Source organism: Xenococcus sp. PCC 7305, assembly GCF_000332055.1.
In the GTDB taxonomy this organism is placed as follows: domain Bacteria; phylum Cyanobacteriota; class Cyanobacteriia; order Cyanobacteriales; family Xenococcaceae; genus Xenococcus.
Genome location: NZ_ALVZ01000233.1, coordinates 1 through 57,671, shown reverse-complemented (window position 1 = coordinate 57,671; position 57,671 = coordinate 1). Strand labels below are relative to the sequence as shown.

Below are 57,671 nucleotides of genomic sequence, written 5' to 3'. Positions count from 1 at the left end.
TTAAGCCCAACTGTTCTGCTTCAGAAGATACTCGTAACTCAAAAAAGAAATTTAGTGATTTAAGTAAGGCTAAAGTTAGGCCAAAAGCACAACCAAAAATTACCGCGATGCCCAGTAATTGGACTCCAAGCTGACTAATTCGGCTTAAACCCGTGTCAATTATCCCCAATTTACCAAATAAGGCCACACAAGCCGTTCCCCAAACCCCTGCTGCTCCATGAACTGCCACCGCATCCACTGCATCATCAATGCCCCATCTTTGAAGAGTCCGCGAAACTAACTGAGCGACGATCGCGCCTATCGCTCCAATAATCACAGATAAAGGAGTTGCCACCAGGTTACAACAGGCAGTAATTGCCACTAAGCCTGCGATCGAGCCATTAATTAATTCTTCAACCTCAATTCTGCCGTAGTGCAACTGACTCCATAAAGTTGCAGTTAGCATTCCCGCTACCCCAGACAATACAGTATTGAGGATAATTCCTGGGACTTGTTCATTAAGAGCTAACGTACTTCCCCCATTAAAACCAAGCCAGCCTACCCAAAGTAGTAAGGCACCAAGAACAGCAAAAGGTAAATTGGTTCCCTGAATTTTATTGACGGTTTTGGCAGAACCAAATCGACCTTGCCGCGCACCGATGATAATTAAGGTTGCTAAACTGACCCAGGCTCCAACACCATGAACTACCGTACTACCTGCAAAATCAATAAAACCTAACTGTTTTAGCCAACCGTTGTCATTCCAAGCCCAATGACCCAATACAGGATAAACCATCCCTGAGACTAAGACGGCAATAATGATATAGGCACTAAATTTGAGGCGTTCTGCTATGGCTCCAGAAATAATTGTGGTTGCTGTCCCGCAAAACATCGCTTGATAGAGAAAAAAAACAATCATCGATGATTGCTCTGCTTCAGCGGAGGGAAAAAAGTTGCTAGTGCCAACTAATCCGTATTGAGAGAGTCCAAACATAATGCCGAAGCCAAAGGCCCAAAATAAGGCTACTGATATGCCAAAATCAGCAATATTTTTAACTGCGACATTGATACTATTCTTAGCGCGAGTTAAGCCCGACTCCAGGCACATAAAACCTGCTTGCATCAGAAGCACTAAACCCGAACAGAGTAATATCCAGAGTTGATCGATCATTGTAATTTAGTGCTTGCTCCTTTGCTTCTGATATGATGTGGCGCTTGATAGAATCAATTATAGTGATCTTACGAGAAAGAGTAACTTTCTCTTCAGCAATTTTGGGCAGATTTGACTTAAATGTAGCTAATGATACCAATAACCGAGTATTAGAGTTTTTAAACTTGATTTTCAGTGAGACTATTGTATAGATTCATCAGTTTTTCTGCCAGAGAGCTTGAATAATTAGTATTAATTGAAGAAGGACTATACTCAAATTCATAGAATAACTTTTTTGGTTTCCGTTCCTCGTTCCCCGTCCCCTAAGCAACTTTGTGACTAAAAATCAATCCCTATTCAAGCATTTAGTAACAGCTTATTCCCATTTACGTCCTCAAATGTATTTTAAGTCTCCTTTGATGGCCTTATGTCGTGCGATGGAAGACTTAGTTTTAGCAGGAGATGACGCACCTTTGATCATTGCCAATTTTCGTCTAGGACAATTCTTTCGTCCTGAGATGCGTCGCTATCAAAGAATTTCCCAGATAACGGATCAAATTTATATTTTTGTCGATTCTACCCAACAATCAGATATCGAAGATACCACAGAAAAACAATCTAATTATCGAGCTATTGCCCTGGGCGCAACAGATATTGCGATCGAGGAAAGACATCTAGTTATTGTTGGTCAACAGTATACTGCCTGTGTTATTGGACGAGAACAGGGAGAAAATGATGATTTTATTGACCAAGGAAAAAGATTTGAAGCTTTTTGGACGTTTGAGCGGAATATTTGTCATGCCGCAGCTAAATGGTTGCTCGACAAAATTGCTGTTGCCCATCCTGAGCTGACTGAGAATTTGCGGCAAACTCGGGAACTATATAATCTGAGCTTGAAAACTCCCACTAGAAAGTTTCTGCTAGCTACTCAATCGGTAGATTTAGAGATTTTCACTCAAAGACTGGTCACCTATTTACAGGCAGGACAGTATAAATTATTCAAGGCTTATCAAGTTATTGCCACGGCAGAACGCAAAGAACGACTAATTAATTCTATTTCTTCTGCTTTGCGTAGTTCTCTAGACCCTCAAGAAGTTTTACAGATTACGGTCAATGAATTGGGTAAATTATTTCCTCACTGTCGTTGTTTACTCTATAGGTTGAAGGAGCAAGATAGTTCTGTGACTATTGAATGTGAATCTGCTGCCCCAGAAATGACTTCTCTAGTGGGGGAGAAATGGTTGCTGAGTAATAATCCTCTGTTTGTGGCGGCTCAAGCAACTAATGGGGCTTTAGCAATTAATAATGCCGAGAGCAATGTTTACATCAAAAAAAATGAGTTTTTGCAAGCGAAGATCAGTCAAGCTCAAATTCGCAGTTGGTTACTGATTCCGATCCGTTACCAAGACAATCTTTTGGGCATGTTAGAAATTCATTATGGCGGAGTCGCAGAGCATAAATGGCAAGCGGCGGATATTGCTCTGGTAGAAGCTGTTTCGACCAATGTGGGGGTTGCGATCGCACAAGCTAGTGCTTATACAGATTTAGTCGAGTTAAACCATCAATTGGAAATAATTGAAAGAATTCAAAGTAATCTAATTGCTATTGTCGGGCATGAATTACGCACCCCTTTATCGACAATTCGGATTTTTCTAGAAAGTTTGGCCGAAGAACCTGAAATGCCAGTTGCTATTAGAACGGCGATGTTAAACACGGCGCTCGGTGATACTGAGAGATTACGTCAGTTGATTCAAGATTTTATAACTCTTTCTAAATTGGAAACTGGCAATGTCTATCGTCGCATTGAGCCTCTACAATTAGACTATGCGATCGCCTTAGCCCAGCGAAGAATAGAATCAATTTATCAAAATGCGGCTAAACCAGAAATTGAAGCCAAATTACCCAAAAATCTTCCCATAATTTCCGCAGATGCGGAGGGGTTAGTCGAAGTTTTAGTAAAATTGTTAGACAATGCCTGCAAGTTTACGCCCGAGACGGGAAAGGTTGCGATCCAAGCAAAAATTAATCACCCAGAAAGTAACTTGTCTTCGGAGGCGCGAACTTTAGAAATTGTCATTGCTGACACGGGAAGGGGCATTGAACCATCACAATTGGAAAAAGTTTTTGATCGTTTCTCCCAAACAGAAAGTTATCTTCGTCGCAGCGTTAGTGGTGTGGGCTTGGGCTTAGCTATTTGTCGTCAGATTATTCAGAATATGGGTGGCACTATCTGGGCAACTAGTGAGGGGGAAAATCAAGGAAGTCAGTTTCACTTTACAATTCCTGTGGTTCTACCAGAGGCTAAATGAAATTTTTTGCTTTTGTCCTAGTTCTTCTGTCTTCCTTTCTTATTGGTCTCTTGCTTATTGCTCAATTATTTCTTATCATTTCTTAATATTATAATTAACGAAATTAAACATGAAAACGGCAGTTATGTCCAGTATTAAATTCGTCAAAGAAGAAAAAGAAGTTGTATTTGCCTTAGGTGCGAATCTTCGGGAAAGGGCTTTGGAAAATAAGATAGATATTTATACTCTTAAGGGGAAATTGACTAACTGCGGTGGTTATGGCCAATGTGGGACCTGTGTTGTCGAGATTGTTGAGGGTATGGAGAACCTTTCTCCTAGAACAGCCTTTGAGCAACGCAAACTGAAGAAGAAACCAGATAGCTATCGTTTAGCTTGCCAAGCGACAGTAAATGGTTCGGTAACTGTTGCGACGAAGCCCAAGCTTAAGGACAAGTCTAAGCGTTAAGCGCAAACTGTAATTATTGCGACAACCAATTATCATGCAACCTAAGTAATGATATTCTAATAATTGTCAGACTCGTGCATTCCTTTGCTAAGGCTTGCCTCAGTAGAGTTATTCGTCAATTTGTAAGTTACTTAGGTGCTACTGTTCTTATGGAAGTTAATGATCTCGGTTTTGTTGCAACTATTTTATTTATTTTAGTTCCCACTGTGTTTTTGCTTATTCTTTATATCCAAACTAACAAGGTTGGTGGGAATTCTTAATAACCTTTTTATAAAAAAAGAAATTATAGTATATAAAGCAATCTCGTTATTTTTGGGGGTTGCTTGTTTTTTTTGAGATGTCCGACAAGATCCATGATTTCTATTGGGGGACTAGTCCCCCAAACCCCCAACTGGGGCGAACCGCCCGCCCCAGACCCCCGGCGAAGGTTTGACTAATGGGTTGAAAAATTAGGGCTCGTCTTGGTGGTTGTTTGATTTTCAATCTTACTAAAGGGATAAGTTAGAAGTAGTTTTATCCTTCTGCCCTCTGCCCTCTGCCTTCAAGGGCAAAGCCCCGTTAAATTTTCCAAGTTGAACAACGGAAGTAATAGGCTTTTCCCTAAATCCCTAAATCCCTAAATCCCTAAATCCCCAAACCTTTGTTCTGAACCAGTAAAGAGTGAACTCTTCGTGACAATCTTGATTTGATTTGGTGTAGCATAATCGCTATAATCAGGACACAAAATTCTTTAAAGCCTGGTTAGATAAACAGTGATCAAGTTCGTTCGACTCTGGGAAAAGTTTTCGCGCAAGCGTTTCAAAACGCGAAGATTGGTTAGTGTGTTTGTGCTGTCTTTAGCAATTTCTGTTTGGTTGGGATTAGCGTCGCCGATTTATTCTCAGAATCCCCAAAACAGCGATCGCGAAGCTTTGATTGAAGATATTAAAGAATTTGCCAATCGCCATGTCCAGAATGAGAAGGCAATGGACACATCATTGGTAATTAAACTTTATGAGACGAATGCTTTTGGTTTAACTGCGCCAGAAATCGCGAATATTTATGAAGATGAATATACCCGATTAAAGGAAATCAAGGATGCTGATGTCTGGGAAAAAATCAATGACAATTTATTTAATGGTTTAGGTTGGAGTATTGCATTAATTGTCGGGATCTTATTCTTTCTCAAAGAGAAGCTAACTAATTGGATTGAGAATCTTTATAGTAAAACTGGGGATTGGCTCTACAATCAAGTTTCTGGTTTAAAGTTTTTCTGGTCAGTTTCTCTCAAGCGATATCGCGGCTCTTTATTTAATAAATATCAACAATTAAAAATTCCTTTTCGTCCCAATCGTCCTTTGGAAATGAAGGATATTTTTGTGCCGTTAAAGGTTTCTGGGAAATCAGATAATAGTCAGATTGATGCTTTTGATGCGATTAGTAAATATCCTCGGTTGATGATCAAAGGTAGTCCTGGCTCAGGAAAATCAATGTTGTTGAAATATTTGGCATTTTCTTGGGCAGACGAAAAATCAAGCAAGATATCAACTAACTTTACACCTGTTTTATTAGAACTCAATCGCTTAAACGAACTAGAAAAGTTTGATATAGATAATTTACAAACGAAATTGGTCGAAGCCTTTAAACGAGAAGATTTTCCTGAGGCTAAGAATTTTATTGGTCAAGCCTTGGATAATGGCAATTTGATGTTGTTATTAGATGGCTTGGATGAGGTTAATAGTAACGTTCGCGATCGCGTTATCAATTTAATCAAAGATTTATTGGATACCTACGAACAATGTCCTGTAATTATTACTTGTCGTAGTGCTGTTTATCATAATGAATTTAATAATTGTGTTGATCAAACTTTAGAGATTGTTGAATTTAGCGATCGCCAGATTCGGAATTTTCTCAAGGTATGGGAACCAGAATTACCACCAGAGAAATCTATTAATCAGCTGATTTCTACTTTACGCGATCGCCCACAAATTATTACTCTAGCTCGTAATCCATTACTTCTAACAATTATTGCTTATCTCTATGCAGATAAACAATTTATCTTGCCTCATTCACGAGCAGCCTTTTATGAAGAAGCTGTTACCCATTTATTAAAGTTACGGGATGAAGAACGACAGATTCCTAATCAATTTGAAGCAATTCATAAACGCAGAGTTTTACAAAAATTGGCCTTATTTGCCCAGGATAATGCTAGTTTACAAGAACGCGATCGCCGCAATATTGAATATGAACAAGTTGTAGAACAAATTCGAGCTTTGTTGCCTTCTCTAAATTTAAATCCAGAACAAGAGACTAAGGCAATCTTAGCTGAAATAGTGGATCGTAGTGGCTTATTATTACCAATTGATGGAGGACAAAGATATCAATTTTCTCACCTCACGTTACAGGAATATTTTGCAGCCGAAGCCTTATCTAATCAAGAAGAAGAACTAGTCAATAGATTTAAGCAAGATAGCGTAACCTGGCGAGAAACAGTTAAACTTTGGTGTGGCTTGACTGGAGATAAAACACCATTAATTAAGCAAGTTCATCAGCATGATGCTCTGACAGGTTTTGAATGTTTAGCTGATGCGAAGGAAGTAGAGCAAACCTTAGCTGATGAAATTATTGATTATTATAAACAGCAGTTAGAAAAAGTAATTGTTGATGATGACTTAGCGAAAGCTTTTGGAGCTGTTGCGGCTGATTTACGAGAAAACAGTCGACGAAAGTCAGTATTTGATTTTTTAGAAACAGTTCTTAATGACAATTCAGGTCCATCAAAACAACAAGCATCCGCCAAGGCTTTATCATTTACTAATTTACCTCAAGCAGCCAAAATACTTGCTCAGGAATATAAGAGAAAGCAAGAATACTGTGAAAATTTAGTAGATCAAGATCATAAAAATTGCTTAGAAAATATCAGGGAATCCTTAGTGAGAATGGGAGATCTTGCTGTTCCCCAACTAGCTATTCTAGCTGAAAAGGAAGATATTAAATTTATTCAAGATCTAACTAAGATAGCTACCCCTGATGCATCTATAGCTCTAGTTCCTTTTCTTTGGCATCCCGATGAGTCTATATGTTTTAGTGCTGCTTGGAGTTTAGCAGAATTATTTATTCAAAATGACAATACTGAAGCTTTAAAAGATATTGAGTTAACTGCTGAACAGAAAAATGAAAAAGATCTAGATTGGATTTGGCAACCATTTAATGATTCGTCAAGCAAGAGCTTATCAATAATTGCCTGTCGAATTGTTGATATGTTGGATAGAACCCCCACCGAATTAATGCCTAATTCTTTACCACAACTAGACCCACGTTTAATTATTCCTCTACTTTCTATCCATGATCCGATTAATATTCCAAGTGATCCGGAGTGGAATTCGCTGACAGATTCACTGTTAGAACAACAGAAACAAACTCCTGAAATAGAGGAAAAAATTAATGAACAAGTTAATCATATTTTAGGTACTCCATTTTCCAGTGCTTCCTGGTCAAAAATATTATCTACTTTAAAACCAAGATTGCAATTAGATTTAATCAATCGCTTTGCTAATCAGCGTCGTCCCAATATTTCTGATTGGCGTAACTTATTCTTGGAAATAGAGTATCAATTCAAAAGTAGCTATCATTATCGATTAGTTCTAGCTATGGGAATTATTGCTTCTATTATGGCTATTGCAGAAATAGTTTTACTTGTTCTTCGTCAGCCTGATAATTGGAACAATGTTGCTTGGGGATTCCCAATTTATGTATTATTTGTTTTCTGGGTTTCTTTCTGGAAAGGAATTGAAGAAAGATTAAAACCCAGTACTTTTCTTCAGCTTGGATTATTTGGAATTTTGACTTTCGGAACGAAAATACAGCGGTTGTTCAAAGATAATCTAGTCTGGGCTGAAATTTCACTCGTTAATGAATCTGCCTTTGCTACTAGTTTTGGTTTTTATACTTTTGGCTTTTTTGGCGCGTTTATTACGGGTTATGTAATTTCTTCTAGTAGTATTGTACTTGCGAATGTTGCGAATGTTGCTGGTGTTATTGGTGCAACTGGTATGTTTGCTATTTTTGGTCTTTCAACTATTAAAGATAATACTTTTTGGAGTTTGTTTGTTTCTGCTTTATTTGCTGCTGCTTTATATTTGGAAAGTGCTTTGGCAGCTTCATTTGTTGTTGTTGTTTTTAGTTTAATAGGGATAGGTATTGGAGTTTGGGATAGAGCCAAAACCAAAAAAGATTGGATAAGATTTTTAGCTATCTTGGCTTTTCCTTATTTCTGCTGGTTCCCGATTGTGGTTGTTTTCTCAACTCGATTTATGCTGCGATTTCTTACCTTGCAATCTATTAGTTTAAATTGGCTAATCATACTAGGAACTTGGTTTATCGTATTGGGAACCTGTACTACATTATGGCGCTACGGACAAGATAGGGAACGGAAGGCCAGCAACCCGTTAAAAGGAATCTTAGATGGTTATATATAAGTACTTATGCAAAATAAATTATTTAGGGATGATTAGGGAACGGGGAACGGGCAACAGGCAACAGAAGACATCAACATTTAATTAATTCCGCTTGAGTACTCAAACCGTAAAATAGAACAACATTTATCATGAAGCATTAAAAAATGGATATTCAAGAAAACATTCAAGATAAACGAGAAGAAATTATCAAGATTGCTAATCAACATGGCGCATACAATATCAGAATATTCGGTTCAGTGGCTAGAGGAGAAGCTGATATTAATAGTGACATTGATTTTTTGGTAGATTTGGGAGAAAATCTAAGCCCTTGGTTTCCTGTCCGATTAATTCGCGATCTAGAAAAATTGCTAGGAAGAAAAGTCGACATCGTAACAGGAACTGGACTAAAAGCTCGCATTAAAAATAGAGTCATCAAAGAAGCCATTCCTCTATGAGAAGTGACACCGAAAGATTAAGAGATATTTTAGAAGCTATTGAAAATATCGAAAAATATACCAAACAAGGTAAACAGAGATTTGAGCAAGATGAATTAGTTTACACATGGATTGTTTACCATTTGCAAATCATAGGGGAGGCTAGTTCGGCAATGTCTAAAACATTTATGGAAAATCATCTTGAAATACCTTGGAGAGATATGATTGATTTCCGAAATATTCTAGTTCATGAATATTTCCAAATAGATAGCCGAATAATCTGGAAAGTTGTGACAGAAGAATTACCAAATTTGAAGAAAATGGTTTTAGAGATATTAAAAAAACTACATGATTAAAGATTGAGAATTGCGACAACTATTCCATCAGCCAGCCAAACAATTCCCCTAAAGTCAACTGAAACGAACTTGCAAAATCGGGAACAGGTAAAACATCATTAGCATCTTCAAAAAACGCAAACTGTTGCTGAGGATAATAGGCGAATAGCGATCGCTCGCCAGGATCGATTAACCAACCTAACTTTGTCCCATTATCCAAACAATGCAAAATGTTTTTGGTCACTCTCGTCTGACTTTGTTCAGGAGATAAGATTTCAATTGTCCAATTTGGTGCAACTTCAAAAGAATCCGCGATCGCTCCGTCCTCGTCCCGAGGTATTCTATCCCAGGTAAAAACAGTCACATCAGGAACAGTAGAGCGTCCACCAAAAGTACATCTCAATTCAGAAAAAGCACGAGCAGTCTTCTGGGGCTTGAGAGCTACATTAAGAGCCGCAGATAGTTCTGTTTGAATAGTGCTGTGTTTTCCTTCCATTTACCTAAAACCTATTTCCCATTCCCTATTCCCGAAACAATTACAAAAACTACAGGTTTCAAATTAGACGTAGTCTAAACACATAATATCAAACTTACAAAATTGCTACATTTCTATGTAAATGCATTGAACTACGTTTAATTAAATAGAAAGACTGATATTCTGTGCATAATACTATTGAAACAAAATAAATACATTTTATATATAGCTCTATTTTTGTCCGTAAATACCGAATCTTATCTTCATCGAAGGTGCCACCTAAATAAAGGAAAAAGCGCCAAATTTTCCGTGAAGAAAATTCCTTAAAACTAATTTGCTTCAAGCATATCGATTACTAATATGGTCTTACAATCCAATACATTTCAAGATACAGCAGAAACTGCTGGTATAACCTGGTCAAGACAACGAGGCGATGAAGCAATTAGCGTTTCTTGGTTAGACTACAACAGTGACGGTTTAGTCGATCTTTGGATTAGTGGCCATGGTTACAATGGGGCAATAAATAGCAATAATGCTGCCAATCAAGTATTATTTCCCGATGCCAAATTTCCCTTTCTCTACATTAATAATGGCAACGGAACCTTTACCAATTTATTAGATGAAGACTGGCGACAGGGTAGCGGGGGAGATACCCATGGCAGTACTTGGATTGATGCGGATAATGATGGAGATCCCGATGTATTTGTCGCTGGGGGCGGTCAACTAGGCGGCATTGTTGGAGATGGCAGAGGACAATCCAATCATTTCTTTGTCAATCGTTTTCGCGACTCTAATCTATTAACTAACGAAGCTGAAAACAACAATATTGGTTACAAACTTGCTCGCACCAGAGCCGCTATTTGGTTTGATGGCAATAACGATGGTTTACTAGATTTTGTCAATTTAGTTGCAGCTCGACCCGATGGAAGTTCGGCAAATGCCTATTTTGAACAACAACCCAACGGAACTTTTATCGATCGCTCGGAGGCTGTCGGCTTCGATGTCCCTGGTTCTTCTCGTTATGGTCAGTTGGCTGATTTTACCGGTGATGGCAAACTAGATTTAATTATTCAAGGAACCTTTGAATTTCCCCTCAAAGTCTACGATATTTCCTCAGGCAATAGCTTTGTTGATGTCACTAGTGATTATAATTTTCCCCTAACTTCTGATATCCCGATTAATAACGAAGGGAACCCCGACCAATCAGAAGATTTTGCGGATCATGAATCGGCCAGAGATACGATTATTGCTGATTTTGATGGTGATGGAAATAACGATATTTTCCTAGTGCGATCGCGTCATGATATTGATCATGCTAGTGTTTCCCAGAATAACGATCGCATTGTGGCGGCGGATTTAGTTTTTAGTAATGCCGTCCCCGAGACTGGTTATAGTTTTAGGACTACGGGAACAGTCGCGATCGATTTCTTTAGCCCTAATGCGCTGCCCATTGATATCAATCCTAGTCAAATCTTCATTGGCTCCTCTGGTCGCAACCCAACTGCTGCTGAGCTTGAAGCCTTTATTAATATCAGCTCAGAAACTACAGAAACAGCAACCAGCAATGATAACCCCAGAACCAACGAAGTAGATCGGGTATCAGCTTTAGCCCTAAATCCTAATAGTGCGAATATAGGAGGCATCAAAAGCGATCGCTCAGCTCGGGGAATTTATATTGGATACAATGCCAATAATCAAACCTGGCAAGTTCGGGTCAATGGTTATAACTTCGAGAAGATTCGCTCGGCAGTAGAATCCACCGCCAATATTACCAATCTGCAAGCGATCGGTTTTACCAATGTTGATCCTCTAGAGAATGCCTTAAGCGATCAACTTTGGATCTATAACGAAGCCACAGGTCAGTATGAGGATAGTAGTGTTGCTGCTGGTTTAACCGAATTAACCAATGCCCAATCAGCCGTTGCCGCAGATTTTGATAACGACAAAGATCTTGATATTTATATATCTAATTCCTATGCTACCTATGATCAACCAAATATTCTCTACGAAAATCAAGGTGATGGCACTTTTATCAAAGTAACTCTGGCGGGGGGAGCCCAGAGTGAGTCTGTGGGGCCTGTTTGGTTGGATTTTGAGACAGGTTCTAAACTCGCGACAGCCGATGTGAACAATGATGGTGCGATCGATATTTTCAGTAGTTCTACGATTACCAAATCTCCTCGAAAAACTTATCTAGGTAATACGAGCCAACTCTTTGAAAATCAGGGTAATAATAATAATTGGCTGCAAATTAAACTAGTCGGCATTGAATCTAATCGTGACGGCATTGGTGCCCAAGTCCGAGTGACCTCTGGGGGCACAACCCAATTACGGGAACAAAATAGCGGAACTCACAACTTTGCGCAAAATGATCAACGTCTCCATTTTGGTTTAGGTCAAGATGAGCAGATTAACCGTGTTGAAATCAAATGGCCATCGGGCAGAACTCAAATACTCAATAACGTCTCAGTTAATCAAATTCTGACAGTCACCGAACCCTTTAGCAATAATGTTATGGGTGATGAGAATAATGATTCTCTAGTTGGTGGAGTCAAAGCCGACAGAATTGAAGGTTTAGCAGGCAATGATACGATTGTCGGTCTGCGGGGGAACGATCGCCTGATTGGTGACGCGGGAAATGATAGCCTCGTTGGTGGTGCCGATAGCGACACTCTCATGGGGGGAGTCGGCTCAGATCTTCTTCGAGGTGGTGATGATAATGATTATTTAACTGGTGGTGATGGTTTCGATCGCCTAGAAGGCAATAATGGGGATGACACCATTAAGGGAGAAGGAGGAAATGACTTTATCTTCGGGGGAATAGGGTTTGATTCTCTGGTTGGCAATGATGGCAAGGATACGATCAATGGTGATGGCGATGATGATTATATCGATGGGGGCAATAATCGAGATACCTTACGGGGCAATGCGGGCAATGACACGATCAAAGGTGGGATTGATTTCGACCTGATTGAAGGTGGTGCAGGTAACGATAGCATTGAAGGCAATCAAGACAGTGACTTACTTTTTGGTGGGTTAGGCAAGGACACTATTGACGGGGGCGAAGGTGCGGATATTATCCGTGGTCAACAAGGCGATGATCTAGTGTCGGGAGGGAGCGGTGATGACACAATCAATGGTGGTGGTGGTTTCGATACCCTCAATGGTGGCAACGGGAATGATTACCTTGATGGAGAAGGAAGTCAGGATACTCTCAATGGGGGCAATGGCAGTGACACTCTCAAAGGTGGAAACAGTAATGATTTACTCAATGGTGGCGCGGGTTACGACATCATTGTCGAAACGGGAGATTTTAACTTTACAATCACTGATAGCAAATTAATCGGACGAGGTATTGATAGTTTCAACAACATCGAAGCCATAGAAATTTTTGGCGGCGGCGGAGTTAACGTCTTAGACGGCTCAGCGGTTACAAGCTTACAGCTGCAACTCAATGGTCGTGGAGCCAGAGATACCTTGATTGGTGGTGCGGGAGATGACCTGATCACCGGTGGTGCCGCTGTTGATGTCATGACGGGAGGAGATGGCAACGATCGCTTTATCTATACCAGCAGAGGCGATCGCAATGATACGATTACGGATTTCACTTCTGGAGAAGATGCGATCGTGATTGATCGTTCTGCTTTTGGGATCGAACTAGAACTTGGTGTTCTCGACGAGTCGCAATTTGTCCTAGGCAATGTCGCAGTTGATGAGAATACTCGATTTATTTATAACGCCAACAATGACAGATTGCTATTCGATAGCGATGGCACAGGCAGCAATGAAGCAATAGTTATTACCAACTTTAGCAATAATCCCACCCTCGAAAACACTGATATTTCAGTGATCAGTTAACAGTGATCAGTTATCAGTTAGTAACCCATTACCCATTACCTATTCAAAAGATGTTCACCAAATCAATTAACACGAACCAAATCAATAATGGCAATGGCTTTGTCATCAACGGAATTAATAAGTTTGACGAGTCTGGTGCTGCTATTAGTAGTGCTGGAGATCTCAATGGGGATGGCATTAACGATATCTTGATTGGGGCCAAAAGAGGCGACCCCAATGGTAATAATTCGGGTCAAAGCTATGTGATTTTTGGCAATAAAAATCTTGGTGATAATGATCTCTTACAACTAGATAATCTTGATGGCACCAATGGTTTTGTAATCAATGGTGAGGGCATTGGAGACCAAGCTGGGTTCGGAGTTAGTCGGGCAGGAGATGTTAATAATGATGGTTACGAAGATTTGATTATTGGCGCGCGCGATGCCGATTCTAATGGCAATATTGATGCGGGGGCCGCCTATGTGGTTTTAGGTGGAGCCACGATTGGCAATAACGGTAGTTTAGAATTGTCCCAGCTCAATGGCAATAATGGTTTTGTTGTTCAAGGGAAAAGCATTGGCGATCGCCTGGGGATATCGGTCAGTGATGCCGGAGACGTCAATGGTGATGGCATCGAAGATTTTGTGATCGGTAGTCAAGATATTTATGGTGATAATAATGGTTATTTAGGCGAAGCATACGTTATTTTTGGAGCGGAAAATCTCGGCAATAATGGAAATTTCGAGCTTGACAATCTCGATGGCAACAACGGTTTTGTCCTTAAGCAAGCCAATGCCCCCGATAGTTTAAGTATCTTTGCTACCAATGCGGGAGATGTGAATGGTGATGGCATTGATGATCTAATAGTTGGGACGGAAAATAGTGATCCAACTGTTGCAGGAAAAAGTTATGTTGTCTTTGGCAGTAATAATCTTGGCAATACTGGGGTAATAGATTTTGCCGATCTTGACGGTAACAATGGTTTTGAGATTAGGGGCACGCGGAAGAACGATCGCGCTGGTTCCTCTGTGAGCCAAGCAGGAGATATCAATGGGGATGGCATTCAAGACCTACTGGTGGGAGCACGCTATGGCCGGGCTAATGGCAATAATTTTGCGGGACAAACCTATGTGATTTTTGGCAAGTCAACTCTGGGGAATACTGGTTCCTTAAATCTGAATCAAATTAATGGCAATAATGGATTTGTGATTAATGGCATCGATAGTGGCGATCGCTCTGGAGCTTCGGTGAGTAAGGCGGGAGATTTTAACGGAGATGGATTTGATGATCTGATGATTGGGGCCCCCGCAGCTGACCCCGATGAACAGAATGATGCCGGGCAAAGTTACATTGTTTACGGTGGGGCAAATGTTGGCAGTGATGGCAATCTGGATCTGGCTTCTTTGAATCGTCGTAGTGGCTTGGTGGTTAATGCGATCGCAAAAGGAGAAAATTTAGGTCTGGTAGTCAGTGATTTGGGAGATATCAATGATGATGGCGTAGACGATGTCATTATTGGGGCTCCGGGAGGCTCGGCAAATGAGCAAGCTAATTCGGGCAATAGTTACGTTTTATTTGGCAATAATACCGAGGTTATTGAAGGTACAGATGAGGATGACTCCTTAGAAGGAAGCGTTAAAGGAGAAGAAATCAATGGTTTAAAAGGTGAAGATACCATTATTGGCAATGGTGGCAATGATCTTCTCGATGGCGGAGATAACAGCGATCGCTTATTCGGCAATAATGGGTCAGATACACTCCTGGGCGGCAATGGAGATGATTTTCTTTTTGGTCAGTTGGGCAATGATTCTCTCCAAGGTAGCAATGGCAACGATAGCCTAGAAGGGAACAGCGGCAATGATACTCTAGTCGGCGGCATTGGCAACGATACTCTCTTCGGGAATATGAATGATGATTCTTTGGAAGGGGGTTCGGGAAATGATCTTCTTTTGGGGGGTGAAGGCCAAGATAGTCTTTTGGGTCTGATCGGTAATGATACCCTCGAAGGGCAAGCTGACGATGATCTTGTTGATGGCGGTTTGGGCAATGATCGCCTAGTGGGCAATGATGGATTTGATACTATTCTTGGAGGCCTGGGCGAAGATACTCTTATAGGTGATGCTGGAGACGATTTACTAGAAGGTGGGGAAGATAGCGATCGCCTAGAAGGTGGGGCTGGCTTTGATACACTCTTTGGTGGTTTGGGGAGCGATACCCTAGTTGGCGGTGCCGGGTTAGATCTGTTTCAACTGCGCAAAAGCAGTAGTCTTAACGAGACGGTTGTGGAAGATTATATGGATGGGGCGGACAAATTCCAACTGACAGGAGGATTGACTTTCAGCAAATTACTCATCAATCAATCGGGTAACAATGTTGAAATCAGACTCCGTAATGATAATCAACTGATTGCTTTAGTGAAAAATACCTCTGTTGAGCAATTAGACCATCAAGATTTTTATCAGACCCATGATTTGATTGGTACGACAAGAGCCGATGTTTTGGTAGGCAATGAGAAAGATAACTATATTGATGGCAAACTTGGTAATGATAGTCTTGCGGGGGAAGATGGCGACGATACGCTTAAAGGGGGTAATCAGAATGATACTCTCTTTGGCAACAACGGTAATGATCTGCTGTTCGGTGGCAATGGAGCTGATGAGCTAGAGGGAAATTCGGGGAATGATACTTTAGAAGCGGGAGCTAATAGTGATCTGGTCTTCGGCGGAGCCGGCAATGATCTTTTGTTTGGTGGGGATGGCACTGATACTCTCTTCGGCAATGCCGGTCGCGATCGCTTTGAACTAACTAGAGGCAATAATGTCGGCAGCGATCTTATTAAGGATTATCAAGATGGCGTCGATAAATTCTTGCTTAGCGATCGCTTTAGCCTGGGAAGCTTAGAATTTAGTGATCTAGCTTTGAGTCAGAATGGTAATTCTGTGGAGATTGCGATCGCTGGGGATAATCAAATATTAGCGGTAGTGGAAAATGCCAATATTGCAGATTTAGAAGCTAATGATTTTCTAATTGCTTAGAAAACTTTTTCCCTCTCCAAAATCAGACATAGATTGCCAAGTCGCTTTATTGAATAAAGTAACAACTTTTTATTATATGAAGAGTTTTCACATATTATGTATTTTAGATAGTTCAAGTATGATGATTTTGGTGCAAACCAAAAATAACTCTTATTTCACAAGGGTTCTGATGCTCTTATAAAATCGCCATTTTAAAATTTTTAGCAGAATGGCAAGGATTCTATAACTCAATCCGCACCAAACGTCTGATACTTTTTTGTACATAAGTATTTCAGGAGGTTAGCGATGTTTCAGCTCAGAAACTACGCTAAAACAATTTTAGTATTATGTTTCGCTGTGATGATCTTGATAGTAATGCCAGGAATTGCTATGGCACAATCACAGGCAGACGCACCAAGACTCTTTGAAGCTATTTCAGAAGTTGATGCACGAATAGCTGATAGCCCAAAGTTTGCAGATACCGTTGAACCAGGCGTAGTTATTCGCGAAAGAACTGTTCAACTGAATAGTTCTGTTCTATCAAATCAAGTAATGGATAGATCCTTAGACGCTAAACCAGGACCTATCAACATTCCTCTTTTTGACGATATCAGCATTAATGTGGTCACTGAAGAACTCGATACGCTAGAAACTGGTCTCACGAATTGGATTGGTCACACAGAGAAATCTGATTTTACCAATTTTATATTTATTGTCGACGATAACAAGCTAACAGGGAATGTGACAGTTGGGAATCGGTTTTTCAGTATTCGCCCATCCGAGGACGGACTACATAATATTGCGGAGATTGATCGCAATGCATTTCCAGAAGAATTGGATTCCGAAGAACCCCAATTTGATGCGTCTGATACTTTAGACCTGGAATCAAACTCAAATATTGAGATGGATGAGACACCGATCATCGATGTCATGGTTTTATACACAGATGACGCACGTCAGGGATCATCAGATATTGATGCAGAGATTGCACTGGCGATGCTGGAAACAAATGTTTCGTTTCGGAATAGTGGGATAAATACACGCATTAATTTAGTGCATAGTACTCAAGTTGACTATACAGAAAGTGGTAATCTTCGAACTGACAGAAATCGCCTTCAAAACCCATCTGATGGCTTTATGGATAACATCCATAATTTGAGAGATCAGTACAACGCTGATCTTGTCGGTCTGTTAGTTGAATCTGGAGGTGGCTGTGGTATTGCCTACATCATGAACCCCGTGTCTGTTGCCTTTGAAAACTTTGGATTTGCTGTAACAAAGCGGGATTGTGCAACTGGTAACTTCTCATTCGGGCATGAGTTTGGCCATATATTATCTGCTCGTCATGATCGCCTAGCTGACCCGACAGATAACAGACCATTCGCTTTTAATCATGGCTTTGTAAGTGTACCTAATCGTTGGCGTACAGTCATGGCCTACAATAATCAATGCAGGAACAGCGGCGTTAACTGCACTCGTATCCAGTTTTGGTCTAACCCAGACGTTACTAGAGACGGCACAATTATGGGAGTCCCGATTGGTAACCCACAAGCTGCGGATAATCGCGCTGCCATTAATATCACTGCCGCTACTGTGAGCATGTTTCGCAATCCCAGTGTCGGGAGTTTCAATATAACCAATGGCGATATATCAAACTTTGCTAGCTGGGCAACTCGCAATAATGTACGATCACTGACTGGGGATTTCAATAACGATGGACGCACGGATGTCGCCCTGCTTCGTCAAGATAGTGGTTGGTCAACGATGCCTGTTGCTTTTGCCAATGGTGACGGTAATTGGCGCATTACCAATCATGGTATTGGTAGCTTTGCTAGTTGGGCCACTGCCAGTGGTGTTCTTCCTTTAACTGGAGATTTCAACGATGATGGACGTACAGATGTTGCTCTGCTACGTCAAAATGGCGGTTGGGCAACGATGCCTATTGCCTTTGCCAATGGTGACGGCACCTGGCGTATTACTAATGAAAGTATTGGTAGCTTTGCTGGTTGGGCCACTGCCAGTGGTGTTCTTCCTTTAACAGGAGATTTCAACAACGATGGACGTACAGATGTTGCTCTGTTGCGTCAAAATAGCGGTTGGGCAACGATGCCTGTTGCCTTTGCCAATGGTGACGGTACCTGGCGCATTACCAATGAAAGCATTGGTAGTTTTGCTGGTTGGGCCACTGCCAGTCGCGTTCTTCCTTTAACTGGAGATGTTAATGGTGATGGACTTACAGATGTTGCTCTACTCCGTCAAAATAGTGGTTGGGCAACGATGCCTATTGCTTTTGCCAATGGTGACGGTACCTGGCGTATTACCAATGAAAATATCGGTAGTTTTGCTGGTTGGGCAACATTAAGTAATGTTCATGCTTTAACTGGCGACTTCAACGGTGATGGACGCACAGATGTTGCCCTGCTCCGTCAGAATAATGGTTGGGCAACGATGCCTGTTGCTTTTGCTAATAGCGACGGTACTTGGAGGATTGTCAATAATACTATTGGTAGCTTTGCTGGTTGGGCCACTACCAGTGGTGTTCTTCCTTTAACTGGAGATTTTAACAACGATGGTCGTACAGATGTTGCCCTACTCCGTCAAGATAGTGGTTGGGCAACAATGCCTGTTGCTTTTGCTAATAACGACGGGACTTGGCGTATCACCAATGAAACTATTGGTAACTTTGCTAATTGGGCCACTGTTAGTGATGTTTTGCCATTTGCTGGGGATTTTAACAATGATGGACGCACAGATGTAACCCTACTCCGTCAAAATAGCGGTTGGTCAACGATGCCTGTTGCTTTCGCTCAATAAAACCGTTGAATTTTATTCTCTTGATTGACAACTTTGCTATTAAGTAGAACTGTCAGTCAAGAGTTTTATAGTCTTGTAGATTATTGTGTTCAAAGAGATTTCCTCGTAAATCTCTTTTTGTCATATTTTTACTGCCTCTGCCAGAACTTGCCCTCGAATTCATTATTTAAGGCTTTTGACGTTACAATTTTTAACAAATATTTGAATATCTAATGAGTAAATATGAAAACAGCTTTAGTTACAGGTGCATCGACTGGAATTGGTGCCGAATTTGCCCGACAACTAGCAGCGCAAAAAACCAATCTTGTTTTAGTTGCCCGTTCAGAAGATAAACTTCAAGAGTTGGCGGCTCAGTTGGAATCAGAACAAGGGATTCAAACCTATGTCATCGCCCAAGATTTGACGGCACCGCAAGCAGGAGCAACTATCTATCAAAAAATTGAGCATCAAGGATTAAACATAGATTTATTAGTTAATAATGCTGGGTTTGGCGATTATGGAACCTTTAGCGATCGCCCTTTAGAAAAGCAAATGTCGATGATTCAACTAAATGTCAATGTTTTAGTAGAGTTGACTGGCCTATTTTTACCAGCGATGAAACGCCGAGGAGAAGGTGCGATTATCAATATTTCTTCTATTGCAGGATTTCAACCAATTCCTAGAATGTCTGTTTATGCAGCCACCAAAGCCTTTGTGCTCAACTTTACCGAGGCTCTATGGGTGGAGAATAAAGATACAGGTGTCAAGATTTTGGCAGTATGCCCAGGCCCCACAGAATCGGAATTCTTTAAAGCAGCTGAATTCCCTGCCTCATTGATGGACAAAAACAACAGCAGTATGAAATTAACTTCTAATACTGTAGTCGTTGCCGATGCGCTCAAAGCATTGGAAAGCAAACAGTCTAATATTGTAACTGGCGGTTTTGTTAACCAAATTATTGTTAATTTACCAAGATTTTTGCCTAGGGATCTCTTGCTTAAACAAATAGCAAAAATATTTTAGATTATTTCTTGCTTAAATTAGTAGCAAATTATGGCGGAGCGATAAAGAGAAGAATTTAAAAAATCTTTCAAAGTTGAGCTGCAAGACCGTTGTACTGAATTTGAGGCTTGCTTTACTGCTATAGAACAGGGTTTAGCTTCTGAAAACTATTATTTTGTAACTAAGTCTCTCGCAGACTTTGCCTCTCTTTTTGGGAAACAGTTGCAACTTGAAACTTTTCAGAAACTAAAAAATCAACAAAACTACTCATTTACCTGTATCTCCTTCATAAAAGCATTCATCGCCTCAAGTTTGGATGACATCAAAACACAACGAACTAATAAAGATAAATTCAAATCTGGCAATAACTCACTACCAGACACTTGTTCATATCTAAGCTTCGTTCCATCTTCAATATCTCGCAGACAATAAACGGCAATACTATCATTACTCCATAACCAAACCTCAGAAATTTTAAACTTCAAGTACTTTTCTAATTTTCGAGAGCTGCCACTAGTAATATTGACTTCAATTGCTAAATTAGGATTCTCCTTTTTCTCGCCAATATAATAGGACTCATCTGGTTCAAAGGACACTCCTTTTTCCTCGGATTCACGAGTAGCACTCCCCACAGGGATAAACTCAATTTGTTGATGAAAAAAGTAAAGTCCTAGCAACAGCGCAATCAAACTCTTCACTGTTTCATGTCCTTCACCTATGGTCATAATTTCTATTACTCCATCTAAATAGATTATTCTGACACCTGGCTGTTCCTTGATAATGCCTTGAATAGTTTTAAATTGCTGCCAACTATAGTGACCCGGCAAAACACAAGATAAATTGTCAGCTATTCTCGATTGTTCTAAACCTATTTGTGTAGTCATAAGATTTAATACTCCGACTAGAGTATGCAGAAATTTATTTTAGCCTACAAATAAAATAAAACCTCTAGACGAAACTATACTTAAACCGATAGCATGAGCAACTAAAGTCCGAGTAACAAAGATTAGAGGGAATAGTTTGCGTAAATTATTACAGCTATCTAGATTTATCGACACTGTTAATGAATGGATTGGTCGTCTTACCTATTGGCTAGTATTGTTCATGGTACTAGTCGGAGTTTGGAATGTAGTCGGCAGATACCTAGGAAGACTGGTGGGACAAAATCTCACCTCCAATGCCTTAATCGAAATTCAATGGTATTTGTTTGATTTAGTGTTTCTCTTGGGTGGAGCTTATGCCCTAAAACATAATGAACATGTGAGAGTAGATATATTCTATAAAGACTTGAATCCTCGTCGCAAAGCCCTTGTCAATTTTGTGGGCTCAATATTATTTCTGATTATTTTTTGTGCTTGGGTAATTTATTTTTCCTGGGGAACAGTGCTCAGTTCTTGGCAAATTTGGGAAACGTCTCCCGATCCTGGAGGTTTGCCTCGCTATCCGATCAAATCCTTTATCATTATTGGTCTTTTGTTATTAATCTTTCAGGGCATATCAGAAGCAATTAAAAACTGGGCTGTTTTGACTAATTATCGCGATCGCGGAAACTCTTCATTATCTAGTCGCCAGGAGAACAACCTATGAATTATGACTGGCTGGGGATTGCAATGTTCGCAGGAGCATTATTCTTATTATCCTTTGGTTATCCTGTCGCTTTTTCCCTTGGTGGGGTAGCAATTATTTTTGCCCTCATTGGTGCGGCCTTGGGCGAATTTAGTCTGAGTTTTTTCAATGCTATGCCCAGTCGAATTTTCGGCATTATGGCAAACTATACTTTGCTGGCAATTCCCTATTTTATTTTTCTCGGTTCGATGCTGGAAAAAACTGGCATAGCCGAGAAGCTACTCGAAACCATGGGGATTATCTTCGGCAGAATGCGCGGCGGTTTGGCTCTAGCGGTGGTGATTGTGGGAGCTTTACTTGCAGCTTCGACGGGAGTAGTTGCAGCGACAGTGGTGGCAATGGGCTTGATTTCTCTGCCGATTATGTTGCGCTATGGATACAACAAAGAATTGGCTACAGGAGTCATTGTTGCATCAGGTACTTTAGGTCAAATTATTCCCCCTAGTGTGGTCTTGGTTGTTCTGGGAGATCAATTGGGAATTTCGGTGGGAGATCTTTTTATTGGATCATTGATTCCTGGACTATTGATGGCGGGAGCTTTTTGTCTCCATGTAATTATCGTCGCTTGGCTCAAACCTGAAATGGCCCCAGCTTTGCCCAAGGAAGTTAGAGATATTGGCAGTAAAGCTTTGATCACAAGAGTTATTAAGGTGATGTTGCCACCTTTGGGATTGATTTTAATAGTTTTAGGTAGTATTTTCTTTGGGTTCGCTACGCCGACAGAAGCTGGTGCTGTCGGCTCTTTGGGGGCGATGATTCTTGCTTATTTTAATGGGAAATTAACCTGGGGTGCGATCGCCCAAGTATGTGATGCCACTTTACGCATTACTTCGATGGTAATGTTTATTTTACTCGGTTCTACTGCTTTTAGTTTGGTCTTCCGCGGGTTGGGTGGCGATCGCTTTATGGAAGAGATTCTAACTAATATTCCAGGAGGCGCGATCGGCTTTCTCCTAGTCAATATGGTGGTAATCTTTTTCCTCGGCTTCTTTATTGATTTCTTTGAAATTGCTTTTATTGTCATTCCCATCTTTGCCCCCATTGCCCAAAAATTAGGCTTAGATTTAGTTTGGTATGGCGTAATTATCGGTGCCAATTTACAAACCTCTTTCCTCACTCCACCTTTCGGCTTTGCGCTATTTTATCTGCGAGGGGTTGCGCCACCAGAAGTGAAGACTCAAGATATTTATCGCGGAGCAATTCCCTTTATTTTATTGCAGTTATTGGTATTATTCTTAATTATTGCTTTCCCAGGCATCGTAAGTTTCTTACCATCTTTGAAGATTGGAAGTTAGTTATAGCACTACGCAATTTGGTTAGGACATTAGTAAACGTTCAAGCCTATGGCTGGCGAACTTTTGACTCTTGACTCTTGACTCTTGACTTGCGCGTAGCGCTATAACTTCAAGCCTGCCACCTACAACCTAATTTTTGCTCTTTGTTGATAGATAGCCTAGCTTTCCCACTCACGTCTCCTAGTTATTAATCCCTAAGAGATGCTCACCTATGCTTAAATATCATCTTGTGGGTTGAAAAAAGCATAAAAATTTTATATCGAACCCAAAAATGGTTACAGTATTTATAAAATTGTGTCTTAATTTTAAGAAAATAATTATTTTCTCTTAATAAACCTCTTAATACTGGTGATTGAATGTCCTCAACCCTTGCTCCTGAACAAGTTAATCAAATAGTCAACAATCTCCACCAAAATCCATTTGAGATTCTTGGCGCTCATCCCCTTGAACAAAACGGTAAAATAAAAAGCTGGGTAGTTCGTGCTTATCTTCCCAAAGCTGATTCCGCTTGGGTAGTTTGTCCAGAAGAGAGAACTGAGTATCCCATGCATGTTGAGCATAACTCTCATTTTTTTGTCTGTATAATCGAGACACCTCAACTGGGCAACTATCAACTACGCATTAAACAAGGCGATCGCGACAGAGTCATTTATGACCCCTATGCTTTCGATTCACCTCACCTTAGTGATGTCGATATTCATCTGTTTGCCGAAGGGAATCACCATCGTATTTACGAAAAACTAGGTGCACATCTCACAACCTTGGACGGAGTTGCAGGAGTCTATTTTGCTATTTGGGCACCTAATGCCAGGAATGTTTCCATTCTGGGTGATTTTAACAGTTGGGATGGTCGGGAACATCAGATGAGAAAAAGTGGCAATGGCATCTGGGAGCTGTTTATCCCCGAATTAACTGTTGGCACAGCCTATAAGTATGAGATTAAAAACTGGGAAGGGCATATCTACGAGAAATCTGATCCCTATGGCTTCCACCAAGAAGTAAGACCCAAAACGGCTTCGATTGTAGCTGATCTTGACAAGTATCAATGGCAAGATAGCGACTGGATGGAACGGCGTCGCAACAGCGAACCATTAAATCAACCTGTATCCGTTTACGAAATTCATCTTGGTTCTTGGATGCACGCTGCCTACTCCGACACACCCCAATTGTTATCGGGGGCAGGTGAACCTGTAGCCGTTTCGGAATGGAATGAAGATGCCCGATTTTTGACCTATTACGAATTAGTAGATAAGTTAATTCCCTATGTTAAAGAATTAGGTTATACCCATATTGAAGTCTTACCCATTGCGGAACATCCCTTTGATGGCTCTTGGGGTTATCAGGTTACAGGCTATTATGCTCCGACTTCCCGTTATGGTAATCCCGAAGATTTGATGTATTTCATCGATAAATGTCACCAAAATGACATTGGGGTTATTGTCGACTGGGTGCCAGGGCATTTTCCCAAGGATGGTCATGGTTTAGCATTTTTTGATGGGACTCATTTATATGAGCATGCTGATCCACGTCAAGGAGAACATAAAGAATGGGGAACTTTAGTTTTTAACTATAGTCGCAACGAAGTTAGAAACTTTTTGATCGCTAATGCTTTATTCTGGTTTGATAAGTACCATATTGATGGTATTCGGGTTGATGCAGTAGCTTCAATGCTCTATCTTAACTATGCTCGTGAAGATGGTGAATGGATTGCTAATGAATATGGCGGTGCCGAAAATTTAGAAGCTGTAGAGTTCTTGCGTCATGTCAATAGTCTGCTCTTTAGTTATTTCCCAGGAACCCTTTCGATCGCCGAAGAGTCCACCGCTTGGCCGATGGTTTCCTGGCCGACTTATACAGGTGGTTTGGGTTTCAACCTCAAATGGAATATGGGCTGGATGCACGATAATTTAGATTATTTCAGCATGGATGCTTGGTTCCGCCAATTCCATCAAAATAATCTCACCTTTAGTATGTGGTATCACCATAGTGAGAACTATATGCTGGCTCTTTCCCATGATGAGATTGTTCACGGTAAGAGTAATATCATTGGTAAAGTTCCTGGGGATGAATGGCAAAAATTTGCCAATATTCGCGCTCTCTTTAGCTATATGTTTGCTCATCCAGGTAAGAAAACCATGTTCATGAGTATGGAATTTGGTCAGTGGAATGAGTGGAATGTTTGGACAGATCTCGATTGGAATTTATTGCAATACGACCCCCATAAGCAATTAAAGCAATTCTTTAGTGATCTCAATGGGATGTATAAAGCCCAACCAGCACTTTATGACAGAGATTTTGAAGAGCCTGGATTTGATTGGATTGACTGTAGTGACAACAATCACAGTGTGGTCTCTTTCCTGCGTCGAGGAAAAAATCCTAACGAATTTCTAGTAATAGTTTGTAATTTCACTCCCCAACCCCATAGTCACTATCGCATTGGGGTTCCTGAAGCGGGATACTATGATGAATTATTCAATAGTGATGCTGGCAAATATGGCGGCAGTAATATGGGTAATATGGGTGGTAAATGGACTGATGAATGGTCTTTCCACAATCTTCCCTATTCTCTGGATCTCTGTTTGCCTCCTTTGGCGGTGATGGTCTTTAAATTAGATCGGGTAAAAACTGAGAAAGCAATCCAAGGTTCTTAAGTGCAACTTTTCGATTAGTTATGGAATTGGAGATTGGCGATCGCATCTAAACGCGATCGCTTTTTTAGTTCCAATTAGTTCAACAATTGTTAAAGTGACTTGAGGAGGCAAAAGGTTATTAACTGAAGAAATAAAAAGTAAGAACAGTGAGCAATCAGCAACGCTCCCGTTGGGATTTGGGAAGATTTTGGCAAACCGTAACCTATTTTGAAATAATTCCTCTAGTTAATTGTTGGCAAAAATTATTTTCTCCGCGAGCAGCAAGCCACAATTCGCGACCGCAAACATATAATCAACAAGCAAAAATGAAAATATTGGTAGTAGGCGCCACCGGTGGTGTTGGCAAAAGAGTTGTCAAACGCCTTGTAGAACAAAATTATGATGTTATGGCCCTAGTTCGAGACGGGATACGAGGGAAAGAAATTCTTGGCGATCGCGTTAAGCTTTGGGAAGGAGATCTGACAATCCCCGAAACTCTCAAACCAGAAATGATCTCAGGGGTCTCAGCAGTTATCTGTTGCAGCGGCACCAAAGTTCAACCCGTAGAAGGGGACACTCCCACCAGAGAAAAATATTATCAGGGAATTAAATTCTATCTTCCTGAAGTTGCCGATAGTCCGGAACAAGTAGAATATCGGGGCATGCAAAATCTAGTTCAGCTAGTCTCCCAACATATTCAACCAATTACCGATAAAGTTCTATTCAACTTTAGCAATCCCACCACTGACATCAAAGAAACCTGGGGAGCTCTAGATGACGTGGTAATGGGTGGAGTCAGCCAAAGTAATATTCGTTTAGTGAATAATCGGGCAATTTTTGGCGGCATCGTTTCTACTGATAATAACGGAGGATTTGCCTCGGTACGTACTCGCAACTTTCAACCACCATTAGATCTGTCCGACTTTGAAGGTATTGAACTGAGAGTAAAAGGAGATGGCAAACGTTATAAATTTATTACTCGTTGCGAAGGAAAATGGGATGGGATTGGTTATTGCTATTCCTTCGATACAGTCTACAATTTCCCCACCACCATTCGCATTCCTTTCCGATGTTTGATTCCTGTTTTCCGGGCCAAAACTGTTGCCGAAGCTGAGCAACTAGATGCGAGCAAAGTCTACTCAATGCAGCTTATGCTCAGTAAATTTGAATATGACGGGACCTTAAACCCCAAGTTTGAAGCTGGCTCTTTTGGTCTTGAAATAGAATATATCAAAGCCTATAACACCAAACCAAAATCACAATTTGTCTTGATTAGTTCAGCTGGCGTGACCCGTCCTGGCCGACCTGGTCTCAACTTGGAAGAAGAACCTCCCGCTGTGCGCATGAATGAGCAATTAGGTGGTATTCTGACCTGGAAATTGCGCGGAGAAGAAGTTGTTCAAGCTAGTGGTTTGAACTATACGATCATTCGTCCTTGTGCGTTGACGGAAAACCCAGGGGATAAACCGTTATACGTTGAGCAAGGAGATAATCTTAAAGGACAAGTTGGCCGAGACGCGATCGCTGAATTGGCGATTCAAGCCATTCAATTACCCGAAGCCGTCAATAAAACTTTTGAAGTCAAAGAAGAATCGCAACCAGGAGAAACCAACTGGCAAAAGTTGTTTTCTGGGTTAACTAAAAATGAAGATGAAGATGAAGGAAATATTTGATTTTTCCGAACTGTTCCCTATTCCCTATTCTCCATTCCCCATTCCCTATTAATCCTCAAATAAATCCAACGGAAAATGACCATAGGTTCCCAACACTCGTTCATCTTCGCCCTGAATTGCCACTAAAACCCCTCGATAATCACCTGTATAAGAATCTAGATAACAAGACATTTTTTGGGTATTAAATTTAATATAAACAGGTTCATCTAACAAATCCTCGGGAATCTCTGCGACAAAATTATCTTGATAGCCGATCGCCGCTAGATAACTTTTGACTGCTGCCAAACCCTGGTTTGGATTATCAGCACAAACTCCCAAATTTTCCCATTCCGATTCTTTGATAATTAAAAGTAAAGCCTGACGCAACAGAGGATAATCTGCCGAACTGTTATTTTGTCGATCGCGATCGCAACCATATCTTTTCAGAAAATTTACTGCTTCGGCAATAGTTAATGAATTACTAGGAGATTCTGACATATTTCTTTTATATTATGAGAGACTTTAGGGTAATAAAAGGTCTTGAACGAGATAAGATAATAAGCTGGTTGGTGCAAGGATTATATTAAGTGGACTTAAAACAAACTTTTAAAACAAACAATCCGGTGATTGGAGTGGTTCATCTGCTGCCTTTGCCGACTTCTCCTCGGTGGGGAGGGAATCTCAAAGCTGTTATTTCTAGGGCAGAACAGGAAGCTACTGCTCTGGCAGCTGGAGGAGTGGATGGTATTATTGTCGAGAATTTTTTTGATGCTCCTTTTGCGAAAAATAACGTTGATCCGGCAGTGGTTAGTGCCATGACACTAATTGTGGATCGGCTCAAAGGCATGGTTACTGTTCCTATTGGGATTAATGTACTACGAAATGATGCCCATAGCGCGATCGCGATCGCAACTTGTGTGCAAACAGAATTTATTCGAGTTAATGTTTTTACTGGGGCAATGGCAACAGATCAAGGGTTAATTGAAGGTCAAGCCCATGAACTGCTACGCTACCGTCGGGAATTAGGTTCGGATGTAGGAATCTTAGCTGATGTCTTGGTCAAACATGCTCGTCCTTTGGGCACTCCTAATTTGACAACTGCGGTACAAGATACGATCTATAGAGGTTTAGCCGACGGTGTGATTTTATCGGGCTGGGCAACAGGAAGCCCTCCAAACAAAGAAGATTTAGAACTTGCTAGTGCAGCAGCAGGAGACAGCCCAGTATTTATTGGGAGTGGTGCCAATTGGGAAAATATTTCCCAACTAATGCAGGCAGCCGATGGCGTGATTGTCGCGAGCTCCTTAAAGCGTAAAGGGAACATCAATGAAACGATTGATCCAATTCGCGTTTCTCAATTTGTCGAAGCGGCTCAGACAACAGTACAAGAAAAAAAGTCTCAAAAAACTGATAGTTCAATTAAGGTTCACAATTAAACAAGAGCCTAAGCTAAAATCAGAATCATATTAGCCAGTATCGCTGTGCAAAAGTCAAGAGTCAACACCTCGATAGGGTAAGCCGAGGAAACCTCGGCACCCTTCTCGGTCAAAAGTCAAAAGTCAAAAGTTTTTTAAATTTATCATGCGCCGTAAACGTTCTCTACCTTTGATATATCGCTTGTCCAGGCCCTTAATCGGAGCGATCGCGATCGCGGGGGCAGTTCTCACCGCTTATTTAACTTTCACAAAATTATTTGGCGGAGAAGTGGTTTGTACTGCTGAGGGCACGGCAGGGAGTTGTGGGGATGTACTAAATGGCCCCTATGGCACTGTGTTTGGCCAACCTTTAAGTTTGTTCGGTTGTCTCGCCTATCTTAGTATGGCGGTTTTTGCCCTGGCTCCTCTTTTGATTAATCCAGAGCAGAACAAGAGTTTAAGAAAAAATTTAGAGAATTGGACTTGGCTGTTATTGTTAGCCGGTAGCACGGCAATGGCGGTATTTAGTGGCTATTTGATGTATCTTTTGGCATTCAAAATCCAGACTTTGTGCTTCTATTGCATTGGTTCTGCTTTGTTTGCTCTAAGTATGTTTGTTTTGACTCTTATTGGTCGAGATTGGGAAGATATTGGTCAAATTTTCTTTACTGGTGTAATTGTGGCGATGCTTACTCTAGTTGGAGCTTTGGGCGTCTATGCGAATGTTAATAATCCCATAGTAGAAACACCTGATGCCGATGGTTTGATCAAAATCACGCGGCCTCAAACTTCTCCTGAACCACCAAAAGGCTGGGAGATTACTACGATTTCGGGAGAATCGGAAATTGAATTGGCCGAATATCTTACTGCGATCGGAGCCAAGAAATATGGCGCTTTTTGGTGTCCCCATTGCTTTGAACAAAAACAATTATTTGGCAAAGAAGCTTTTAGCGAAATTGATTATATAGAATGTGCCGATTTGGAAAATCCTCGCGCCCAAAGTGCAGCTTGCAAAGAAGCCCAAATCACTAGTTACCCTACCTGGGAAATTAATGATGAGTTGTACCAGGGAACTAAGGTTTTGAGTGAATTGGCTGAGATATCTGGCTATGAAGGAACTGCTGAGTTTAAATATAAAATGTAGTAGGTAGTTGTCTGTCTATATCAGTAACGCCGATCACTATTAAACGAAGGTAGTATTTGTCTTGTCATTAGTTGTCGCAAGTTGTTACTGATTTTTGAATTGGGAGTTCAAACAATAGCGCCGTTGGTCGGTATTGCCTTTGGGCAATAATAGTTTATGTGTAATCAAGCCTTTTAAATCTCTTTGTAAAGTACGTCGTGAGATGTCTGGAAGCATCGTTTCGCAGTTTGTGATCGATATTTCAGAAGTTTTAGCTGCATAGCTTAAGATTAATCTTTGACGATGGTTTAGCTTATAAGAATTAGTTAGCTGATCTAGAATGTCGAATCGATTATCTATTGGTTTGTCTCCTAGATCATTTTTTAAATATTCTCTGAGTAGATTTTCCATCTCAATAAATATTGCTTGACTATGATCGTGATCGCTACGTAATGCCAAAAGAATTAGAGTATTGATTCCATGAACAGATATTTCTGCCAGAAGCTGTACTCGTTTATCTGTCAAGGCTGTGTTGCGTTTTTGAAATAAATTAGCTGTGAATTGGATCGCTTCTTGAGTAAAACTAGCATCAATATTTTTAAAGATTTTAGGAGAAGTAAAAAACTGCGAGAAAACAATCTTAGAGGTGGGTTGTTCAAATAGGTTTTGGAATTGAGTAATCAGGACATGAATAAAATCAGCAAAAGGTAATTGTGCTATTTCAGGACGCAATAACCGCTCCCAAATAACATAAACTCGCTCAACATGTCGTAATTCCAAAGCATTGAAAATCGCCGCTTTATCAGGGAAAAATTGATAAAGTGAACCGACTGCTGTCTCTGCTCTAGCAGCGATCGCATGAGTAGTCGCAGCTTCAAAACCTACTTCGTCAAAGACTATGGCTGCTGCGTCTAGAATTTTCTCTACACGCTCTTGACTACGTTTTTGTTGGGGTTGACGACGAAGCGGATTATTTTGAAGATTCATCTTGACAAAAGCGAATAATACGTCATATATTTAAAGCAATCGAAATAATTATCTGACTAAAAGTTGTAGTTATATGATTGTGATTGGCAACTTGCGACATCTTTTATTTTAATTGTCGCCAGACACCTATCGAACCAAAATTTATTATTGGAGAAATTTAGTATGTCGATGTTGGAAGGTGCGCCTTGGCTATTGGCTCATAAATCGATGTTACAAAAAAATCAGCCCATAAAAATTTCTCTTTATGGCAAGGATTATGTGCTCTGGAAAGATCAAGTAGGACAAGTTAATGCCTTAGCTAATGTCTGCCCTCATATGGGAGCAATGCTATCAGAAGGATGGTGTGAAGCTCTCCCAGATGGATCTAGTAAGATAGTTTGTCCTTTTCATGCTTTAGAATTCGATCACGATGGCTGTACCATTTTACCTGGCACAGACCGAAAAACTCTACCTCAGCTACAACCCTTGGAGCTCATTGTTCAGGATGATTTCATTTGGTCCTATGGTGGCTGTGCACCGCAAACACCCATTCCCGGCATTTTAGAGAAAATTAGCCAAAACTATCAATTTATTGGTCATACAGCAGATACAAGTGTAGATACTGACTTGCGATCAATGCTTTTGAATATGCATGATTACAATCATCAAAATGGGACACATCGCGATTTATTTGAAATCACTGAGGTTAAATTTGAAAGATTTATCGATAATGGTTATCATTCCGAGGCATTTTACGACAATCTCACTGCCCCTAAAACTTTCTGGCAAAAGCTAAAACAACCCAATCAGTTTTTGCTGCCTGATGTTATTAAGGCTCATTTAGAAAACTATTTTCCCTCTTTAGTTATTTTTTATGGTGATGGCCCGTTGGGGAAAATTGCCCAATGCCACCTTTTTATTCCCGAGTCTTTAACTAAAACTCGGACTTATATTCTGCTATTTGCTCAATTAAAAAATTCTTTTGCTCAGCTATTCAAAAATCAATTTTTAGAATTTAGTAAAGTTATAGTAGAGCAAGATGCTAGGATACTGACTAAAATCTATCCTAATGCACCACAGAACATTAAATTGAATAATGAAGTGGGTATGGATTGGGTGAAACGAAATTTTGTGACCTGGGAAGAATCAAAATACAAAATAATTAATAAGGATGATTATTAATAGCAGCTTTTCTATATCGTCGATTATTTATCAAACGGTATAGTGTTAATCAAATCATCTCGGTTAGATAAAGAGTCAGATCGCGAGACATAGAGCGTTATTAATTATTACCTTCAATATGGTCGTTGAGAATATAGTGAAGAATAATATTGACATCAGCGATCGCTATGGTTTTCCTCCACTGCATTTACCCAAGCACTAGATTCTCATAGACTTACATAATTTGACTCATAGAGAAAGCCAAAATAATGTTGTATCAGGGAACTAAGGTTTTGAGTGAATTGGCTGAGATATCTGGCTATGAAGGAACTGCTGGAGTTTAAATATAAAATGTAGTGGGTAGTTGTCCAGAGAGTTTGCGATCGCGATTTTGGAAGCTGCGATCGCTACCAATCTATATCTATAATAAAGTTCACTGGCGTCGGGCCTTAGAAATTTCTTGATAAATTTTTCTGCGCGATAAATTAATGCTGCCTACAGGTTCATGCTCAGGCAAAGTATGCCAGGGGGTAAATGAGAGGCTCTCATCAAATTCTTTCCTTTCATCGCAATCAAATGTTTGAGGAGGAATTGTGATTGTTGCTACTTTAATAAAAGGAGAAACCTCCTCTTCCCACTCCTGCATCGGTTTTTCAATGGGAGTTTTTTCATCGTCGACATAAAATTGAATCAAGAAGTCAAAAGTAGACTGCTTTTGCTCAGTTGTGAGATGATTGACCATAGCTTCGCGCAGATAATGTGATGAGTCAGGGATTGAACTAGGCTTGGCTTCAATTTCGTGGGGTTTCGCAGAAAACTTAATGAAGTTAGAACCCAGTTTGTAGGGCGTTGTACTCCAGTATTGGACAGAAAGTGGATTACCTATTACTTTCCCATTAATTGCTTCCAGTATGGCAAAGGAAGGCGCTAACTTTTTAGCCAACTCTGGATCAGGATCTTGACCCTCTCCAACTAAGGCTTGAAATTTACCAAGGTCAATATAGCCTTGAACATCTTGCAGAAAGAGTACGGGATGATTGATTAAGACAAAATCTTGGGTATCATTCTCATCACTAGGAACCTTATCTCCTTCAACATTATTCAGTTTGATTGCCATGCCACGAACATCTCCTTTTTGATCAGGGTGGAGGACGTTAAGCTCTTTTGGTGGCGAACCATTAGAAAAACGAACAAAGATATCATACTCGTTCGATTGGGCAAAAACTCCAACCTTACATTTTTCGGGAATATTTTCCTCAATAGTAAACTTCCCAGATACAAGACCATGACTTTTAGGATGAAGTTGTCTTAATTTTGGTCCTGTCTTCTGTTGCTTTTCTAAGCTAGAATGCAAAATCGCATCAGTTAGTTTTTCTTGCAGATCACTGTTAATGGTCATACAATCCTTCCTTTTAAAGTAAGTTAATGTTTGAAACTACATACTTTAAATGTAGTTTGCATTTAAGTTTGTCAGAACAACTTATTCATATTTCTTGATATAAACCTCTTTTTTACTTCATAGAGTTTTACAGTCTGAGATAAGCGATAGAATTATTATTCTAAAATAATAGCTTGTTAGGATTTAAATCTTAAACTTTAAGTGAAACAAGTTGGGAAACGGACAAACTCAATTTACGGTGGTCACTTTTCTTTTGTTACATTTTCATATTTTGAACTCTTTAAAAAGTAACAGAATTTCTCGAAAAGTATTCCTTCACATTTTATTTCAATATATTCGGCTATATTTATGTCTTTCATTCCTCCTCATCACGACAAATCCTCATTTTGTAGAATCAAAGCAATACAGTCTCGAAGCGGTTTTAGCTTTGTTGTTAAAATATCCCAAACAATTTTCGGATTAACATTAAAATAAGCATGAGCAATTATGTCTCTCAATCCAGCAATTTTCTGCCACTCAATCTCACCATATTTTTGTCTTATTGCTTTGGGTATTTGCTTGGTTGCCTCCCCAACAATCTGTAAATTGTGAATTACTGCATCTAAAGTTTTTTCGTCTGTTGAGAACTCTTCATAGGTCATTTTTCTCGTATAATTTTCTATTTTGGCAATGCTATGAAGAATATCGGTTAGATAAAGAGCTAGATCGCGAGACATAGATCGTTTCTCCTAAAACTTTTTCTTTTATTTGTTGTTTGAGGTCGTCTTTAATAACTAAATCTACTTTTCTAGCAAATAAATCTTCGAGAAAAAACTTTAAATTCATATACTTATCAAAAGTTAAATCCTCATTAAAATCAACTAAAATATCTAGATCACTATTTACTGTCGCTTTCCCTCTGGCATAAGAACCAAAAACACCTAGAGTTTTGACCGAATATTGCTCTTGTAACTTATTGAAATTCTGTTGCAAAGTCTGATAAATTTGCTCAAAGCTGATATTTTTTGTTGTAGCTATAGGATTCATGATTAATTATTACCTTAAATATGGTCGTTGAGAATATAGCGAAGAATAATATTGGCATCAGCGATCGCCATTCTTTTCCTCCACTGCATTTACCCAAGCACTAGATTCTCATAGACTTACATAATTTGACTCATAGAGAAAGCCAACATAATAATTACTAAATGCTGAGGCAGTAAAAACTTAAAGGATTGACGGGCAATTTTTTGAGTGAGAATTACAGAGCATAAAACACCAACAATTAAAGTAGTACCTTGTAAAAAACTAATTACCGCAGGATGAGCCACGAGTATTGGCAAATTACTAACATTCAGCCCAACAGTTGCCATAGTCACGGGTAAAATTCTGCCAGCTTCATTTAATCCCAGATCTAGATAATGAGCTAAATTTCCTGCCAGCACTAAAGGCAAATAACCATAAGCAAGGTCAATGAATTTTAGGGTCTTAATATTTTGCCATTTACTAACTAAGTTAATCAGAGCTTGAGCGAATAAAGGCAAGAGAAGAGGCAAAACTAGAGCCGCGATCGCGAAGCTCAAATGACTAGAAAATAAATCAAGATGAAAATTCAAATTTAATTGGTTTTCTATGTCTGATAAATGATGGAGAAAAACTAAATTTAGTAATAGAAACAATAATGCCACTTCATAGGTTTTCGGCCTATGACTAGTCCATAATTCAATACCTGGAGGCCGTAAGTTAAATTCGACCGAACGATGGGGACAAGCTTTTAAACAAGTCATGCATAAAACGCAATCTTTGTTTTCTTCTAATTGGGCAGGATGGGAATATAAAGGACAACCATTAGTTTCCTGGCCTTCTCCTTTAGCAACCCCACCTTTGTAACATTGGTAGGTACTGCATTCTGCGGAGCAAGTTCCTTGTTGCGCCCTTAATTCTGTGATCGAGAGTTTGGCAAACATCCCATTCATCCCGCCAATCGGACATAAATAACGACACCAAAAACGCCGTTCAAAAAGCAGAGAGCAAACGATCGCACCGGCAGTGATTAACAGTAATAACCAAGCAGAAAGATAGGCAGTATTGTTCAAGTCCCATAATTCTTCCCAAAGCAAAATCAAGGCAAATAGAGCAAATAAGAACCAACCACCATATTTGTCGGCTGTCTGTCGAGGCCATTTTTTGAGTTGCCTCGGGAAAAAGTACAAAGATATTTTTTGAGTGATTTCGCCATAAATCATAAAAGGGCAAAAGGTACACCATAATCTACCGATAAAAGGAAAGCCGATTAAAATTAAAGGCCACCACCAAGCCCAAAATATGTTGAGCGCAAAATTTTCCTGACGGTTTTGGGGCGCGAGAAACAGCACAGCAACGACAAAAGCAAACAAAGGTGCACTAACCCAATAATTAATCCGTTCTGGATACCAGTTACTTCTGAGGAAGTTACGCAATTGGGGATATCTATTGAGTAAATTAAAACGATATCTTTTTTTCTTCGATTGCGATCGCCAAACAATTTCTTCCGTAATATCTTCGCAACCTTGTAGCTGAGTTAGAGCTCGCTCGACAATGCTGGCTAATTCCCGTGAATTATTGGGAAAATCATAGGCTTGGAGTTTTCGCAATGCCTCAGGAATTATGCGAGTTTTCTTAATGCACTTATTGCGACTTATTAAATTAATATAATAATTGATATGTTCGTCTAAATCTGCTTTGCGAACTCTTAAGGGGGGAACTTTAATCACATTAGGAACACAAGATTTGATTTGTTTAACTCTTTTTTCGGAAATGATAATAATTCGCGCAGCGGAGGTTTTTGCGGCACCGGAAGATTGAGCTTGAGAGCTCACGGGCAGATATTGCCGAGTTTTAATTAATTTTGCGATCGCAGACCATAATTCCTGAGGCAATTGCTCGATATTATTTAAGATTAAGGTTCCCTTGCCCAAGGCTTCTAGCAAACCAGGTTTGCCCCCTGCCCTGCCAAACAAATCGGCACCACTGATTTGTAGCTTGGCACAATCAACCATAATAATTGCCTCACGACGTAGTGCAGAGCCGAAGTGAATCAGGGCAGCTAGATTGTCTTTTTCTAAACCAGGTTCTCCAAAAATTAATACTGGCTCTTGATTTTTGGCAGCTTTTTTAATCTCTGTTCTAAGCCTCACGGCATAACGACTTTTGCCGATGACCCCTCTTTTGGCTTTGCTCACTAGATAGGGTCTTAAGATTGTTTGTCTGGTTTGTTCAAAATTTAACTGTGACGATAGTTGTTTAACCTGGGCTGCTATTTGTCGGGAAAAAACTTGGATGATTTCGGGATATTGTTGCACTAAATCCTTAAATTGCTCTTGCTCAAGAAACCAAAGACGGGTTTGGCTTAATGTTTTAACGGTATATTGAGCAGGCTCTTTTAATAAGGAGGAGTATAAATTCAAAATGGAGCCAGGAAGTAAACTAAGATCTTGTTGTCTTGTTTGCGATTCACTGGTTAAGCGGCCAGTTTGCAGAATATATAATTTATCAGTCGTCTGATTCTCTTCGACAATGATTTTATTAGAAGGGACTATGATTTCTTGCAGTAGCGGGGCGATCGCTTCTAAAATATTCTCTGGCAAAATACTTAAAGCGGTTCTTTCCTTAAGAAAAATAATCAGATCCCGAATATTCATAAGATTAATCCTAAAAATTGGCAGTAGTAGCAAACAATGGCGGTCCCTAGAGGAACGGTGAGATTGTCAATACCCCATTTGGAAAAAGCTTCGAGACTGGTGGCTACTGAAGCCGCGATCGCAGATATGAGCCAAGTTTGCCAATGATTCCCCAGGACAAATAATAAAATCGCATTAGTCACAATATAAGTACTAGCTGCCATTGCCAAGGAGCCTTCCCAGCTTTTGGTCATCGCGAAAACCTGATATTGATGTTTTCCCCAACGCTGGCCAATGATTGCTGCCATGCCGTCGCCCCAAGCCATGACCAAAATGCCGATCGCCGTATATTGAGGTTGCTGCTCCCAAAATATGGCAGTTAAAATCCCAATGCTAATGGCGTAGAATAAGGTTCCCAGACTTTTGCGACCAATGCTATTGATGCTGGGAAGAATAGGCAACAGATAAGATGTGATCGCAATTACAGACGCGATCGCCGCAGCGACAATAATCACCCAACCGGAGATTCCCAACCACCAAGCAAGTAAAATAACATTACCACTTCCAATATGAACAATTTTGCGGGTGAGTTCTGGATCATCAGTGATGAAACGACTTAAGGTTTCTGCGATCGTCACTAGGACTACCAGATAAAGAAAAATGATAGCTAGAGGATATGTTGCATTTAACATTTAATATTTATAAAAATCATGAAATATTTACTAATCCAATTAATTCGGGGCTATCGCCTGTTGATTTCGCCGCTGTTTCCTCCCACTTGTCGTTTTCAGCCGACTTGTTCTAATTATGCAATAACCGCGATCGAAAAATTCGGTGTTTTTAAAGGTAGTTTTCTGGCAGCCAAAAGGATTTTGCGATGTCATCCTTTTCATCCTGGTGGTTATGATCCTGTTCCTGAAGATTGAATTGAAGCTGAATTAGATAGCAGAGTCTTGCCAATTCATAAGTCTTAATTAGCAGTGAGATAAAAAAACTTTTTGCCTTAGATATTGTTTTTTGTCATGATTGCTGTACAATTTCTTTATTGACTTAACTCAATCCTAAACAATTCAACGATAGATTTTAAAGAATGAAATTTAGGTTTCATTAATATTTGCCGCCGGAAACCAATTTTATTAATAGCTTTCTTAAAGCATAATATTAAAAACTTATAAAAACGGAATCAAACAACCTTCTAGATTTTCACAATGTCGATTACTAACAAAATTCATTTTAGAAATCTCCAAGGAGATATCTTCGGGGGCGTCACTGCTGCGGTGATCGCCTTGCCAATGGCTCTAACTTTCGGGGTTGCCTCTGGTGCAGGAGCTTCTGCTGGTTTATGGGGCGCAATTTTAGTTGGCTTTTTTGCTGCTCTTTTTGGCGGTACGCCTACCCTGATTTCTGAACCCACAGGGCCAATGACTGTTGTGTTCACCGCAGTTATTGCCAGTCTGACTGCTGCCAATCCTGAAACTGGTTTGGCAATGGCATTTACTGTTGTGATGTTGGCTGGGGTTTTTCAAATTATTTTTGGGGCTTTGAAGCTTGGCAAATACGTTACCCTAATGCCCTACACGGTTATCTCTGGTTTCATGTCCGGGATCGGGGTGATTCTAATTATTCTGCAAACTGCACCATTTTTAGGTCAGTCTAGTCCCAAGGGTGGGGTGCTCGGAACAATCCAAAATTTACCGACGCTAATTGCAGGAATTAATCCATTAGAGACTTTTTTAGCTGGTTTAACAGTAGCAATTCTTTTGTTTTACCCTAGTAAACTTAAGAAATTTTTGCCGCCTCAGCTTCTAGCCCTAATTGTGGGAACGTTAATTGCGACTTTCTTCCTTGGTAATTCTGAGATACGCACCATTGGAGAAATTTCTGTTGGGTTACCTAGCTTACAGATGCCAACTTTCAGTGCCACTCAAATACAAACCATGCTAGTTGACGCTTTAGTCTTAGGTATGTTGGGTTGCATCGATGCTTTGCTAACTTCATTGGTTGCCGATAGTTTAACTCGAACTGAACATAACTCGAATAAAGAATTAATCGGTCAAGGTATTGGGAATTTGGTTTCTGGTTTATTCGGTGGCATGCCTGGTGCTGGAGCAACCATGGGAACAGTTGTCAACATCCAAACTGGTGGGAGAACTGCGGTATCTGGTTTGACCAGAGCTTTAGTTTTGCTAGTCGTAGTTTTAGGATTGAGTCAATATTTGACAGGTATTCCCAGTGCGGTCTTGGCTGGTATTGCTTTGAAAGTAGGTATCGACATTGTGGATTGGGGCTTTCTTAAACGCGCCCACAAAATTTCTCCCAAAGCTGCAACTATTATGTATGGAGTAATTGCTCTAACGGTATTTGTTGACTTGATTGTTGCTGTTGGGGTAGGGGTTTTCGTTGCCAATATCCTTACTATTGAGCGTCTTTCTAATCACCGTGCAGATTCGGTTAAAGCTGTTACCTATGATGACGAGGAAATTGAGCTTAATGCAGAAGAGAAGAATTTATTAGAAAGAGCCAATGGCCGCGTTCTCTTGTTCTATCTCAGTGGCCCCATGATTTTTGGGGTAGCAAAAGCAATTTCTCGTGAACATAATTTAATTAATGATTATCAAGTATTAGTTTTAGATTTATCGGAAGTCCCAATTTTGGGAGTAACTTCTTCCTTGGCGCTGGAAAATGCCATTGAAGAGGCAGTAGAAAAAGATCGCCAGGTATTCCTTGTTGGCGTTAGCGGACAGGCAGAAAAACGTCTGAGAAAGTTGGGGGTTATGAAAATAGTGCCCAGTAGTCATATGGTCAGCGATCGCACTACGGCTCTCCAACAAGCAGTCAATTATGTTGACGAGCATGTTACGGAACTGGGTCGTGACACAATTAGTCCCCAAGCAATTGGATAACTAAAGGTTCAAAGCTAATTAATAATTCTGTAACTGAATAAAAAATCACCATGATAAATTTAGCATCAATATTTCATAGTGGATTAATTCCTGATTTTGTTGTGGGCTCACCATTGCTTGCCACCGAGCCCAGCTCGGAAAGCACATCCCTGGTGTTGGCTGGAGTTTTATTAAGTCTTGTTTTTATCTATCTAGCAAGTAAATTGGGAGGAGAACTCTCCAAGTTAGTTGATTTACCTCCAGTACTGGGTGAATTGGTTGCTGGTGTAGTCGTCGGGGTTTCGGCATTACATTTATTAGTTTTTCCTGAAACAGGGGCAACGGCTAGTGATTCGGTTGTGATGACTATTCTGCAACAAGTTGGCGGCTTGACTCCTGAAGCTGTTGGGTCAGTATTTAGCACTCAGAGCGAGGTTATTTCCGTCCTAGCAGAGCTTGGGGTCATTGTTCTCTTGTTTGAAATCGGCTTGGAATCCGATTTGAGAGAATTACAAAAAGTGGGCTCCCGAGCTGCGATCGTTGCAGTAGTCGGGGTAGTCGCTCCCTTTATCGCGGGCACAGCAGGACTGATGTTAATCTTTGGTATGCCAACTATCCCCGCAGTATTTGCTGGTGCAGCTCTGACCGCTACTAGTATTGGGATTACCTCCAAAGTTCTTTCAGAATTAGGACAACTCAAATCTACAGAAGGACAAATTATTGTTGGGGCGGCGGTTATTGATGATGTTCTCGGTATCATTGTTTTAGCGGTAGTTGCTAGTTTGGCAAAAACTGGAGATGTCGATATCGTCAATTTAGTTTACTTAATTATTAGTGCCACAGCTTTCTTGTTGGGTTCAATATTTTTAGGTAAATTCTTTAATAAAAGTTTCGTTGCGATCGCAGAAAAGTTACAAACTAGAGGGAAGTTGGTTATTCCCGCTTTAATATTTGCTCTTTCCATGGCGTTTTTAGCGAATGCGATTCATTTAGAGGCAATATTAGGTGCTTTTGCGGCTGGTTTAGTTTTAGATGAAACAGACAAACGAAAAGAACTGGATCAACAAATCATCCCCATTGCCGATATTTTAGTTCCCATATTCTTTGTCTCAGTAGGAGCAAGAGTAGACCTTAGTGTTCTTAATCCTGCTAGTGCAGATAATCGCGAAGGATTGGTTATTGCTGCTTTTTTAGTTGTCGTAGCTATCATCGGCAAAATTATCACTGGTTGGGCCATCTGGGGCAAAGAGAAAATCAATCGTTTAGCAATTGGTATTGGCATGATTCCTCGGGGAGAGGTTGGCCTAGTTTTTGCAGGCATTGGTGCTGCTAGCGGCGTTTTGGATAAGCCTTTACAAGCAGCCATTATTATCATGGTAATTTTGACAACCTTTGTAGCACCTCCTTTACTACGTTTTGCTTTCCAACAAGAAGGCGAAGTAGTAGAAGAAGTCGCAGAAAATTCGGATCTAGCTTTAGAAGTTAAAAATTGAGCCTTAAGTGTTGAGCATTGAGTATTTATCCTGACTCAGTGCTCAGTCCTCCAAAACAATTCTAATTGAGTATAAATCATGAATTACTTACTTTCAGATCATAATTCTTTGGTGTGGCTTTATTTCATTTTGTATGCCATAACCATCATTTTTCTAGTTCCCAGCACTAATAAAAAATCTAATAATCAACTAGTTACGGCAGAAGTTACTAATGAAAGAGCTTTGCAATTTGCTTCTCAGTTAGTATTACGCACTGTTTTGATTGTTCCGATGCTATTTCTCCTAAAAAATAGTCTTTAACGTCGCTATAACTGACTATCTCCTACTGATAACTAATAACTGACTAGGTCCTCGAATGGGGATAACTGATTTATGTTAGAAGCTTTTGTCTTTGCCACTATTTTATTAGGATTTTTTGGCATTATCTTTAAGAAAAACTTGGTGATGAAAACAATCTCAATGGACGTCATGAGTACGGGAGTCATTGCTTACTACGTATTAATTGCCTCAAGAGAAGGGTTATACACCCCTATTTTGGCTCAGGCTGAAGATGTTACCTACTCTGATCCTGTTCCTCAGGCTGTTATCTTAACGGCAATTGTAATTGGGTTTTCTATTCAAGCTTTGATGTTAGTCGGGGTTATGAAACTAGCGAAAGATAATCCAACTCTAGAAATTAGTGCGATCGAAGAAAGCAATACGCCATGACTGAGATTACGATCGCCTGGATTGCCTTGCCCTTTTTTGTGGGATTTGTTATTTATCTGCTGCCCAAACTAGATCGCTGGCTGGCTTTAGGTATAACAATAGTTTCTGCTGTTTATGCCTATCTAGTATTTGTTGCCCCAGCACCATTAGATATTCAGCTACTAGATAATTTTGGGGTTACTCTAGTAATCGACCAATTAAGTGGCTTTTTTATCCTGACTAATGCTTTAGTCACCGCGGCAGTTGTTCTCTATTGTTGGTCTACCGAGAGAACGAGTTTTTTCTATATGCAGATGATTATTCTGCATGGCAGCGTTAACGCTAGTTTTATCTGTGCAGACTTGATTAGTTTGTATGTAGCTCTAGAAATAATCAGTGTTGCCGCATTTTTACTAATTACCTATCCTCGAACAGATAAGTCAATTTGGGTTGGCTTGCGCTATCTGTTTGTGAGCAACACAGCAATGCTCTTTTATCTCGTGGGTGCAGTACTTGTGTATCAGGCTCATCACTCCTTTAACTTTCAAGGTTTGCGCGGTTCTCCACCAGAAGCAGTTGCTTTGATTATTATGGCACTGCTGGTCAAAGGGGGTATTTTCGTCTCGGGTTTATGGTTGCCTCTAACTCATTCCGAATCCCAATCGCCAGTTTCGGCAATGCTTTCGGGGGTCGTGGTCAAAGCGGCAGTTTGTCCCCTCGTGCGTTATGCCTTGATGGTAGAAGAAATCGAACCTATTATTCGTATCTTCGGCGTTACCACTGCACTTTTAGGGGTGTTGGGGGCCATTTTTGAAAAGGATACCAAACGAACTTTGGCCTTTAGCACTATTTCTCAATTGGGGTTTATCCTCGCCGCACCAGAAGTAGGAGGATTTTATGCTCTAACTCATGGATTGGTTAAATCCGCGCTTTTTCTAATAGCCGGCAATTTGCCAAGTCGCAACTTTAAGGAACTGCAACATCGCCCAGTTGGTAATGCTGTCTGGATAGCCCTAGTGATAGCAAGTTTTTCGATTTCAGGCTTTCCTTTACTGTCGGGTTTTGGCGCCAAGATTTTGACGACGAAAAACCTATTTCCTTGGCAGGTTATTGCCATGAATCTGGCAACTATCGGAACAACGATCATTTTCGCCAAATTTATTTTTATCTCTCACCGGACTTCGCCCTCTCAACTAAAGGGAGACGGAGAAAACGCCAAGCCACAAGCCGGGTTTTGGTGGGCAATGACAATCTTACTGGGGGGATTGGTTGCGGCCAATGGATTCTATTACCAGGCCTATACCATAGCTAATATTTTTAAGCCCCTGGTGACGATCGCTATAGGTTGGTTAATCTATCTTTTGGTTTTTAATAAAATAGTTTTTAAATTGCCTCGTGAGATCGAAAAATTCGATCATTTGATTGGGGGAATGAGTCTGATGCTAATTTTAGTCTTTTGGATGGTAAAAGTATGATTGGATATTTGGACTTAATCAACGCCGGGATAATTAATTAATACTATATGACCAACTTTACGATCGCCTGGATTGCCCTACCTTTTTTTGTGGGATTTGTTATTTATCTATTTCCCAAGCTGGATCGCTGGCTGGCTTTAGGTATAACAATAGTTTCTGCTGTTTATGCATATCAGGCGTTTGTTGAGTCTGCACCTTTAAATATTCAGCTACTAGATAATTTTGGGGTTACCTTGGTAATCGACCAATTGAGTGGCTTTTTTATCCTGACTAATGCTTTAGTCACCGCAGCAGTTATTCTCTATTGTTGGTCTACGCAAAAAACAAGCTTTTTTTATATGCAGACGATAATCTTGCATGGCAGCGTGAATGCGAGTTTTATCTGCGCTGATTTGATTAGTTTGTATGTGGCATTAGAAGTTATTAGTGTTGCGGCATTTTTGCTGATTGCCTATCCTCGAACCGATAAATCAATTTGGGTTGGGTTGCGCTATCTGTTTGTGAGTAATACAGCGATGCTGTTTTATTTGGTAGGAGCAATTTTGGTTTATCAAGCTCATCACTCTTTTAATTATGCTGGTTTGCGAGGTGCTCCTCCAGAGGCGATCGCGCTAATTATTCTGGCATTGCTCGTCAAAGGAGGTATTTTCTTCTCAGGTTTATGGTTACCGTTAACTCACTCGGAATCAGAAAGTCCAGTCTCAGCAATGTTGTCGGGAGTGGTGGTCAAAGCAGGAGTGTTTCCTTTAGTGCGTTTTGCGCTGATGCTAGAAGAACTTGATCCGATTGTCAGGTTTTTTGGCGTGGCGACAGCGGTTTTAGGGGTGGGTTATGCCGTATGGGAAAAAGATACCAAGCGTATGTTGGCTTTTCATACCATTTCTCAGTTAGGTTTTGTGCTCGCGGCACCAGTGGTGGGAGGATTTTACGCTTTAACTCATGGATTAGTTAAGTCAGCTTTGTTTTTAATTGCCGGAGTTTTGCCCAGTCGTAATTTTAAGGAATTGCAATATCAGCCTCTTAGTAATCAGATTTGGCTAGCTTTAGCGATCGCTAGTTTTTCGATCTCTGGTTTTCCTTTATTGTCAGGCTTTGGTGCCAAGGTTTTGACTAGTAAAAATTTCTTGCCTTGGCAAGTTATTGCAATGAATATTGCTGCTTTGGGAACGGCTATTTCCTTTGCCAAATTTATCTTTTTACCTCATCAAAAAATAGTCAAGACTAAGGAAGAGAAAAAGCTCTCACCTGGTTTTTGGTTAGCAATGATTGTTTTACTGGGGGGATTGATTGCTGCCAATGGATTTTATTACGAAGCTTACAGTTTCAAAAATATTGTCAAACCTTTGATAACCATAGGAGTTGGTTGGATTATGTACTTGTTGATTTTTAAGCGATCGCTACTTAAAATCTCGCGAGTTAGCGAAAAATTTGATCATCTAATTGGCATGATGAGTTTGATGTTTATCTTAATTTTTTGGATGGTGTGGGCAGCATGATTGGCTATCTTGATCTGATATTGCGACTGGTAATTTGGTTTTTGCTGACGGCTGATTTTAGTGTGGGCAATATTGCTATTGGAGTTGCAATCGCGTTTTTATTACCCCGTAGCTATCTCAAATCGGCACCGCTCAAGGATTGGCTACAAACTTTTTGTGAAATTATGATGGCGATTCCCCAGGCTTTTGTCGAAGCGGTCGAAATTATGGTGCGTCCTCATAATGAAGAAGATATAGTCTCAGAAAGAGTTAAACCGAGAAGAACTCCTGGACTAATTTTTCTCGATATATTTCTGATTACTTTTACGCCCAAAACAATTGTCTTAAAGTATCAGGAACAAGGTTGGTATCAGGTTCATAGAGTGAAAAGGAAAAAGAACAGAAAATAATGATGGACTCAATTTTGATCGCCATGATTTTGGCTTTACTAATCCCTATTTATGAAGCTTGGCAAGATGGTGATATTTGGCAAAAAATGCTCGCATTTGCCAGTATTGCTACCAAAACCTCGATTATTATGCTATTTATTTCGGTCTTACGTGATGATTGGTCAATTGGCGTCGTTGCCGTCATTATCCTTAGTGTCGGTGAAGCAGGATTAATGTTACTCGCTCATTTACTCAAAAGGATTAACGAAATATGATTGAAATTTTAAGTTATAGCTGCATTGTGGTCGGCATAATTTTTTGGTTTTGGGGAACATTGCCTCTGATAGGAAACCGATCTGTGTTGTTTAAACTGCACAGTCTTTCGGTATCAGACACTTTGGGCTCGATGATTATTGTTATAGGATTGCTCCTTCGTATACCTAATGAATGGCCATTATTACTTTTAGCAATTATTACCCTAGCAATTTGGAATACTGTATTGGGTTATGTGTTGGCATACTGCTCAAGTTCTGATGAACAGTGAAAGGTATTAGGTATTAGGTATTAGGTAAATCTCAAAAAAAGATAATGATTGATAAATATATTTACGTCATAGTAGCTTTGCTACCTTTAACCGCTGCAATTTTGCTGTTTGAAACCAACCCCTATAACGCCTTAATTCTTAGAGGTATATTAGGTGCAGTGGCCGCATTAGTCTATGCAGTATTGGGCGGAGCAGATGTGGCTTTAACCGAAGCTTTGGTCGGTACTATGTTGGCCGTTACGCTCTATGTCATTGCAGTTCGTTCCTCCTTTGTGATGCGTTTGGGAATTGTACAAGAGGAGCAAACAATATCGGAAGATTGTTTCCCAGAAATCATAGCTAGCTTGAAAACAGTTATGCAAAAGCATCATTTACGTCTAGAATTGGTGGAATATTCTAATTCACAAGCTTTAGAACAGGCATTAGCAGCTAAAGAAGTCCATGCTATCTGTACTAACAACACAGAATTAGCACCGAATAATAAAATTAGTTATCAAACAAAAACTAACTATCAAACAAAAGTTAGAGTGCATCGTCTGTTTGAGATTTTACAAACGGAGTTAACTTCAGCAGAAACTTCTCTAAACTATATCAACATATCAAGCTTGGAGGAAAAACATTAATGAAATGGGTTTATATTGTGGCGGGAATCGCATTATTTATTAAAATGTTGATCATGCCTAATCCCACAGCAGAATGGGAAGAATTTTCGATTGTTGGTTCGATAGTAGAAGATGCTGGAGTTCCCAATGCGGTTTCTGGGATTATTTTTCGCAATCGTCTCTATGACACTATTTTCGAAGTAGTAGTATTTTCGATCGCGGTTTTAGGAGTGGGATTTCTCCTTTCCAATGAACAACCCACCACAATGGTTTACCAATTTAGTGATGAACCCTCTATGGTGCTTGCTCGCTTGGGTGCAACCATTGCGGCATTGGTGAGTATTGAGCTTGCTATTCGTGGTCATCTGAGTCCTGGGGGCGGTTTCGCGGCTGGAGTTGCTGGGGGAACTGCGATCGGTTTGATTGCGATCACCTCTTCATCAGTCTGGATGGAGCAAACTTATAAAAAATGGCATGCGGCCACTTGGGAAAAAGTATCTGTTCTGATTTTTATCTTATTGGCCGTGATAACTCTGATGGGGATTGAATTGCCTTTGGGTCAATTAGGGGCACTTTTTAGTGGTGGCGCTATTCCCTTGCTCAATATACTAGTAGGAATCAAAGTAGCCCTAGGCTCCTGGGCAGTTATTCTACTATTTATTCGCTATCGAGGATTACTTTAACTTTGTTTGAGTAATCTGATGTGGCCTCTGATGAGCCAGGAGAATCCCGGAACTTTTCGCTTTGGTTCGGATTGGAACATGCTAGATCAATTTCTTGTTTCTCAAGGCATGCTTCTAAGTAATAGTCCCATTTAAATTCGTCGCGAAACCGTTGCTATTTTTCGTCCTGATGAAATTCAAGGATCGGCCAGTGCTCCCCGTCGCTTTGGGAGGCCATCACGTAACTTTGATGAAGACGGATTCTCAGATCATTTCCCGATTACAGTTGTCCTTGAAACATGAAATTAATACTCTTATGTGGTTTACCGGTGGGAGCGTCAAAAAGAGAGTATTTTCGGATAAGCAACAATATTGGTAATTTTGGGGCATTTCAAAGTAGGTGATATTGCTCTGAATGGAACCTATTTTCTACGCTATCTGCGGTCTTCTTATCAGTGCTGATTGAATGGTCGATTTTTCTCTATTATCGGGAGTGAAATAAAAAAGCTGAAAAAAATTCCCTGAAAAGTGAATAACGAAGAATTAATAGTTGTTTTTAAAGCTCTCACATAGTTTGCGATCTACTTTACTAACGTTAGGGTTGTAAGTTAAGTAGTGAAGAATCCAGTCACAACCAAGCGAAAGTATATTATTTGAATCATTCAATTTCAAACTCCAAATCCGAACTGTTTTGTCAAGACTAGCTGAAGCAAGGTTTTTCCCATCTGGACTAAATACTACGCTGTTGACAAGTTTATCGTGACCTTTGAGAGTAAAGATAAATTCACCTTCTAAATTCCAAAACTTTACTGTCCCATCATTACTTGAAGAAGCAAGGTTTTTCCCATCTGGACTAAATGCTACGCTAGTCACAGGATAAATATGTCCTTTAAGAGTGTGAATTAATTCCCCTTGTAAACTCCAAAGTTTTACTGTTTCATCGTCACTAGCTGAAGCAACTATTTTCCCATTAGGACTAAATGCTACGCTTTTAACTCCTTTGGTATGACCTTGGATCGTATTGATAGGATGAACTGGTTTTTCCTCTGGCTTCAGATTCCAAAATTTGATAGTACCATCCCAACTAGCTGAGGCAAGAATTTCACCGTCTGGACTAAATGCAACATCTTCAACAGTTTTAATATGATCATTTAATGTATGGACTACTTTTCCCTGAAGATTCCACAGCTTAATTGTCTTATCAGCACTTGCAGAAGCAATAGTTTTTCCATCAGGACTAAATGCTAAACCAAGAATATTACTTCTGTGACCATAGAAAGTAGATAAAAGTTTTCCTTGAAGATTCCACAGCTTAATTGTCTTATCAGCACTTGCAGAAGCAATAGTTTTTCCATCGGGACTAAATACTACACTTCCCACCGAACTTTTATGCCCATAGAAAGTAGATAAAAGTTTTCCTTGAAGATTCCACAGCTTAATTGTCTTATCAACACTTGCAGAGGCAATAGTTTTTCCATCAGGACTAAATGCTAGGCTAGTGACAAAACTAGTATGACTTTTTAAAGCAGGAAGTAGTTCTTGTTGAAGATGCCAGAGCTTTACTGTTTTATCTCTACTAGAAGAAGCAAGGATTTTTCCATCGGGGCTAAATTCTACATCCCAAATATGATCTTGATGGCCATACATAGTATTAAGTAACTTACCTTCTAAGTCCCATAGTCGTATTGTTCTATCTAAGCTAGAAGAAACTAGAGTTTTTCCATCAGGACTAAATTTGATACGCAAAATAATGTCTGTATGCCCAGCTAAAGTATGAAGTAACCCTCCTTTTATATTCCAAAGTCTAATATTTTTGTCTTTTATGTTTGTCGAAGCAATTATTTTCCTATCGGAGCTAATAATAATTTTTTCTCTAATGTTACTCTCTAATTTCTTTAGTTTATCATAAGTAACATTATCAGAAAGGATACTAGGCACCTTAGATATGGATTTAAAGCTTTTATTTCTTAGCTCTTTTTTATCTTGTGTGTCTACATCTCTAACTCGACCATCATTAGTAAATAATAGATTGTCACTATAGTCAGTATTCAAATTAAATCCTGCAATACTTTCTCTTTGAATATTCCATATTTTGATCTTTTTATCTGCACTTATAGAAATAATATTTTGGGAATTAGGAGTAAAGGATATTTTTTTAATATGCTCAGAATATTTATCAAAACTGTGAATTAATTCCCCTTTAAGATTCCAAAGTTTTAGAGTATCGTCAAAACTTCCTGAAGCAATAATTTGCCCATTTGGGCTAAATATTAAGCTGCTTATACTCGCTGTATGACCAGTAAGAGTATGAAGCAGTTTTCCTTCTGAATTCCAAAGCTTAATGGTTTTATCACTGCTTGCAGAAGCAATAGTCTTACCATTAGAACTGTACAATACATAGCTAACTCTATCGCCATGACCATTAAGAGTACGGATAAGATTTCCTTGTAAACTCCAAATATTAACTTTTCCGTTTGAATCCCCTATCAGTATCTGTGTGCTATCTGGACTAAATGTTAAGCTATTGGTACTAAAATTATGAAATGGAAAAGAGCTGAGCAATTCTCCTCGTAGATTCCAGAGTTTAACTGTTCTATCTAAACTTATAGAAGCAATTATTTTGCCATCTGGACTAAATCGAACTCCTATGACATCGGCGCCATGTCTTTCTAAGCGATTAAATTCACTGATTTGGTAAAAAATATTTTGCAATATTCCTAAAAATTTGATTTCAGTTTTCGTATCTGCGCTAAATATAGATTTTTTAATTATTTTTCCTGCTTCGAGTTGAGTTACCAGTGCTTCAAGTTCTTGGTTCGTTGTTAAAAGTGTTTCAGCAGAGTTACTAATAGCATTAATTTCATTAATTCTCGACTTGTGTAATTGCCTGATAGCAATACCGGCAAATATTGAAATAGTAATTGAAGCACCAATGATTAATCCTTCACGAAGTTTGGTGAGTTTGGCTTCTCGCTTGCGCCATTCAATACTGGCATCAACGAACTTTTTTTCTTGTTGAGATAAACCTCCTAATTTTTCAAAAGCATTTTCCTCTTGAAATTTTTCTATCTGTCCTAATCTAGATCCCTTCAAAAGTTCATCATTAGCTTTAGATTTATTCTCTGCTAAAATTTTTGACCATCTTCTTGTTTCATCAGCTAACCAATTTTTGATAATAATCGCTTCTTTTTCTACTTCTAGCCAACGTTTTAGTTGATCCCAAGATGAAAGTAGAATTTCATGAGCTATCTCAACCGTAGCGTTTTGTTTCTGTTTTTTACTTTCCTGACTAAGTGGTTTTTCTTCGCTTAAATACTCATAGTTGCTGACTAGTAAATTTTTATTAATAAATATCTGGAGAATCTTTTTTACCGATTCCCCGACAAATTCATAATGATAAGCTCGCCTACTAACTACTCTAGTTCCCGAATCGGATTCAACAATATTTACTAACTTCGACAATATTTGCTTAGTTACTAATTCTCCATCTCTGTTTTCTTTACATATATTTTTGAAGATATCATCAACATAATTTTGCAGTGAACCCCTTACTCCACCTAGAACTGCATAATTTACTTTATTCAAAACACGGTTTTCAATATATAAACGACCATCGAAAGACTTAGTTGTACACTCTTTATCCCAAAGTAAATCTAGAGTGTGTTGTAACAAAGGAAGATAACCGCTTTGCCCTTCTACTTCTTTAATGATTTGTTCGACTAGTGCTGGTTCAAAGACTACTCCATGTTTAGCTGCTGGCTGCTCGATAGCTTGTCTTATTTCATCAGAATACATTGGAGTAACCAGATGCATATTATATTGATTGGCTAACGCACCCAAAGTTGGATAGAAACTCAACTGTTCTAAGAAGTCAGACCGCATTGCTAGGATAATTCTGACAGAACTCTCCTCTTTTTTGGCAATCCGAACAATTTCTCCAATGAAATTCTGACGTTTTTTTTCATCTGTATCAATAAATAATTGCTCGAACTGATCAATAAAAAAAAGTGATCGCTTTTTATCTTGAGTCAATTTACTTACTAATTTAGAAAGTGTATTAGGTTTTCCTTGTCTAACAAATTCAACATCTGAAGCACTGAAATGATAATCTTTTTCTTCACTGAGCAAGCAACCATATAGAGACTCAAAAGGATCTTGATTAGGAGTAAAAATAAAATCATATAACTCTTGTGATTGAAGTGATTTTTTGAATTCAGGAATTAATCCAGCACGGATTAATGATGATTTACCACTTCCAGAAGCACCAAAGACTAATGTAAAGCTACTTTTATTTACTGCGTTGAATAATTTAGCAAGGAGTGTATCACGACCAAAAAAGTATTCGCGATCACTTTGGTTGAATCTTTTAAGTCCTTTATAGGGAGATGATTTATTTAATTCTTTCTGAGTGACTTTTTCAGCCGAAATCTCTATTATTTGAGTCTCGATGTAAGTTTCAATCTGCTGAGAAGCAAAAGTCAAGTCACGTCCAATCGTAGTATCTTTGACGATATTCTCTTGTTTTTGGTATTTATACTCTGGATTCAGCTGATTCATGACTGAACTATTGCTTAAGATTTCTTGAAACCTTCTTGAATTGGCGAAAAGTTAAAATCTCCACTTACAGTATTTTCTCTCGCTATGTTGGTCTGAGTTTGATTGATAATCTTTTGCCCACAAGGTTGGTTTTGTAATTTATTGAGTAAATCTTGTGCTAATTGAACAATTTCAGCATCATCATTAGCTTTGGTGATTTCAATTTCCTCTTGTAAGGTAGCTTGACGACCTTTAGAATTTGGATTTTTTTCTAATTCCTCAACTGCATTAATAACTGCGCTTTCAGAACTAAATTTTTTCTTCAAAGCAGATTTGAGAGCATTGTAACTGTCATAGATAGCATCCTTACTCAAAGCAGCTAAAGCAGCAATAATAGCTGTAGTAATGATATCCATAAATTTTTGTTGAGTATTTGATGTATTAGCTACGGTATTAATCCTAAAACTTTTTGAGTGAAGACATTAACTTGTTGAGAAATATAAATTGTTATTACTTATTTGTTTCAGATGCAAATTTTAGCAAAGTTAGATTTATTTTGTTCAAAAAAACCTCCGTATTATTGAACTTCAACCTCTCAAATTATTTTCAAAATTGAATAGACCTATCTATTTGGGCTGTAAGTATTGAATGATAGGAGTTCTAGCCCATGTTGATTAATTTAGGCTGTGTTTAGTCTTGTGGTTTAGAGAATCAAAGTTTAGAACACTTACTTGTTGATGGAAAAAACTCACGAGTTAACAATAAACTGGGATGCACGGCAGAGCAAGCTTTTATGTTTTGCGATCGCGCAGTGCCTCGCTTCGCGAGATCGCTGAAAAGTTCTAGTCTCAATATAAGTTTCTAGTCTCAATATAAGTAAAATCTCGATATCTGAAGACTATTAAGCTTATTCTTTCATTCTGCGATCGCTTGATAAAATGCCATTTAGAACATTATGATTAATCTTGATTTCGAAAATTAGTAATAAAGAAGAATGAGAAGAATTTTTTCTGCCGTATTGATTGCTGCTTTAACGACGGCAACAGTGACAAATTTCGCCCCAGCTTTGGGACAAACCGATATCCGCCAAGAACGAGTTCAGTTTCAACCAGGGGCCAGCAGTGCGATCGCAGAGAGTTCAATTACTGGTTATGAAATAGTCGATTATGTTTTGGGTGCCAGTGAAGGACAATATATGAACATCAGCATGGCGACGGATAATCTTAGCAATTACTTCAACATCCTCATGCCTGGGGAAGATGAAGTAGCAATGTTCAATGGCTCTATCAGAGAAAATCAGTACGAAGGGATTCTCGAAAAAAGCGGTGATTATAAAGTTCGAGTCTACATGATGCGAAATGCAGCTCGTCGCAATGAGGTCGCCAACTACCGTCTTGAAATGATTATTACTGAAGCCGAAGATAGCTACGACAATGATGCTCTAGTAGAAGGCACTGAATATAACGCCACAGGAAATATTCCCTGTGCTATGACTTCTGAGCAACCAACTGGCTCTTGTTTTTTTGGAGTCAAAAGAGAAGGTAATGGAACTGGCCTCGTTACTATAACAAAACTAGATGGGCAAACTCGTACGATCTTCTTCGAGGATGGCAAGGCCACTGGATATGATGCCAGTCAAGCAGACCCTGGAGAATTTGAGGTTGAAGAGCAAGGAGATTTGAGCATTATTCGCATTGGTCAGGAGCGTTACGAGATACCTGATGCTGTTATCTTCGGCGGTTGAGGCTGATGTTCGATCCGATTTTGAAAACATATTTTACGCTCAAAACAAACTTAGTTGGGTCGGATTATCTGGCTGATGCTTGCTAGTTGTCTTAACAGTTGTAAGACCTCGTTGTTCGAGTAAATCCTGAAAGTAATCAGCCGTCTCAGGCGATCGCTCTTCAATTGGGCAATGGACAAAGAAATATACGGTTTTACCTTGTTCAACCCAGCCCTCAACTTGATCTACCCATTCTTTTAGATAGATTTCATTGTATTTTCTTTCAGGATGGCTAATAAATCTCACCAATGCGCGATCGCTGGTAACAATTGGCTGCACCGGAAGATTAGGTTTACGACGAGAAGAACTAGCCTGAGGATCGCCTGGAGAATTATAAATTGGACGAGTATCGAGGAGCACCCTGGTAATATTTAACTCCCTCAACATCTGGTTCAATCGATTGGCACTAACTTCTTGAAACCATCCTGGGTGACGAACTTCTACCGCAAGAGATAAATCTTTTTGGGAACATGTAACCAAAAATCGCCTCAAATCATCGAAATAATAAGGACTATAACTAGGTAGTAGCTGAGCAAACACAATGCCTAAGCCTTTTCCCAATCCTTGCATGATCGTCAAAAAGTCCTGAGCTTTAGCTATATTTTGCTCCAATAAACCCTGATGAGTAACTTCTTTAGGAAATTTGGGACAAAACCTAAATTCAGTTGGGGTCTGTTCAACCCATTTCGCTACGGTTTTTGGTTGGGGAACCGCATAAAAGGTAGTATTGCCTTCGACGGTGGCAAATTTATCACTATAGAGACGAAGAAATTCGCTAGGCTTAGTTTTAGCAGGATACAAATTACCTAGCCAGCCTTTGTAAGACCAGACTGCACAACCTAAATAGATAGCAGCTTTTTGTTGTTGACTAATGATATTTGCAGACACAATTTAAAATGATTGATCGCAATTCTTTTACTCGCGAGGTACAGCAAATTGAAGCTTTCGGGAACGGGGAACGGGGAACGGGGAACGGGAAAATGCACCTCATGATTTTGAGAACCTTTTTGTTGTTTTTAAACCTACCATATTTATCAATTCTGGAAAAATTCGATGAGAAAAATCTATGAGAGAAAATAGCAAACAGCAGCGATTACAAAATGCTTGGCAAGAATTTGTCACTCCGTTAGAAACCAAGCTGAAAAAATCTCTGAATACTGACCCAGAACAGGCAATCATCAATTTATTTCACCAAGTAAGCAATCGGGTTCCTGCTTATCAAAAATTCCTCGAAGCACATCAGATAAATCCTCAAGAGATTAAAACTATTGCAGATTTTCAGTCCTTACCTTTAATCGATAAAGAAAATTACATTCGGGCTTATCCTTTAGGCGATCGCTGTTATGAAGGGGAAATAGCCAGTTGCGATCTGATTGCCGTATCTTCAGGTTCTACGGGACAACCTACATTCTGGCCTCGTTTTATTACCGACGAATATCAGATTGCCACGAGATTCGAACAAATATTTCAAAATAGTTTCCAGGCAGATCAGGGAAACACCCTGGCCGTAGTTTGTTTCAGTTTGGGAACTTGGGTGGGCGGAATTTATACCGCGAATTGTTGTCGTCATTTGGCAACCAAAGGTTATCCTCTCACGGTGGTCACTCCCGGTAGCAATAAAACCGAAATCCTTCGTATTATTGAGCAATTAGCCCCTCTGTTTGAGCGCGTTGTCTTGCTCGGCTATCCTCCTTTCCTGAAAGATGTTATTGATACTGGCCTGAGTAAAGGCATTCCATGGCAAAACTATGGGATTAAATTAGTGATGGCAGGAGAAGTTTTTAGTGAAGAATGGCGAGATTTAGTCGCGGCCAGGATTGGCTCTACTAATCCCTGTTATGATTTTGCCTCACTCTACGGGACAGCCGATGCCGGGGTTTTGGGAAATGAAACAGCTTTGAGTATTTGCATTCGTCGTTTTTTTGCTAGCCATCCCGATCGCGCTCGGGAGTTTTTTGGAGAATCTCGCTTACCAACTTTAGTCCAATACGATCCCACAAGTCGCTATTTTGAAGTGCAAGACGGTACTTTGCTCTTTTCTGGAAATAATGGCATCCCGCTGATTCGCTATCACATTGCTGATACTGGAGGTATTATTTCCTATCAAGAAATGTTGGCCTACCTGAATGAGCAAGGCTTTAATCCTTTAGCAGAATTAGCTTCTGGTGATAATAGCCCCCATTATCCTTTGCCGTTTGTTTACGTTTTTGGCCGCGCTAATTTTGTGCTTTCCTACTATGGAGCAAATATTTATCCTGAAAATATTCAAGTTGGCTTAGAGCAAACGGATATTAGTGATTCGGTAACAGGAAAGTTTGTTATGGAAATTAGGCAAGATCAAGATCACAATTCCTATTTAGCGATCGCGGTTGAGTTAGCCATTGCCGTAAACAGCACTCAGGAGTTACAAGATGCGATCGCCAATTCTATTCATGCGCAACTTATACGACTCAATAGCGAGTATGCCAATTATGTTCCCTCCCAGCGCCAGTTACCCGATATTAGTCTTTATAATTTTGGCGACCCCAACTATTTCCCCGTGGGAGTTAAGCATCGATACACTAAGCATTGACCATTGAAGGCTATCTCATTTGATTTTTTGTTCTACTCTTGAAAGGCTTCCCAATGAGTTATTTTATAGCTAAGCATTTTTACTCATTGCATAACTGAGGCATATCCTTCCTAGTCATAACCTAAGTGATTTAAAGTGATCGCTCAGGAGGTTACATGATTATTACTGCTTTATTGTATCTCGGTGGTGTACTTGTCGGCATAAGCTTTTTATATACTATAAATCAAATCCTAAGCCTAGAAATTAGGTATTTACCTTAAGCTGCCTAAGTATTCATGTAGATACTTCCCCGAGGTTTATCAACCTCGGTATTCATGTAGGAGCAATGATATAAAACACACGACTTGGCAAAATTAAGTTAATTGCGAGTAAAAGGTTTTAGGTGTTGGGTGTTAGGTGTTAGGGAAATCCCTAAAAAAGATGAATCCAGCAATGATAGTCATAAAAATTCTTTAGATCTAAAATATTCTCCGATCTAAATCAAAGTTTAGCACTACCGACAAAGCAACCAAGCCTTTTGCGATCGCACTAAGATATTTTGCTATTAACATAAAAGAATACTTCCTTGGATTGCTTATTTAGAAAGCTTTAAAAAGACATTAAAACAGAAAAATATTTCGAGTATTGAGCAATCGCAGTTAACCTATAACTATGCTTTTGAACTTGATGATTCTGATGCTATACATAAGCAAGACGAAAACCAACCACAAAAATGAATGACAAAACAGATTAAAAACCTTCGTCAGAGAGAACATCAAGCTAATGAGCGAACTTTTTTAGCTTGGCTTCGTACTTCTATTTCTTTGATTGGATTCGGTTTAGCGATCGCTCGCTTCGGATTATTTTTGCGGCAGTCTCAAACAACAACCGACAATCTAACCTCACATCAAATTAACTCTGAAATCTTGGGGATGAGTTTAATTATTGCAGGACTAATCATTGTTGGACTAGCAGCCCTGCGTTACAACAGGGTTTATCGACAAATCGAACAGAGAAACTATAGACCTAGTAGATATACCATCTGGATCGTTACGGGAGTCATTGCTCTACTAGGGGTCTTGAGCTTACCCCTAGTTTGGGGCGGAAGAATTACGCAACCGAAAGCTAAACCCACTAAAGTCTCTGATTACTTACCTCAAGAGACCAGAAATAGCGCGGCTGTTACCACAGGAGATCTAGCCCAAAACCCAATTCATAGATAAAAAGTATCTTCCCTTTTCAGTAAGTATTCTTTAAGAGTTATTTAAATCGAAGGCAGAAGAATGAAGGCAGAAGGCAGAAGGTATCTGGCATAGTGGGAGAATTAGACTCACCACTATGCCCTGTTCCACTTAAAGACGTGGAGGAATTCAACCTAAAGGGATAAGTTAGAAGTAGTTTTATCCTTCTGCCCTCTCTCTTGGTGAGCGTTCCCTTGCGCCTGACGGCGGCGCGGGGTCTCACCGCTGCCCTCTGCC

The 57,671-nt window shown here is 39.7% G+C and carries 45 protein-coding genes (1 of these 45 running past the window's edge); 32 read left to right on the top strand and 13 right to left on the bottom strand.

All coding sequences use genetic code 11. The features are described from left to right. Window positions 1–1,156: the 5' portion of an ammonium transporter gene (gene amt, locus XEN7305_RS25400; protein ID WP_083889464.1), read on the bottom strand. Its footprint begins 554 nt before the window's first position; only the first 1,156 of its 1,710 coding nucleotides appear in the window; the start codon lies at window positions 1,154–1,156; its stop codon lies beyond the left edge, outside the window. A gap of 308 nt (window positions 1,157–1,464) precedes the next feature. On the opposite strand from amt, the gene XEN7305_RS25395 reads away from it, so the two are divergent. The 6 genes from XEN7305_RS25395 (at window position 1,465) to XEN7305_RS25370 (ending at window position 9,109) form a co-directional block, all read left to right on the top strand. Beyond that, on the top strand, window positions 1,465–3,438 hold the full coding sequence (locus tag XEN7305_RS25395) for an ATP-binding protein (RefSeq protein WP_006512419.1): 1,974 nt from the start codon (window positions 1,465–1,467) through the stop codon (window positions 3,436–3,438). A 124-nt stretch (window positions 3,439–3,562) separates the two neighbouring features. Then, entirely contained in the window at window positions 3,563–3,883 is a 321-nt protein-coding gene (locus XEN7305_RS25390) for a 2Fe-2S iron-sulfur cluster-binding protein (RefSeq protein WP_040899661.1), read from the top strand. A 149-nt stretch (window positions 3,884–4,032) separates the two neighbouring features. Beyond that, a complete protein-coding gene (psbM, locus tag XEN7305_RS25385) occupies window positions 4,033–4,143 on the top strand; it encodes a photosystem II reaction center protein PsbM (protein WP_040899659.1) in 111 nt (36 codons plus the stop codon). 561 nt (window positions 4,144–4,704) lie between these two features. Further along, window positions 4,705–8,340 carry an NACHT domain-containing protein gene (locus tag XEN7305_RS27145; protein WP_052035241.1) on the top strand — a complete coding sequence of 1,212 codons (3,636 nt, stop codon included), beginning with the start codon at window positions 4,705–4,707 and terminating at the stop codon, window positions 8,338–8,340. 143 nt (window positions 8,341–8,483) lie between these two features. Beyond that, on the top strand, window positions 8,484–8,774 hold the full coding sequence (locus XEN7305_RS25375) for a nucleotidyltransferase family protein (protein WP_006512415.1): 291 nt from the start codon (window positions 8,484–8,486) through the stop codon (window positions 8,772–8,774). After that, complete coding sequence (locus XEN7305_RS25370; RefSeq protein ID WP_006512414.1) at window positions 8,771–9,109, top strand: DUF86 domain-containing protein; 339 nt, start codon at window positions 8,771–8,773, stop codon at window positions 9,107–9,109. The genes XEN7305_RS25375 and XEN7305_RS25370 overlap by 4 nt, the downstream gene beginning before the upstream one ends. 19 nt (window positions 9,110–9,128) lie before the next feature. On the opposite strand, the gene XEN7305_RS25365 is transcribed toward XEN7305_RS25370, so the two are convergent. Continuing rightward, entirely contained in the window at window positions 9,129–9,584 is a 456-nt protein-coding gene (locus XEN7305_RS25365; protein ID WP_006512413.1) for a Uma2 family endonuclease, read from the bottom strand. A 339-nt stretch (window positions 9,585–9,923) separates the two neighbouring features. Here XEN7305_RS25365 and XEN7305_RS27140 point away from each other — a divergent pair, with 339 nt between their 5' ends. The 4 genes from XEN7305_RS27140 to XEN7305_RS25345 all read left to right on the top strand — a co-directional run bounded on the left by XEN7305_RS27140 (window position 9,924) and on the right by XEN7305_RS25345 (window position 20,230). Beyond that, the gene (locus tag XEN7305_RS27140) at window positions 9,924–13,421 is read left to right on the top strand and encodes a CRTAC homolog protein (RefSeq protein WP_006512412.1); all 3,498 of its coding nucleotides are present in this window, start codon (window positions 9,924–9,926) and stop codon (window positions 13,419–13,421) included. 50 nt (window positions 13,422–13,471) lie between these two features. Beyond that, window positions 13,472–16,435, top strand: a complete 2,964-nt coding sequence (locus XEN7305_RS27135) for an FG-GAP repeat protein (protein ID WP_006512411.1) — start codon at window positions 13,472–13,474, stop codon at window positions 16,433–16,435. A 285-nt stretch (window positions 16,436–16,720) separates the two neighbouring features. Next, a complete protein-coding gene (locus XEN7305_RS25350; RefSeq protein ID WP_006512410.1) occupies window positions 16,721–19,228 on the top strand; it encodes an FG-GAP-like repeat-containing protein in 2,508 nt (835 codons plus the stop codon). A 222-nt stretch (window positions 19,229–19,450) separates the two neighbouring features. Further along, a complete protein-coding gene (locus tag XEN7305_RS25345) occupies window positions 19,451–20,230 on the top strand; it encodes an SDR family oxidoreductase (protein WP_006512409.1) in 780 nt (259 codons plus the stop codon). 242 nt (window positions 20,231–20,472) lie between these two features. Here XEN7305_RS25345 and XEN7305_RS25340 read toward each other — a convergent pair whose 3' ends face one another. Then, complete coding sequence (locus tag XEN7305_RS25340) at window positions 20,473–21,093, bottom strand: Uma2 family endonuclease (protein WP_006512407.1); 621 nt, start codon at window positions 21,091–21,093, stop codon at window positions 20,473–20,475. Window positions 21,094–21,229: 136 nt separating this feature from the next. On the opposite strand from XEN7305_RS25340, the gene XEN7305_RS25335 reads away from it, so the two are divergent. The 4 genes from XEN7305_RS25335 (at window position 21,230) to XEN7305_RS25320 (ending at window position 27,433) form a co-directional block, all read left to right on the top strand. Further along, on the top strand, window positions 21,230–21,796 hold the full coding sequence (locus tag XEN7305_RS25335) for a TRAP transporter small permease subunit (protein WP_006512406.1): 567 nt from the start codon (window positions 21,230–21,232) through the stop codon (window positions 21,794–21,796). Then, window positions 21,793–23,130, top strand: coding sequence for a TRAP transporter large permease subunit (locus XEN7305_RS25330; protein WP_006512405.1), 1,338 nt, complete (start codon window positions 21,793–21,795; stop codon window positions 23,128–23,130). The genes XEN7305_RS25335 and XEN7305_RS25330 overlap by 4 nt, the downstream gene beginning before the upstream one ends. A gap of 356 nt (window positions 23,131–23,486) precedes the next feature. Then, entirely contained in the window at window positions 23,487–25,781 is a 2,295-nt protein-coding gene (glgB, locus tag XEN7305_RS25325) for a 1,4-alpha-glucan branching enzyme (RefSeq protein WP_006512404.1), read from the top strand. A gap of 146 nt (window positions 25,782–25,927) precedes the next feature. Next, entirely contained in the window at window positions 25,928–27,433 is a 1,506-nt protein-coding gene (locus tag XEN7305_RS25320; protein WP_006512403.1) for a CIA30 family protein, read from the top strand. Window positions 27,434–27,481: 48 nt separating this feature from the next. Here the strand turns inward: XEN7305_RS25320 and XEN7305_RS25315 are convergent, their stop codons facing one another. Next, window positions 27,482–27,910 (bottom strand): DUF1824 family protein, encoded by a 429-nt coding sequence (locus XEN7305_RS25315; protein WP_006512402.1) that lies wholly within the window; start codon window positions 27,908–27,910, stop codon window positions 27,482–27,484. 89 nt (window positions 27,911–27,999) lie between these two features. Here XEN7305_RS25315 and btpA point away from each other — a divergent pair, with 89 nt between their 5' ends. Then, window positions 28,000–28,848: a photosystem I biogenesis protein BtpA gene (gene btpA / locus XEN7305_RS25310; RefSeq protein WP_006512401.1), complete on the top strand. Its 849-nt coding sequence runs from the start codon at window positions 28,000–28,002 to the stop codon at window positions 28,846–28,848. Window positions 28,849–28,993: 145 nt separating this feature from the next. Next, complete coding sequence (locus tag XEN7305_RS25305; RefSeq protein WP_006512400.1) at window positions 28,994–29,971, top strand: vitamin K epoxide reductase family protein; 978 nt, start codon at window positions 28,994–28,996, stop codon at window positions 29,969–29,971. Between the two features lie 84 nt (window positions 29,972–30,055). On the opposite strand, the gene XEN7305_RS25300 is transcribed toward XEN7305_RS25305, so the two are convergent. Then, on the bottom strand, window positions 30,056–30,937 hold the full coding sequence (locus XEN7305_RS25300) for a TetR/AcrR family transcriptional regulator (protein WP_006512399.1): 882 nt from the start codon (window positions 30,935–30,937) through the stop codon (window positions 30,056–30,058). A 162-nt stretch (window positions 30,938–31,099) separates the two neighbouring features. On the opposite strand from XEN7305_RS25300, the gene XEN7305_RS25295 reads away from it, so the two are divergent. Further along, the gene (locus XEN7305_RS25295) at window positions 31,100–32,098 is read left to right on the top strand and encodes a Rieske 2Fe-2S domain-containing protein (protein WP_006512398.1); all 999 of its coding nucleotides are present in this window, start codon (window positions 31,100–31,102) and stop codon (window positions 32,096–32,098) included. A gap of 412 nt (window positions 32,099–32,510) precedes the next feature. Here XEN7305_RS25295 and XEN7305_RS25290 read toward each other — a convergent pair whose 3' ends face one another. From XEN7305_RS25290 to XEN7305_RS25270, 5 genes are all read right to left on the bottom strand, one after another. Continuing rightward, window positions 32,511–33,476 carry a catalase family protein gene (locus tag XEN7305_RS25290; RefSeq protein ID WP_006512397.1) on the bottom strand — a complete coding sequence of 322 codons (966 nt, stop codon included), beginning with the start codon at window positions 33,474–33,476 and terminating at the stop codon, window positions 32,511–32,513. Window positions 33,477–33,844: 368 nt separating this feature from the next. Then, a complete protein-coding gene (locus XEN7305_RS25285) occupies window positions 33,845–34,192 on the bottom strand; it encodes a DUF86 domain-containing protein (protein ID WP_006512396.1) in 348 nt (115 codons plus the stop codon). After that, the gene (locus tag XEN7305_RS25280) at window positions 34,149–34,502 is read right to left on the bottom strand and encodes a nucleotidyltransferase family protein (protein ID WP_006512395.1); all 354 of its coding nucleotides are present in this window, start codon (window positions 34,500–34,502) and stop codon (window positions 34,149–34,151) included. Before XEN7305_RS25280 ends, XEN7305_RS25285 begins: the two co-directional genes overlap by 44 nt. Window positions 34,503–34,618: 116 nt before the next feature. Next, a complete protein-coding gene (locus XEN7305_RS25275) occupies window positions 34,619–37,135 on the bottom strand; it encodes a sigma 54-interacting transcriptional regulator (protein WP_006512394.1) in 2,517 nt (838 codons plus the stop codon). Next, window positions 37,132–37,806, bottom strand: a complete 675-nt coding sequence (locus tag XEN7305_RS25270; protein ID WP_006512393.1) for a diacylglycerol/polyprenol kinase family protein — start codon at window positions 37,804–37,806, stop codon at window positions 37,132–37,134. The genes XEN7305_RS25275 and XEN7305_RS25270 overlap by 4 nt, the downstream gene beginning before the upstream one ends. Window positions 37,807–37,824: 18 nt before the next feature. On the opposite strand from XEN7305_RS25270, the gene yidD reads away from it, so the two are divergent. The 12 genes from yidD to XEN7305_RS25210 all read left to right on the top strand — a co-directional run bounded on the left by yidD (window position 37,825) and on the right by XEN7305_RS25210 (window position 47,344). Beyond that, complete coding sequence (yidD, locus tag XEN7305_RS25265; RefSeq protein WP_006512392.1) at window positions 37,825–38,040, top strand: membrane protein insertion efficiency factor YidD; 216 nt, start codon at window positions 37,825–37,827, stop codon at window positions 38,038–38,040. A gap of 282 nt (window positions 38,041–38,322) precedes the next feature. Beyond that, window positions 38,323–40,017 (top strand): SulP family inorganic anion transporter, encoded by a 1,695-nt coding sequence (locus tag XEN7305_RS25260; protein WP_006512391.1) that lies wholly within the window; start codon window positions 38,323–38,325, stop codon window positions 40,015–40,017. 50 nt (window positions 40,018–40,067) lie between these two features. Continuing rightward, window positions 40,068–41,489, top strand: coding sequence for a cation:proton antiporter (locus XEN7305_RS25255; RefSeq protein ID WP_006512390.1), 1,422 nt, complete (start codon window positions 40,068–40,070; stop codon window positions 41,487–41,489). Between the two features lie 78 nt (window positions 41,490–41,567). Further along, the gene (locus XEN7305_RS25250) at window positions 41,568–41,789 is read left to right on the top strand and encodes a hypothetical protein (RefSeq protein WP_006512389.1); all 222 of its coding nucleotides are present in this window, start codon (window positions 41,568–41,570) and stop codon (window positions 41,787–41,789) included. A 72-nt stretch (window positions 41,790–41,861) separates the two neighbouring features. Then, a complete protein-coding gene (locus XEN7305_RS25245) occupies window positions 41,862–42,197 on the top strand; it encodes a cation:proton antiporter subunit C (RefSeq protein ID WP_006512388.1) in 336 nt (111 codons plus the stop codon). Beyond that, on the top strand, window positions 42,194–43,651 hold the full coding sequence (locus XEN7305_RS25240) for a cation:proton antiporter (protein WP_006512387.1): 1,458 nt from the start codon (window positions 42,194–42,196) through the stop codon (window positions 43,649–43,651). The genes XEN7305_RS25245 and XEN7305_RS25240 overlap by 4 nt, the downstream gene beginning before the upstream one ends. 47 nt (window positions 43,652–43,698) lie before the next feature. Next, on the top strand, window positions 43,699–45,147 hold the full coding sequence (locus tag XEN7305_RS25235; RefSeq protein ID WP_006512386.1) for a cation:proton antiporter: 1,449 nt from the start codon (window positions 43,699–43,701) through the stop codon (window positions 45,145–45,147). Next, window positions 45,144–45,536, top strand: a complete 393-nt coding sequence (locus tag XEN7305_RS25230; protein ID WP_006512385.1) for a Na+/H+ antiporter subunit E — start codon at window positions 45,144–45,146, stop codon at window positions 45,534–45,536. Before XEN7305_RS25235 ends, XEN7305_RS25230 begins: the two co-directional genes overlap by 4 nt. A 2-nt stretch (window positions 45,537–45,538) precedes the next feature. Beyond that, a complete protein-coding gene (locus XEN7305_RS25225; protein WP_040899620.1) occupies window positions 45,539–45,790 on the top strand; it encodes a hypothetical protein in 252 nt (83 codons plus the stop codon). Next, window positions 45,787–46,059, top strand: a complete 273-nt coding sequence (locus tag XEN7305_RS25220; RefSeq protein ID WP_006512383.1) for a monovalent cation/H(+) antiporter subunit G — start codon at window positions 45,787–45,789, stop codon at window positions 46,057–46,059. Before XEN7305_RS25225 ends, XEN7305_RS25220 begins: the two co-directional genes overlap by 4 nt. A 44-nt stretch (window positions 46,060–46,103) precedes the next feature. Continuing rightward, complete coding sequence (locus XEN7305_RS25215; RefSeq protein WP_006512382.1) at window positions 46,104–46,682, top strand: DUF4040 domain-containing protein; 579 nt, start codon at window positions 46,104–46,106, stop codon at window positions 46,680–46,682. After that, entirely contained in the window at window positions 46,682–47,344 is a 663-nt protein-coding gene (locus XEN7305_RS25210) for a Na(+)/H(+) antiporter subunit B (protein ID WP_006512381.1), read from the top strand. The genes XEN7305_RS25215 and XEN7305_RS25210 overlap by 1 nt, the downstream gene beginning before the upstream one ends. Window positions 47,345–47,866: 522 nt before the next feature. Here XEN7305_RS25210 and XEN7305_RS25200 read toward each other — a convergent pair. Both XEN7305_RS25200 and XEN7305_RS25195 read right to left on the bottom strand, forming a co-directional pair. Further along, window positions 47,867–51,880, bottom strand: coding sequence for a WD40 repeat domain-containing protein (locus XEN7305_RS25200; protein ID WP_006512380.1), 4,014 nt, complete (start codon window positions 51,878–51,880; stop codon window positions 47,867–47,869). Between the two features lie 14 nt (window positions 51,881–51,894). Continuing rightward, window positions 51,895–52,275 (bottom strand): hypothetical protein, encoded by a 381-nt coding sequence (locus XEN7305_RS25195; RefSeq protein ID WP_006512379.1) that lies wholly within the window; start codon window positions 52,273–52,275, stop codon window positions 51,895–51,897. A gap of 578 nt (window positions 52,276–52,853) precedes the next feature. Between XEN7305_RS25195 and XEN7305_RS25190 the strand changes: the two genes are divergently transcribed. Further along, window positions 52,854–53,603 carry a hypothetical protein gene (locus XEN7305_RS25190; RefSeq protein WP_006512378.1) on the top strand — a complete coding sequence of 250 codons (750 nt, stop codon included), beginning with the start codon at window positions 52,854–52,856 and terminating at the stop codon, window positions 53,601–53,603. Window positions 53,604–53,642: 39 nt separating this feature from the next. Here XEN7305_RS25190 and XEN7305_RS25185 read toward each other — a convergent pair whose 3' ends face one another. Beyond that, window positions 53,643–54,530 (bottom strand): DUF72 domain-containing protein, encoded by an 888-nt coding sequence (locus XEN7305_RS25185; RefSeq protein WP_006512377.1) that lies wholly within the window; start codon window positions 54,528–54,530, stop codon window positions 53,643–53,645. A 178-nt stretch (window positions 54,531–54,708) separates the two neighbouring features. On the opposite strand from XEN7305_RS25185, the gene XEN7305_RS25180 reads away from it, so the two are divergent. Both XEN7305_RS25180 and XEN7305_RS25175 read left to right on the top strand, forming a co-directional pair. Continuing rightward, window positions 54,709–56,214 (top strand): phenylacetate--CoA ligase family protein, encoded by a 1,506-nt coding sequence (locus XEN7305_RS25180; RefSeq protein WP_006512376.1) that lies wholly within the window; start codon window positions 54,709–54,711, stop codon window positions 56,212–56,214. 716 nt (window positions 56,215–56,930) lie between these two features. After that, on the top strand, window positions 56,931–57,416 hold the full coding sequence (locus XEN7305_RS25175) for a YidH family protein (protein WP_006512374.1): 486 nt from the start codon (window positions 56,931–56,933) through the stop codon (window positions 57,414–57,416). The last annotated feature ends 255 nt before the right edge of the window (window positions 57,417–57,671 follow it).

Bases quoted from the DNA above. Each gene is read 5' to 3' on its own strand.
- XEN7305_RS25390 (WP_040899661.1), top strand. From the start codon at position 3,563: ATGTCCAGTATTAAATTCGTCAAAGAAGAAAAAGAAGTTGTATTTGCC.
- psbM (WP_040899659.1), top strand. From the start codon at position 4,033: ATGGAAGTTAATGATCTCGGTTTTGTTGCAACTATTTTATTTATTTTA.
- XEN7305_RS25375 (WP_006512415.1), top strand. From the start codon at position 8,484: ATGGATATTCAAGAAAACATTCAAGATAAACGAGAAGAAATTATCAAG.
- XEN7305_RS25370 (WP_006512414.1), top strand. From the start codon at position 8,771: ATGAGAAGTGACACCGAAAGATTAAGAGATATTTTAGAAGCTATTGAA.
- XEN7305_RS25365 (WP_006512413.1), bottom strand. From the start codon at position 9,584: ATGGAAGGAAAACACAGCACTATTCAAACAGAACTATCTGCGGCTCTT.
- XEN7305_RS27140 (WP_006512412.1), top strand. From the start codon at position 9,924: ATGGTCTTACAATCCAATACATTTCAAGATACAGCAGAAACTGCTGGT.
- XEN7305_RS27135 (WP_006512411.1), top strand. From the start codon at position 13,472: ATGTTCACCAAATCAATTAACACGAACCAAATCAATAATGGCAATGGC.
- XEN7305_RS25350 (WP_006512410.1), top strand. From the start codon at position 16,721: ATGTTTCAGCTCAGAAACTACGCTAAAACAATTTTAGTATTATGTTTC.
- XEN7305_RS25345 (WP_006512409.1), top strand. From the start codon at position 19,451: ATGAAAACAGCTTTAGTTACAGGTGCATCGACTGGAATTGGTGCCGAA.
- XEN7305_RS25340 (WP_006512407.1), bottom strand. From the start codon at position 21,093: ATGACTACACAAATAGGTTTAGAACAATCGAGAATAGCTGACAATTTA.
- XEN7305_RS25330 (WP_006512405.1), top strand. From the start codon at position 21,793: ATGAATTATGACTGGCTGGGGATTGCAATGTTCGCAGGAGCATTATTC.
- glgB (WP_006512404.1), top strand. From the start codon at position 23,487: ATGTCCTCAACCCTTGCTCCTGAACAAGTTAATCAAATAGTCAACAAT.
- XEN7305_RS25315 (WP_006512402.1), bottom strand. From the start codon at position 27,910: ATGTCAGAATCTCCTAGTAATTCATTAACTATTGCCGAAGCAGTAAAT.
- XEN7305_RS25305 (WP_006512400.1), top strand. From the start codon at position 28,994: ATGCGCCGTAAACGTTCTCTACCTTTGATATATCGCTTGTCCAGGCCC.
- XEN7305_RS25300 (WP_006512399.1), bottom strand. From the start codon at position 30,937: ATGAATCTTCAAAATAATCCGCTTCGTCGTCAACCCCAACAAAAACGT.
- XEN7305_RS25295 (WP_006512398.1), top strand. From the start codon at position 31,100: ATGTCGATGTTGGAAGGTGCGCCTTGGCTATTGGCTCATAAATCGATG.
- XEN7305_RS25290 (WP_006512397.1), bottom strand. From the start codon at position 33,476: ATGACCATTAACAGTGATCTGCAAGAAAAACTAACTGATGCGATTTTG.
- XEN7305_RS25285 (WP_006512396.1), bottom strand. From the start codon at position 34,192: ATGTCTCGCGATCTAGCTCTTTATCTAACCGATATTCTTCATAGCATT.
- XEN7305_RS25280 (WP_006512395.1), bottom strand. From the start codon at position 34,502: ATGAATCCTATAGCTACAACAAAAAATATCAGCTTTGAGCAAATTTAT.
- XEN7305_RS25275 (WP_006512394.1), bottom strand. From the start codon at position 37,135: ATGAATATTCGGGATCTGATTATTTTTCTTAAGGAAAGAACCGCTTTA.
- XEN7305_RS25270 (WP_006512393.1), bottom strand. From the start codon at position 37,806: ATGTTAAATGCAACATATCCTCTAGCTATCATTTTTCTTTATCTGGTA.
- yidD (WP_006512392.1), top strand. From the start codon at position 37,825: ATGAAATATTTACTAATCCAATTAATTCGGGGCTATCGCCTGTTGATT.
- XEN7305_RS25260 (WP_006512391.1), top strand. From the start codon at position 38,323: ATGTCGATTACTAACAAAATTCATTTTAGAAATCTCCAAGGAGATATC.
- XEN7305_RS25255 (WP_006512390.1), top strand. From the start codon at position 40,068: ATGATAAATTTAGCATCAATATTTCATAGTGGATTAATTCCTGATTTT.
- XEN7305_RS25250 (WP_006512389.1), top strand. From the start codon at position 41,568: ATGAATTACTTACTTTCAGATCATAATTCTTTGGTGTGGCTTTATTTC.
- XEN7305_RS25245 (WP_006512388.1), top strand. From the start codon at position 41,862: ATGTTAGAAGCTTTTGTCTTTGCCACTATTTTATTAGGATTTTTTGGC.
- XEN7305_RS25240 (WP_006512387.1), top strand. From the start codon at position 42,194: ATGACTGAGATTACGATCGCCTGGATTGCCTTGCCCTTTTTTGTGGGA.
- XEN7305_RS25235 (WP_006512386.1), top strand. From the start codon at position 43,699: ATGACCAACTTTACGATCGCCTGGATTGCCCTACCTTTTTTTGTGGGA.
- XEN7305_RS25230 (WP_006512385.1), top strand. From the start codon at position 45,144: ATGATTGGCTATCTTGATCTGATATTGCGACTGGTAATTTGGTTTTTG.
- XEN7305_RS25225 (WP_040899620.1), top strand. From the start codon at position 45,539: ATGGACTCAATTTTGATCGCCATGATTTTGGCTTTACTAATCCCTATT.
- XEN7305_RS25220 (WP_006512383.1), top strand. From the start codon at position 45,787: ATGATTGAAATTTTAAGTTATAGCTGCATTGTGGTCGGCATAATTTTT.
- XEN7305_RS25215 (WP_006512382.1), top strand. From the start codon at position 46,104: ATGATTGATAAATATATTTACGTCATAGTAGCTTTGCTACCTTTAACC.
- XEN7305_RS25210 (WP_006512381.1), top strand. From the start codon at position 46,682: ATGAAATGGGTTTATATTGTGGCGGGAATCGCATTATTTATTAAAATG.
- XEN7305_RS25200 (WP_006512380.1), bottom strand. From the start codon at position 51,880: ATGAATCAGCTGAATCCAGAGTATAAATACCAAAAACAAGAGAATATC.
- XEN7305_RS25195 (WP_006512379.1), bottom strand. From the start codon at position 52,275: ATGGATATCATTACTACAGCTATTATTGCTGCTTTAGCTGCTTTGAGT.
- XEN7305_RS25190 (WP_006512378.1), top strand. From the start codon at position 52,854: ATGAGAAGAATTTTTTCTGCCGTATTGATTGCTGCTTTAACGACGGCA.
- XEN7305_RS25180 (WP_006512376.1), top strand. From the start codon at position 54,709: ATGAGAGAAAATAGCAAACAGCAGCGATTACAAAATGCTTGGCAAGAA.
- XEN7305_RS25175 (WP_006512374.1), top strand. From the start codon at position 56,931: ATGACAAAACAGATTAAAAACCTTCGTCAGAGAGAACATCAAGCTAAT.